Raw genomic sequence first — 43,325 nt, forward strand, 5'->3', positions numbered from 1 at the left:
AACCTGATAATGCTCATCACTTCCGCCGTCGTTTCCCATGAATAGGATGAGGACTTCCTTTTGGTTTGGGGAGAGTTTTGCGTTTGCAACTGGGATTCGTTGGATCGTTCCGTCCGAAGGGGATCTTTCTTCGCGGAAAAATATCATCGAAGGCGGTCCAGAATAAGAGTGAGGCTGGGTAAACGTCCGGGTGTAGATGCTGATCGTTCGGACTTGGCCATCGGACTCATATTTGAGGTCTTCGATATTCCTGTTTCCCAGCGCGAGGGTTGTAAATTCGACGGAGACCAAGTCCTCTTCCTTCATGGTGGCCGCTTGTGCGAGGCTGTTGAAGAAGAGCATAAGAGCAAGACCGATGGGGGCGGGATTCTTCAGGTATTTCATAGGAATAGTTCGTGCCATGAGACTAAATTGCTTCTGGGGTGATCCAGCGAAAGTCGACGATTCTGAACTTGCGTCCAAACTGTCCGGGAGGGTCATTTCGATCGGCACTTGAGTTGGGGGTTCCTTCCACCGGTTCGGCGACGCGCTGAACGACAGCTTCGCAGTAGGCTTGCGACAATATGCTGCTAGTTATCGGATTGCGGGAGTCTCCGTAAGCGCGAATCACGAAAGTATCTGAGCGAGCGGTGAGGATGGGCGCTAGTGCTTGAAGGATATCACCTTGGAGGAGATGACCCGTCATTCCGGCACTTTGAGAACCATGTACCGTGGTTACGAATGGAGAGGGGCCTTGCGTTCCCGAAAAAGTGTCGGATAGGGATGCCGAAATATTGGCGTTGACCGTCTGATCCAGGGATTGTTGAAGAATGCCACTCAGCTGTTCGTCATCGGTTCCGGAGACAGTATCTTGGAGACTGCGGTTGACAAAATTAGCCATGGATCCAAATGGGCGTCTACGTGCTTGAATTTGGGATACTATCTCATTTGCTAAGTCTTGGATTTGAGTAGCAGAGAGTTCGTGGTATCCGCGCCAAAAATTGTCGTTGGTGGTCGAGTCGTTCGTCTTGAAGGCACTCCCATAGTGGAGATTGAGTCGGGTGAAAAAGGTCTCGGTAGATTCGGAGGTGGGAATTCCGGTATTCGGGTCGTAGACGGGAAGATCCTGATCATGCATGGCGCTCAAGATAGCGGTCCAGGCTTCTACAGAGGTGGAGTTGACATTGAACGATCCGTTAATCATGAGTTGCGAGGCCCAGGCGTGATAGTCCTCCAGTTGAGTCTTGGCACCGTTGAAGATGCCTTCGTCGAGGATCTCTTGGCCGGATTTCGTAAAGAGGTAGCGCTTATTACCATAGGATTGTTCATCGACCGTCTCAGTGAGCTGATTTTTGGTCAGTCCAGGATCAATCGAAGAAAAAAAGTAGCTGTCCCAGAGTTTCTCATTAACCAGATAAGGTAGGTCATAGATGTCGAGTCCGCTCTGACCGTCATAGTCTTCATTGACGGACATGCCCATGGGAATGCGGGGATCTGCATAAGAGTTGCCGGCGATGTAGCTGGGATCGTGATTATATCGCGAGAGGTTGGCGTGCTGGAGGGCACCCAGCGAGAGCAATGGCTCGCGTGGAATGTCGAAAAGGATGACGTTGCCGGCACCAGTGGTTCCGATGGAGTTCCCCCAGCGGACGGAATACCGGGCATTGTTGACGGTCTGGGGTAAGCTAATGCTACTCTCGAGTCCACGGTCGCCCTGCGCGGCAAACCCGCTCATGGTCGTATTCCCTTGTCCACTCGTGAAGCCGTCCCAATCGGATGAACCTACAAGGGGTCGGAGATTGCTGTCTATGCCATTGCGAAGTCCGTACGGATCCCGTGTAGTTTGGAGATTGTAGACCCAGCTGGCCAAGTCGAATCCGCCCACCAAGTTTTCGGCTGCTTGGTTGCCCATCGGGTTATTCAAAGTAGCCGGGCTCAGATTGCTTCCTTTTTGCCAGAGGTTCCCGATTCTTTGTATACTTTTGAAGTAAGGGCTGGTTGACTTCGCATCTTTCCACATGCCCGAGTTTTTATCCTTACCTTCACGAAGGTTGAGAAACATTCTTTCGCCTATGTCGATTTTGGTGACTTGGATTTGTTCGCCTTTGCTGGCTTCGATATTTAATTTAAGAGAAAGTGCTCCGTTGGGGGATAGAGTATTGCGTAGCCAATTCGTTTTTTGCCATCCCGTAATCCAGTCGGTCCGGTCCTTGGGCATGAACAGGCGCGTTTCCCCAGGCAGAAAGGAGGTCGTGTTGTCGCCGGAACTGTCAGCCTTCTGAGTGTTCAAAATGAAAATCATGTAATTATCCAGTTTGTCATCAACGATGTCGAAATCCTTGAAGCTCTTGGTATAACTGTTGCCTCCGACGGTGAGGGTGACCGTAGGCTTGAGGTAAAAGTAAATGGCGTAGACTCGGTTCGAAATCTCGATGTTGTAAGGATTATAGAGTCCGAAAATTGGGTTTACATCCAAATAGACGTCATAGTTGCCATCATCGTTCGACTCCGTTCGAAGACTGAAGATGAACTGGATGCGCGAAAGTATAGGGTGAACAGGGTTGTTTTGCTGGTATTCATCGTCCCCTTTCGAGTTGCCCTCGTAGGGGTTAAAGCCATTTCGCAGGTCCGTATCGAGCCCGGGTGTGGGCACGATCGTTTCGAATGTTCCGGTTGTGGCCGTATTATATAGGTTATAATAGTCTTTGAGAATATCCCAGTTCGGACCGGTGGGAGAGCCGGTTTGACCATTCTCCAGTCCATCGACGAAAAATCGTTCCGGACCGTCCGCGGCCGTCCCAAATTCCATCTCGTAGACACTGTTGTCTTCGAAGGCGAAAGTAAGATCCTTTTTAAATCCGCCGTTACGAGTATCCACCAGCAGTCCCCGGCTCGCGGCCGTGATGTCGTGAAAATGCTTTTTGGAAACGGTCCGGTTTCCGGTGAGGAAATAGAGATCTTCGCGGAATTTGGCATCACCGATGAGAGCATTTTCCTCAACGTTTTGGCCGGAGAAAACGGTATCCATTTGATTGATGCCATACTGGTAGGAAACGGTAGTCGGTGAGCCGGTTTGGCTATCCGTGGGTAGGTTGTCTTCAGCCATGATGTTATACTTGGCTTTGATTCCCTCATCGCCCACCCAGTAAGCGTAGCGACCGGCGGTGTTTCCGCTGGGGTTCGGGATTTCCACTGTGGGAGCTTTGACGCGGACGCGGTCCCGTTCGGCTTGGGTTGCCGTGGGATCTTGATCGTCCACCAGCCAAACGGAATCAAATTGGGCATTCGGATCGGAAACGGTAGAGTCAGAGTCCAGGTAGTCGGGGTCGCTGGGAGACTTACCTTCATTGCCGCTGATCAGCCAGGCCGGTGAAGCGGTGGTGTTGCTCGCGTTCCAGATTCCTGTCCAATGAGGGTTCTCCGCATTTGCATCCGTGATGTCTCCGCGGGCTGAGACCGTTTGGTCGGGGCCTGCAAATTTCTGAAGTTCTCCAAAGGCGAGAAGCAGACTGAGCTCGGCATTTTCGCGCGCTTCCATCTTGCGCTGTTCTGTCTGGGCGCTGCTTGTCTCTACGGATAGGTAGGTCGACAGCGTCACCAAGAGCAGGAGGATGAAGGACATCAAGCTGAGCGAGATAATGAGTGCAAAGCCAGAGTCTGTGGATCGGAATCCTTGAGAAAGGGTGATTTTTCTAGGCATACGCTGTAGCAGAGAAGTTGAAGAGTGGCGATTGAAGAACGATCCGATTCCACGTAGGTAGACCAAGGCGTTGGGTGGGGCCCCAATTCCAAGGTCGGTTGAGATGCCGAAAGTGACTTCGGAATTTACAAGGAAATCCGTTCGGTCAAGGACGCAAACGGAGGATCGTTAAGTGATAGAAGTTTATGGTTTACTGTCGTTTCGTTAAATTTTCCGTTCTCCCACCGGCGCAGACGGTAGAGGGTGGCAAAGGAGTACTCGGGGGCCGCTCCGCCTTGCCCTCCGACAAGTTCACCTCCGCGTCGGACATTGTCCTGCATCCAAGCGGGAAGGAGGAGATGGTATGGGTTGCGGGCGACTTCGCCGGTGTGGAGCGAGAGGGCGGCCACCAAATCGGCGACTAGCTCGGCACTCGCTTCGACCATGAGATTTGGGGTGTCCATCGCTCCCCAGAATTCGGTTTCGATGACCGTGCAAGAAAAGTCTTTCATCTTGCTGAGAGCTTTCACGATCAGGTGGTGGGTCGAAATATGACGGGAATTCCAGTCTTCGACGTGAGGGAAAAATATGATCTCTGGAGAGAACTTTTCGAGGACAGCAATGACATCTTCGACTTCTAGATTGTTGAGATCGCTGCGTTGCTGATAGACTTCCCAGCCGAGATAGGCGCAAGCATGGTTGAGTTCGTCGGCCCGTCCAGATCGTCGGTCGGTGTTGCTGCCAAAGGTTACCGGGATATTGATGATTTGCATGCCAGCCTCTCGCATGAGCCGCAGGGGCAGCAGGCCGATGATGCATTCGTCGTCCGGATGGGGCGCGAAGATCAGTGCTTTGGATGGGCTCGGATGGACCTCCGTTTTTCCAGAAACGGAAAGACTGCGAGCGGATTCAACCGATTGTTGAATCTCTTGAACGAATTTTAGGTATGGATTCACAAAATTTTAGGGGAAGTTAGTGTTTCAGAGTGAATGTTGGGGGATCGACGAAATGGAGTTGGAGGTAGCCAATAGACTCTTCTTTTCGCTCAACGCACCGACAGGGAGTTTCGACTGCGGAGATGTGGGATGGGGAAACGCACTTTCCACGGAATTGGATCGTTCCGCAGACTTTGCGCAATCGACTATATGGCTCGCGAGCATCCTTATATGTTAGTCTTTTCTCGACTGAATTTTGTTGTCTGAATCGGATGTTTTTTTGATTATTTCGGAATGTCCGAGCTCACTAGCATTCATCGCCAGTTTCCGAGTCATATCCAGGATCCGACGAATTTCTACAGGGGGTTGAGTGTTTCGGACCGGGTCTTGGTGGACAACCTTCTCATTTTTCAAAGAACCTCTCGACGATCGCTCCGCCAGAACCTTTTGGAGAATCGCATGCACCATCGCTATGTGCTTACCTATGTGATCGAGAAGCCGGGGAAGGTTTTTCTGGACGGGGCGGCAGTGTCTTTGGAGGAAGGAGAAGCCTTGTTGGTCGCCCCTTACCAATATCACGACTATTATGAAATGGACGAGGAACGCTTGAGATGGCTCTTCATTACTTTCGAGGTCGTGCAGGGGGGCAGTTTTCTCTCCGAGCTGCGAAATCGTCCTTTGAGACCTGACGACGTTGCCCGTTCGCTTTGGGTTGAGCTAGCGGGGCTCTGGGGGAGCGACGTCCAGAGCGATGAACGGAGGTCTGAGATCTTGCCGACTTTGGAGCGTTTGCTTATGCGACTGAAGTCTTATGGGAAGATCGCCCTCCCGCGCCCTCAATCGGAACGGGAAGATTCAGGGGAGATGGGAGACGAATGGACGAGCCGGGTGGAAGAGCTGATTGTGAGATCTGTGTACGAAAACTGGTCTTTGGAGGAGGTGGCTCGTCGCGCAAACATATCGCTGCGATACTTACGCAGTCGCTTTGAGAAGGTGATGGGCGTGGCCCCGAGTGAGTTCCGTGCAAATTACCAGCTGCACGCGGCCATGCTTCTCATGCGCGATTCACGTTTGAGTTTATCTCAGGTGGCGGAGCGTTCCGGATTTGGATCGCTGCCCGTTTTTTCCCGGTTTGTGAAAAGGCGGGTGGGGTTGGCTCCGAGTCAGTTGAGAAAGAAACTCTTACGGGGAGAGTTCAAATTCGAGGTGCCTACCCGTTAAATTCCTACGGGGGCGCTTTTGCGGCCTATGATCCTGAGGGGATTCAGTGGCGCTCGGCAGGATCTCCTACTTTTTGGCTATAGGCTTTTGGAGGCATCCCGTAGGCGTTTTTAAACGCACGGGAAAAGGCAAACGGAGATTCAAAGCCAGTGCGGGCGGACACCTCGCCAACGCTAAGGGTCGTTTTTTGGAGGAGCTTCGCCGCTTCTGATAGTCGGGATTCCCGGATGTATCGGCCGAGGCTCACTCCCAGACTATCGCGGAAGATGGTTCGTAGGTAGCTTGCAGAGTATCCCAGTTCCTGGGCAAGATCGGAGAGGCTTGGAGCATCAGACAAATGGTTACGGATGTAATCATTGATTTGTTCCAGGATGACGTCCCGGGAATGGTCCGGTGTCTGAGAATGGGATTGCTCCGGGGGGATCCCAGGGAGGGAGACCATATGCCGCAAGAAGCGGGAAAGATGGTAGGAGATTGCCAAAGTGTCTTTTCGCTGCGAACCGGGTCGAGTGTACGGTTTGAGGGCTCTTTGCAGGAGGTGGGCACTCTCGATGTCGAGATGCCGGGGGGTGTCCTGTAGGGGAGCGAGAAAATCCGAATGAGCGATGTCAAAGGTGATGAAGAGCCAGTCGAGGTTTTGGGCTTCGACATCCATATAGTGATGAAACTGGTTGGGGAAGATGAGGGCGGAGCTGCCGGGGGAGAAATGATAGCTGTTCCCTCCGATCCTCACAGGGCCGCTTCCTTGTAGAGCCAGAACGAGCTCAAATCGATGGTGGAAGTTGTTGCTCACTCCTTCGGGACGAAACGCCGATACATCCGTTCGCTCGAAAAAAATGATATTGTTGGGAGCCTCGGACTCTTCGACTTTTAGGCCGGTAAATAGGCTCTCGGGAGGGGGGATCTTCCCCATTAGTTCGCAGATCGGCTGCAAGATCGAATCTGGCTCCGAAGCGGAAACGTCGACTGGACTTTCCCCGGCGGGCTCGGTCCGGAGGGCGCTTGATTTTCGGGCGGAGGGCTTTGGCATGGGTGTTTGCGAGGGAGGCACGGATCTGAGCATTTCAAGTTTGGCCCTGAACCAAGCCGTTTCTTTTTCTCTCTGCTCCGGGTTGCCTCTGCAACATTATTGTCGGCGGGTGGTTTCAGAATTACGCACCGATCAAATCGTGTGACTCAATTTCTGAACCGCGAAAGATGGGATTCCCATGGAGAGACAGAAAATGGGGATGAAGAGTCGGAAATAAGTAACTAAATGAACACGAGCCTTCACATTCTCACGAATCACTTCGAAGCGCCAGCTGGCCTTTCATTTACACTACGCAAACACTATCACGCCTGGAATCTGATTCTGAATGGGGTCGGGCTGCCGGAAGTCTTCGGCGTTCCTTCTCCCTCGAGTGAGGGCGGCAATCTGTCGGTGGGGCAGAGGCAATCAGTGTAAAGCTTGCGGATTCGGGTTATGGTTTTTGCTGAGAGGCAGCGAAGGGCGCTGAAAGCAACCCTTCCACTGTGAAAACGTACCACAGGCTGCCAGCCTGTGTCGGCGGTCAGGCGGATTCTGGGCTTCGGCGGCTAGGTTCGAAGTTTGAGGAAATCCGAGCAACGGAGGTCTGGCGGATGCCAGGATTGTTATCTATCGCTGGTCTGAAGCGCTTTTTGCAAAGGGCAGTTTTCCACATCGATGCGGGTGCCCTGTCGGTAGCCGGCGAGGAGGCATTTGGATTCTTGGGCGAGCATGCGCCGAACTTCACGGCGCGCACCTTTCTGTCGGGGGATGTGCATGTGGTCGTAGGCCGTGGTTTGGTGGCGGAGCCAGGCGATGGTGGCGGCCTCGGCGCGTTTCTCGATGGGGATGCGCTGAGTGCGGGCGACGGTGCCGCTGCCGACCGGGGTGGCGTGATTTCCAATGAGGTCGGCGAGCCGTTTGGCCAGCAATTCGTAACGGGGGTGGAAGCCGAGATAGTCGATCAGGGCTTGCTTGAAATCTTCCTGGTAGGCGGATTCTTGACGGGCGCGTCGGGCGCGGGATTGTTCCAGTTTGCGGGTGTAGGCCGGATCCGCGCGTTCCGTTTCCAGGGCGAGGCGTAGAGCCTCGATCCGCTTCGCCGGGGCCCAGATGCCGCGGGAGAATACCTTCCGGCCTTTCTTCTCCTTCACGATCCAGTGCGGACCATCCGCCTTAATGCGGCGACTCAGCGCCGCGTCGCCGGGCGGCAGCAGTTCCCAGCCCGCGGGGACGGCCAGCAAATTCCCTTGGACCGTGAAGACGTGACGCGGTTTCGGGGAGGGGCGAACTTCGATCGTCTCGGGCATTCCCCTTGGTGCCGGGGAGGGGGGTGGATTTCAATGCGGAAGTGGGCTATGGTGGGATGGATTGCGTCACAATCTTACGCAAAGCGGCCTAAAGGACGGACAGCAAACCGGAGAGGCAGGTAAAGGAAAAGTGGATGGTATTTTGTCGTATGGAGGAGGGGCGGATGGGAAATCTGCTCTGTTTTGGGTGGTTCTCTTCATGAATAGCCGATTGGTTGGGAAATTGCCCCATACTTGGGTTGACAGGAACGGAGATTGTTTGATTTTAATGGCAACTTAGTGCCAATAAGAAATAGGTTATTTATGAACCATCAGATTAGTTATTTTCCGATCGCCCGGGTTTTCCGGTCGCGCATTCGTATTTCCGTAGCGGCCATCCTTGCTGTCGTTCTGAATTCACCGACGATGGGACAGTTGAGCACGTCGGGAGGGTATTCGGCGAGTGAGGTGTTTTCGACGGGTGGAGACGCGATCGTGTCGTATCGAACGGGGGCTGATGGAAATCTTTACTATATGACCGCGATTTCGGGCTATCTGATGGGTGGAGTTTATCGTTGGGATGGAGTGAGTAGTTCTTCTGTATTCTCGCCTCCTTCGGATGGAAAAGTGTATTACAATGGAGCGAGTGTCGTTTCAGTGAACAATACGGTTTATTTTAATTATAGCACTAGCTCTCCTGGCTACTATGTGAGAGGTTATAACACTTCCACAAACTCGTTGGGGAGTGCTACGGAGACCCCAAATTATGCTTTGGCTTCTGGGGGCGCTGCGAATCCAAGCTCGTTGTGGATCGATAGTGGTTCGTCGGGCGGGACAGATTTGAGTTATGCCAATACAGATTCCGATGGGGCGATCATTGGTGGTGTTACTTCAATAGGAACGGTCGCGGGCAATTCTGGGCCCTTGGGGTTTGATAGTGCCGGCAACCTTTACTACGCGCAAGGGTATGGAGCCAGTAACTTGTATGGGTGGAGTGCGGTCCAAGTTGCCTCGGCAATTTCCGATCCGGTCAATAACGCGCTTTCCGTCGCCAATGCGGTTCTGGCCTATGATTGGAGCTCAGGTTATGCTGGATACGGAGGGTCCAGCATCGCCTTCGATGACGCAGGAGATCTTTATTTAACTCTGACCGACTTCATGAATTCATCGGTACTCGTCCAGTTTGCCATGGACGGTTTCTCGGTGTCAGGATCTACCGAAATCGCCAGTTCCTCCGGCCGTCTGGGGGAAGTCGTTTTTGAAGACGGACAGCTATTTGTTGCGAATGATGACGGGATCTATTCTCTGGTTCAAGTGCCGGAACCCGCGCATGCAGCCTTATTTCTCCTGAGTGCCGTGGCTGTCTTTGTCGTTCGTCGTCGTAAGCGTGAGGGAGTTTCGTAATGAAACGCAATCCCTGTCATTTTGCCTTGATGGCGGCAGGGCTTGTCCTCTTCGGGAAGCTTTCTCTTTTTGCGCAGCCCTATTCCGGGCTTTGGGAAGATGACGAGAACCTTTATGATGCTCCTATCCCAGGATGGGTAGGGCCTCTTGGGGATGGAGTTGCACCGAAGGCTCCTTCGGAGGATGATACAGCCGATGACGATGAGATCACCGAAGGGGAGGGAGACGATCTTTCGACGTTTGAGAACTCGATAAATCCTCTCTTTCTCGCTTGGGCGGATTACGTCGAAGAGTATGTGTTTAACGAGTTTACGGTAGATCCATACTGGAGTTATGCCAGTCAGGCTTTGGGCCCAGCCAGCGGAGACGCCTACGGAGTGGTCTCATTGGGAGACTTGGAGCAAATCGATTTGGATAATGAACTTGAACCTGGTTCCTTGACTTTGAGATTTGCTGAGCCCATTCGGAATTTGGCGGGAGCGGATTTCGCTGTCTTCGAGAATGGATTTCTCGATGCGGCGACTGCCTCGGATGATTTTCCGAAGATTTCTGCGGAGCTTGCCTATGTTGAAGTCTCAACGAATGGGGTGGAGTTTGTACGTTTTCCCGCGATTTCCGGGACGGAGGATTCGGTCGGGGGCTACGGTTCGGTGGATCCCACCAAGCTCTACAACCTCGTCGGGAAGCACGCCAATGCTTATCAGCGGAGTTGGGGAACTCCGTTTGATCTGTCGGATTTGGAGGGAACCGATCCGGTGGTTAACGGACTCGTGGATCTGGACGATATCCGATATATTCGGATTGTGGACATTCCGGGCAGTGGCGATTTTTTGGATAGCCTGGGGAATCCAATTTACGATGCGTGGCCAACCTATGGGAGTGGTGGGGCTGACATCGATGCGCTCGGTCTGATTAGTCAGGAGCTTTCTTTCGAGGATTGGACTGGGGATGAAAACTTGAGTCCTGAGTTGGATAAGGATGGAGATGGGATTAGCAATTTTGGGGAGTATGCCTTTCGATTGAACCCGAATCAGCCCGACTCCGAGCCGCCTTTTCGCATGGAAGTCGATGAAGATGGAGGATTGTATTTCCGCTTTCGCCGCGATCAGCGAAATTCGGATGTTCGCTACGTTGTCGAAATGACGGAGGATCTTCGGGATTCGGAGGCTTGGTTTGGAATAGCGGAGTTTGGTCCGCTTGATGCTGAAAATATTTTAGCAGTGGACGAAGTTTTGGGAGTGGAAGAAATATGGATGGCCGATCAAGCAAGCGTGGGAGTTCTTCAGGAGGTGAGAGTGCAGGTGCCGGAATTGCTGGCTGTTCCCCGGTTCTATCGGGTCCGATTGGAGGAGGCGGAATGAGGAGGCACCGAGTTTCAGCATTCACTTTGATTGAACTGCTCCTCGTCGTGGCGGTGATTGGCCTCTTAGGTTCGATTTCTGTGGTTGCCGTGAGAAAGGTACGCTTTCAGGCCCACAAAGGAGAGTCCGCCAGCAATATTAGACAATTGGCCGTGGCGAATCAGATGTACGCGGCCGATCACGGTCGATTTGCGCCGAATTCCAACGTCGCAGACGATATCCACTGGCATGGACGCCGAGGTGATGATGGAAAGTTTACCGGAGAGGGAGGTTACCTAAGCGAATACTTGGAAGGGAACCGAGTTCGATTTTGTCCTGTTCTTGAAGAGTATGTCGAGTCCGAGGAGGGAGTTGAGTTCGATGAGGGGACGGGAGGTTACGGCTACAATTCTACCTATGTTGGTGGGGATCCTCTTCAATTGGATAAGAAGGTAGATCGGAATGCACAAAGGGGAAGCCTGACGCCTTGGTGGGCGAGCGGGAGTCGCCGCAACTATATTGATCAACCGTCGAGAGTGGTGATGTTTACTTCTACAGCTTTAGTGAAAAACGGAGGAATCGTGGAGACGGGTACGAGTGCTCCCTATAAATCCATATCGCGTGGAGGACGTTTGCGTTCAGTGATGACCCCGACGGTGCATTTTCGTTTCAACGGGGAGGCTCTTGTCGCTTGGGCAGATGGCCATGTGACTTTCGAGGAACCAAACGAAGCGTCTATCGCGCACAATGTTTACGGAGACGACAACTCCATGTTCATGGTCGGTTGGTTTGGTCCAATTGAATGGAATGGCTATTGGAATCCGAATTACGAGGAAGAGAGGGCTTATTGAGTGAGAGCTCATGGCGTCCCGTCTCATCGAGCAGAGCTCGAAGCTACGGGATTTTGCCGATCCGATCAGTGGTGATGATCGTGGGAGTGGATGCCCCAGGCCCAGAGTTTGCCGGACCAGAGAACCTCGTCGCCGGACTCGAAGGTCAGTTTGACTTTGTGATGCCCGTAAGGATCGAGGGTCGCTTCGGTGGGGCCGAAGACGGAGTATTCGTCGTTCCAAGTCAGGGTTTCGGTGCCGAAGCTTCCTTGGATTTGGACGACGGTTTCCGGAGTGGGGGGAGCGTCCATGGCCACGGCGAGGTGAGGACCCGCCCAGGCCAGTTCGATGGAGGTTTCTTGGCCGTCTAGGTCAAGGGTGTAGAGGGCGCCTTGGTATTGGCCACGCTCGGCGAGGTGGGACTGCTCTTCCTTCCAGGCGTTCATCAGGGGGATGTAGGCGACGACTCCGATGAGGAGGAGGGCGAAGAGAATGATGAGGGGGAGGCGGTAGTTGCGTCCCTTGGGATCGAGGGTGCGGGGTTCGTCCGAAAACTGAGGGGTGGGCATGACAGTCGAAGGGTGCAAATGAAATTGACTTTCAAATTAACGAATTTTGAGGCGGGTGAAAAGTCTGTTCTTTGTCGGTGAGTCGGTGAGTCGGTGAGTCGGTGAGTCGGTGAGTCGGGTAGTCCGTGGGTCGGTAGTCGGGGGGGGGTGCTGCGGTGGAGGCGCTCTCTTGGCTGAGTTGATTGGGGAGAGCCGTTTCGAAGATTCGCTCCGCGCATCATCTCCTGTTCTCTACGTTCCTTCTCCCAAGGAATTCCCTTGTCCATGAAGCGACGACGGTGCATTCCCAGAAGGGTATGGCAGACCAGGATAATGTAGGACAATCGGGAGGACTTCAACTTGACGAGGATGGGCAGGAATTGCGCCCTCAGTTGGTCCTTCCACCGAATCTGCAGAAGGCCATTGAGCGTAGTGGCCAAGCGGTGGTGAAGCTGGAGTTGCGGGTGGGTGAGGAGTCGGTGGCGCCGGAAAATCTTGATCGGGGAGCGGGCTATGCCTTCTCGGAGGGGGCCGCCAAAGTGCTGTGGATGCTGGAGAACTGGTGTGGACGCTGGCCGGGGAGTATTCTTCAGCTTTCGACCGAGCGTCTGCAGGAGTTGCGATCGATGGCGGGTGGGGAGCCGATTTTTAAAATGCACGGGTCTGACGAGCCTTTGCAGGCTTTTTCGGAACCGTTGCTCTGGCTCGCCGAGCAGGCGCGCAAGAGTAAGGAGGGGCAACCCTCTCCGGCAGCGAAGCCGAAGCCGGCGGTGAGGAAACCCGCGGCCTCTTCGGCGCGGAATGTGCGTTCGGAAGAGTCCTCGGGAGTCACTCCGGGAACGATCGATGGATCGGAGCATTTTCTGGCGATTCAGTTGCCGTCTCCCGAGCATTCCGCCTACGAGGAGGTCCGGGAGCGAGTGAAGTCCGACCGCTTCAAACTGGAGCCGTCCAATCGCAAATGGTGGTTGCGTGATCGAGCGAGGGTGTTGGAATTTTTAGCGAAACACGGCGATGACATTGAATATCGCTGGCGCCTGAAGCCGACGGACAATTTTCGCAAACGCACGTCCAAAATCCGCTATCTCGAGCCGAAGATTTCGGTGAAAGCGAGCGGAAAGAATGAGGGTGAATATACGGTCGCCGTCGATTGGAAGGGGGCCTCGGAGGAAGAGGTCCTCGACGCCGTGCGCAAAGGGAAATCGCACGTCGAGTCCGGGAAGCGCGTTTATCTGGTGAAGCCGGAGAAAGTAGAGGAGGTACGCCAGCTGAAAGAGAAAGTTCGGGCGGCGAGCGGGGCGATGGATCCCTTTGCCTCTTTTTCCGAATCCAATGGCAAGTTTCGCGTCAAGGGCGAGGCCCTGCCCGTGGTCGAGGAAACGCTGTCGGAGATCGACCCCGAATGGGTTTCCCCTGAGGAGTGGAAGGAGAGTGTGAAGCGTCTGCGCGATCCGGATGCCGTGGAGATTCCGGATCTTCCCGATTCGATCGGATCGCGACTGCGTGGATACCAGAAGATCGGAGTGGCTTGGTTCTGGAATCTACACCAGAACCGTCTCGGGGGATTGCTGGCCGATGAGATGGGGCTCGGGAAAACCGTCCAGAGTCTCGGGTTGCTGGGAACCCTCGCCCGTACCGCGACCAAACCGGCCTTGGTCATCTGCCCGGCTTCGCTGGTCGAGAACTGGGTGCACGAGGCCCGCGAGTTCCTGCCCTCGCTGCGTGCGCATGGATACCGTGGGGCATCGCGGGATCTCGATTTTCCGTCTCTGGGCGGCAACGATTTGATCGTGACCTCGTATGGAACTCTCCGGGCCGACCGAGCCTTGTTCCTGAAAACGGAATTCTCGACGGTGATTGCCGACGAGGCTCAACATTTCAAAAATCCTTCGACCGAGACGGCACGCGTCATTCGTCGACTGCAGGGTGAGTCTCGCTTCGCTCTTACGGGGACGCCGATCGAGAACTCGATTGCCGACTTGGCGGGCATTGGTCGTTTCGCCCTGCCCACTCTTTTCGGCGGGCGGCGGCCGACGTCGAAGCTCGATGTCGAAACGACGATGGCGCAAGTGCGCCCCTATCTTCTCCGCCGGACCAAGGCCGAGGTGCTGACCGATCTTCCGGAGAAGTGGGAATCGAGACGTTTCGTAGCCCTGAGCGACGAGCAGGAAAGCCTCTACCGAGAGATCCGGGCCAAGACCGAGCAGCGCCTCTACGCCCTTCGGGCCGCCGGGGCCAAGGGCGGCCGGATGACCGCCGAACTCTGGACAGAGCTGTTGCGTCTGCGTCAGGCAACGGCGGAGCCACGCATTCTCAATCCCGATCTGCCCCGGAAGGCGTCGGCGAAGGCCGAGGGCCTTATGGAAATTATCAAAGAAGCGATGGATGGCGGCAGTCGTCTCCTCGTCTTCTCCCAGTTTACGAAGACGCTCGGGTGGCTCCGACAGGACCTGGAGGCCGAGGGCATCGCCTACGCCTATCTCGACGGTTCGACCCGAAATCGGCAGGCGCTGGTCGATCGTTTTAATGAAGACGAGTCCATTCCGGTGTTCCTTCTCTCCCTAAAGGCTGGCGGGACCGGGCTGAATCTGACCGGAGCCGATACGGTGGTTCATTATGATCCGTGGTGGAATCCCGCCGCCGAGGCGCAGGCTACCGACCGAGCCCACCGGATTGGCCAGACCCGTAAGGTGCAGTCGATCAAACTCATTGGAACGGGGACGGTAGAGGAAAAAGTTTTGCAGATGCAGGACGAGAAACGGGAGCTGCTCGGCAATCTCTTTGGCGGGGAAGGGGACTCCGAGTCGGTGATGAACCTGGAATCCTTGGTCGAGCTTTTGGAAAGCTGATGCGGGGTCTTTTAGTATCGGGATTGCTTTAGCTGCCGATTTGAGTGTGGAGAAGGGAGCCGTTCAGTCGCGTGAGAGAGCTGGAAGCTCTCCCTACTTTGTTTGGTAGCGGGGTAGTGCTTTACGGAGGGGGTGAGAAAAGGTAGCGAGAGCATCCTGCTCTCGATTTGCGTAGGGTGAGAGAGCTGGAAGCTCTCACTACTTTTGTTTGGTAGCGGGGTAGTGCTTTGCGGTGGGGGAGAGAAAGTAGCGAGAGCATCCTGCTCTCGATTAGCGCTTCATGAGAGAGCTGGAAGCTCTCCCTACTTTGTTTGGTAGCGGGGTAGTGCTTTGCGGTGGATGAGAGAAGGTAGCGAGAGCATCCTGCTCTCGATTTGCGTAGGGTGAGAGAGCTGGAAGCTCTCACTACTTTTGTTTGGTAGCGGGGTAGTGCTTTGCGGTGGGGGAGAGAAAGTAGCGAGAGCATCCTGCTCTCGATTTGCGTTTCGTGAGAGAGCATGAAAGGTCCCACAGCTTTGGCTTATTCCCCATAGAGGGCTGTCCGCCAGCACTGGTTGCCTGTGCTCAGCTCTTCGGCTTGCGGAGGCCGCTGAGGGGCGTGATTTCGGGCTTCGGCTCGACCTCGGGGGTTGGGAGACCGGGATTTTGGATCTGAGTTTCGGCGGAGTCGACTTCTTCTGGTGGCGGGGACTCTACGGGTTTTGGTGGTTTCGTCGCAGAAGGCTCAGCCGGTGTTGGAGAGGAGGGACTTTGGGAATCGGAGATTGGCTTGTTTTGGAGGTTCCACTGACAAATGACCTCGTAGATCTCCTTTTCATTTCCACCTTTGCGGGGGTCGGCGTAATCCAAGAGACTGAAAAGGACGATGGGGCCACCCAACATGGAGGCGTTTTTCAGCTGGTTTTTGACCCGCGAGGCGAGGGCGGGTGAGGCTTGGAAGGGTTCGTCGGGTTTCGAGGTGGTCTCAAACAACTCCACGACGACGCCCAGTTGAGTTGGGTTGCCGGTGAACTGGCGTGAAAGGGTCTGGAAGTAGGGTTCGATCAGAGAAGAGCTCAAAGGGAATACTCCGATTCCGTCCTGGATCCAAAGTCGACTGACCACGGTGTTGGTCATGAGACGGTAGAGGTTGGTCGCGTAGGTTGAGGGGGCAGTGCGTTTCCGGAAAAAGGAGGAAATGGATACAGGTCGATCCTCATCCCTTTCCTGAATGATGCGTCCGGCTCGGAGAAGAAACTGGTGAAACACTGCTTCATCGGCGGGTTCCCGCCAATTGATGTCGTCGATTTCCTCGGAAAGATAGTAGCCGGTCCAGTTGGAGTTGTCTCCAAAAAGTTCAAGGAGCGCTTCCTGGACCCGGAGGTCATGAGTATTGCGTACGCGGAAGTAGACATCGCGGACGTCGTTGCGGGTGGAGATGTTCGTCCAGTAGTCGGGGTCCGAGGACAATCCGAGAACGACCTGAAGGTTTCGTCCTTCCAAGGCTTCGAAGAGGTGGTTGAGAACAGGATAGGTTTCCGTGTATTGCTCGGGGGCGGGCTCGAAGTAAGCGATTTCCTCGGAGGCGGTCCATTGGATGATGATTGTCTCTAAGCCGGCGTATTCGATGATGTCGAAGAGTTGGTTCCAGTCCTCTGTCTCCAGTTTCGACCACTCCCGAGAGAGCTGGATGAAGGTGCCGATAACCGGACTATTTCGGGGGGCAGCGGTGGGTGTGGGGTAGGATTCGTCGTCCTCGACCAAAGTGACTGCCTTCGCAGGATTCTCTTGAACCATTTTTGCGGCTTCGGGTTTGCGCCGTTGTTCCTGTTCGAGCAGCTCGTCAAAGAGAGAGTTTTGTTCTTCGGTGAAGGAGGCCGGCCGGGTCCAAGGGAATTCGCTTGGCGGTTCAGACCAAAGAGAGGGGAGACAGGCTAAGGCGCACGAGAGGAGGAAAATTATCTGTTTCGCTTTCATCGGTAGAATCGAATTCCTGCGGCCCAGCCATCGAAGCGGTCGCCAGTGGGTTGGGCGTCCGCATTCAGGAAGCGGCCCCAGTCGTAGTGAAGATAAAAGTCGACGTACCAGTCGTTCGTCTGGTCATCATTTTGGTCCTGCGTATAGCGAAGGTTGGCTCCGAATCCTCCATAGTAGTAGGAGCTGCGATCCGTGTATCCGTCGACGAGGTAGCGGGCGGCTCCCTGAACCTGTGGGAAGGTGAGACTGATGTTGTTCTTCAGTTTCCAGGAGATTCCGATGCGGTCTTCCGTGTAGAGCGATAGTTCTTGATCCTGCCATTCCCGGTCGAAAAGCCAGGCGGCTTCTCCGTAGAGGGCGACGGTGGGCCACCAGATTTCGCTCTCTCGGGGGTAGTCGCCGTAGGTGTAAGAGGCGCGGTTGCGCCAGAGCCATCCGTCTCGGGATTGGTCTCCAATTTTGAAAAGATACTCCAAGGATGTGACGTAGTTGAGGGTTTTGAATGGCTTCCACTCCGCTCCAAGTCCTCCTTGCCAGGTGTCTTCATTGGGGCGGATTGAGTTGTCGTCGAATTGGCCAATCACCCGAAGGAAGACGTCGAAGGTCCGATAGTCACGAAAGCCGATGACTGGCGGGCGATAGGAGATCTGAGCTCCGAGCTCGGCGGGGAGGGCAGAATCGCGGGTGACAAAGACGTCGTTCCCGTCCGGGATAAACTCGTTGTAGTTGGCAAACGCTTGAAAGCCCCAGGTTCGCTCAATGTCGGCGATGAGGGTCTTGTAGTTGATAATCGACTGCTCGATATCGCCCTGCTCTTTATCTTCTGCGGAGGGGAGGGTCTCACTTTTGAGGAAGATCGTTTCTTTGGCCGTCTTGACGGCTTCGGAATTTTCGACTGCTTTGACGAGAACGAAGGTGAGGGTTTCCCAAGAGCGAAGGTCGTAGGGATTGCGTTGGACGGCTTGGGTAAAGGCCTCGGTGGCGAGGTCCCATTCCTTGCGTTTTTCCTGAAGGTATCCGTATTCGACCAGCGCTTCGGGGGATGGGTCGGGGACCAGACGGAAATACTCCTCAAACGAATCGTTGGCATCGTCGTAATCCTCAAGATAATACTGAGCCAGGGCTTTGGTTCGGTAGATTCCGGTGCCAGTGTAAACGTCCTGAAAGCGGTCCGCTATTTTGAGCACATCGCGGTATTTTTTCTCGGCGAGAAGGCTGTTGGCGGCAAGGTCGATCGCTTCGTTGAGGATCCGGGTGTTCTCGGGGCTGGGGGGGAGCTTCTCAACTTCCTGTTCGAGGATTCGTGCCTCTTTGAGGGCGAGTTCACTCTGGCCGAGCATGAAGAGGGAGCGCACTCGAACAATCTTCCAATCGACACGAGATGGATCTCTGGCCAGGGCCTTGTTGATGGAGTCGAGAGCGTCTTCAAAGTTGTCTTGCTTCTCGGCCATGTAAGAGCGATTCGCCCAGTAATCGGCTTCCCGGTTCTCGGGGAGGCCGGACTTGTCCGCGGCCATGGTAATGTAGTGGTAGGCGAGACCTTCGTATCCATTGCGCAGGAACTGAAACGAGAGAAGGGTGAGAAAGGAGGCTTGGTCTGAATCGAAAAAGTTACCTACGGCTGCGAGGGTAGCTTCGGGGTTTCCTCCTTGGATGAGGGTTTGCGAGTAAAGTTTCTTCCAGTTTTCGTCTTTCTCGCCATCGATGGCCGCGGAGTCGAGCCACTGACGGGCGGCTTCCATATTACCCTCAGCGATGTTGAGGTAGGCGAGTTGGAGGGCTGCCCGATACCGGTCGTCTCGAACTTTCGAGTCGGTAGCGATCTTGGTGAACCACTTTTTAGCCTCAGCATTTCGATCCAGCTTCAGGAGGGTATAGGCGAGATAGAACTCAGCTTGACCGCGTTCATCCGGTTTCGCCAACTCAACGGCGCGGGTTAGGACTTCGATGGACTCATCCCGGTCTCCGGTCTTCCAAAGCGCGGAGGCGTATTGAAGATTGCTCGCGTAGGAACGCTCAAGTTGGGCCCAAATGCGTGAACTTTCGAGGGCCACTTCTAGATTCTGAGTGGCGAGAGCGTCGAAATACAGGCTCTTGGCGGCATATTGACGATCATCCTTTGGCGTATTGGGAAGGGCGAGGACGTAGGTCCAAGCTTTCGCGGCGGTCTCTCGGTTTCCAAGACTATTCTCAAGGTTTCCAATGTAGATGATCAGGGGGGTGTAGCGCGGGTTTTGCTCAAGAAGCGGGTAGGCGAGATCGAGCCCTTCCTGGTATTCTCCGGCTTCGGCTAGAACCGTCAGCAATCGTCCCTTGAGGGCGTTGTTGTTGGGGTCATTCTCAATTGCCTCGCGAAGAATCGCTTCCGCTTTTTCCCAATCCTCCGAGGCGACGGCGGGTTCGAGCTCTACGGTGAGTTGCTGGTTCTCGAAATTGATCTCCTGGCGCTCGAGCCATGAATATTCATAGTCGCTGGGAGGGAGCTGAATCCCCCATGCCTGTCGGCAGGCGACCCATAGCGTGAGTAGCGTCGTGGCGAGGAACTTTCCTGAAAGGCTCTTATGCATTCTGAGTCTGGTAGCTGATCACCTCATCGATCTCGGATTGGGAGGTCTTTCCCATTCCAATGAGGATATGCCCGAGTTTTTCTCGGGAGCGTTTTTGAATGCGCAGAGCTTCGACGAGCTCGTCGCGGGTGAGCTTGCCCATTTGCACCAGCCGTTCCCCGAGGCGACCTTTGATCGGAGAGAATTGAGCGGGAGCCTCTTTGTAAGCGCGATCAATTGCAAAATCGATGTCGCGGGCCGAGGCCCAAGCCATGCGAATGGCGCAGCCGAAGCGTTCACCGAGTTCGCGCTCACGCCGGTCCCGGTTGTTTTCGGATTCCTCGTCTCCAACATCAATGATATCGGTCGCGAGGACGAAAACATTATTCTGGAAGGAAACAGGAAAGATCCTCATCTCGCGGGCTAGCTCTTCGGGGATCTTTGTGAGGAGGTCCGGGGCGACAGCATAGGGATCGAGTTCAACGAAGGCGTTCCCATTTTGGACGGCGAGGGCTTCCACAAGTTCTTCTTCCCAGAGGAGTTCTTTTTCAACGAGAATTTCGCCGAGCTTGCGTCCTGTCTCTTCCTGAAGCTTGAGGCACTCGGCGAGCTGGATCTCAGTTACCAAGCCTCGCTCGGTGAGAATTTCCCCGATCCTACGGTGGTAGGATTTGAGTTGCCCTTGGCTGGGGAAGGCGTGGTCCGTCTTGATCCAAGCCGGGGTTTCGCCGCGGATCTTGGCCCGTGTGAATTGCCGGACCGCAATCCATGCTGCCCGGAAGTTGACAAAATTACCGACGAGCATCCGGATGGGAGAGAGGAGCCCCTGAAAGAGGTTGTAAAAGCGGGTGGTGCAGAGGAAACGATTGAGGAGCCGCCAAGCGAAGAGTCCCATAACGACATAGAGCATCTTCACGACCCAGTCCCCTTCGGTCAGGATCAGGGGGAGTTGGAGTGCTGGGAAAACGAGACCAAGGAGATAGAATAGGCCGAGGAAGACAGCCACGCAGTAGCCGAGGATGACGGCAAAGCTGTTGACGATTCCTTTGCGATCCCGCATGAGCCAGTAGTTCAGGAGAGGGTGGATGCTCCAGCCGACACGCCAGCCTTGCAGGGCGATGCCGAGTGTCCATCGGGATTTTTGTCTCGAGGAGGTGTTGAAGGTATGGGGGAAGTACTCTTTGGTCGCGATGAGTTCCTTGACCTTCTTTGTCTTTTCCCGGCGGAGAATGAGTGACTTGGTCTTCTTCTCGACCTCAATGTATTGCTGAAGGAAGATTTTTTTTCCTCTCATTCCCCGTAAGGAGAGGCCCATGATGTAGTCTTCGGTCAGAGAGGTGACGTCAAAGATCTGATTGCGTCTTTGCTTGGCGAGGTACTCGATTGCTGCGCGCGAAAGGGCAGTCCCAACTCCCGCAGAGGGGAGAACCCCGGTCATGAATTCCCGCATCCGCATGTCTTTGAGGTGGCTCTCGGCAAACTCATCCATGTAGACCCCGCCCACTAGCTGATACCATTTGCGCGAGAGGGGGACCACCGGTGTCTGAATGAAATCCATTCGCGGCATCAAGTAGTTATAGAACTTAACCGAGTCTGGGTGGACCATGTCCTCTGCATCATGCATGAGGAAAATGTCGAACTTGATACCAGTTCGTTCTTCGTAGAGGAGAATGCCCTGATAGACCCAGTTTAGGCAGTCGGATTTACAAGTTGGACCCGGAGCGGGAGTCACCACGACTTCGGTGTTGGGAATATAGCAGCGAGCGCGCTCGGCCTCGCGGAAGGTATCCGGATCATTGGGGTAAGTCCCGACGAAGAGAACCCAGTTGTCGTATTTTACGGATTTACGAAAGTTGAGGATCATGTCCGCAATGACTGCGGATTCCTGCCAAGCGGGAACCATGATCGCTACCGGCTTTTCCGGGATCGATTCGAGCTGCTCCCGAGTCACGGGCTTGACCATGTTCCGTTTGAACAAAAACCGATACGCCCCCCGCACGTAGTAAACGAGGTCGACGAAGAAGTCGTCCAAGCCGCTCACAAGGAAGATTATGATCAGTCCGATCATGATCACCCGGCAAATGAGCCAGATGATGAATAGAATGGTTTCGAGCACGTTCCTGAGAAAATTGAAGAAAGAGAAATGTGATATTTTTAAAGAAAATTTACAATACGCAATCTCTAAGCGCTCATGGAAGAGAAATATCTGCCCCGGCTCAATGGGTAGATCCCTTAGGTAAATGACTCTTTGCTAGGCTCTTGGAAGGTTTTGGGAGCCTAGGGGTGGTTTATTTTGGGGATCTTCATCTTAGCTGAGCGAGGTTGTAAAAATGAAGCATTAAGGTTTCGAAAAGCCTAGGACTAGTAGACGGACCGAGTCTATTTTGTGGTAGGATTCCCCCATATTTGGGTGATTTGACGGGATCGAAGGGAAAGAAACTTCTATCGAAGTTTCTCTACGGGAGTGGAGGAACTGAACACCCAAAGCAGACCTGCCTAGCCCAGATCCGCCTCGAGGCGCTCGCGGATGCGCTCGGCGGCTTGGCCGTCGCCGTAGGGATTCTGAAGGCCGCTTCGGCGGGTATATTCGTCGGAGTCGCCGAGGAGGAGGCCAGCCTCGGTGAGGATTCGGTCTGGATCAGTGCCAACGAGGCGGCAGGTGCCAGCGTCGACGCCTTCGGGACGCTCGGTGGTCTCGCGCATGACGAGGACAGGTTTGCCGAGACTGGGGGCTTCCTCCTGGACTCCTCCGGAATCGCTGAGGAGGAAGTGACATTGGCTCATGAGCCAGATGAAATCATAGTATCCACAGGGCTTGGCAAGGCAGATTCGGGGATGCTTGCCGAGCAGGCGATTCACGGGTTCCTGAACGCTGGGGTTCAGGTGAACGGGGTATAGGATCCCGAGGTCGGGCCACTGTTCGGCGAGGGCAAGTATGGCTTCACAAATTTTCTCGAATCCTCCGCCGAAGGATTCCCGACGGTGCCCGGTTACCAAAATCCAGGGCTTGTCACCTTCGAGGTAGGATTTCTTGAAGGATTCGGAGATGCCGCACTTCTGGGCGATTTCGTCCGCATTGGTTCCCTGGCCTTCTTGAACCGTGCGGATCCAGAGGAGGGCGTCGATGACAGTGTTGCCCGTGACTGCGCACCGGCTGGCGTCGATGGACTCCTTGAGAAGATTGGCCTGGGAGAACTCGGTAGGTGCGAAGCACCACTGGGAGATCGGGTCGACTAGGCGGCGGTTCATTTCTTCGGGCCACGGGGCGTCAAAGTCGTAGGTGCGGAGCCCTGCTTCGACGTGGCCGATGGGGACACGTTCGTAAAAAGCCGCGAGGGCCGTGCCGAGAACAGTCGTCGTGTCGCCTTGGACGAGAACTGCGGCTGGCTTGACCTCCTGAAGAGCGCGGGTTGCTCCCTCAACGACAGCAGCGGTGAGACTGGGGAGGGTCTGTCCCGGTCGCATCAGATCGAGATCCAGGTCGGGAGTAATGCCAAAAACACCGAGAGTCTGGTCCATCATCTGGCGATGCTGGGCCGTGGAGCAGAAAACGGGCTCAAGGATCGACGACCTTGAAAGCGCGAACTGCACGGGAGCCATTTTTACCGCTTCCGGGCGAGTGCCGGCAACGACGAGAACTTTCGGTTTACTCATGAAATGTCAAAAATATGAAAAAATAATCATATGCGAGGCCATAAACCGATTCTTCCCGAAAAGATCGTTTTTGCGGCTCGATCTGTTCGGATTGCGGAGGATTGGCTCCGTCAATAGCGCGTTGACGATGGGGGTGGGTCGTCTGAAAAGGGCGGAAGAATTAGAGGGATTCGGGAGGGCGCCCTTTTTCTTCGCTGAATCTTTTGCAAGCGCTGGAGTAGGTCAGGAGGAAGAGGCCAAAGAAGATGAGGTCGATCCCGAGAAAAATGCCCAGGATGACCGGGGAGGACTCGGGCCATCCTGAGAGGACGAGTGCACCGAGGATGATCGTCACGATCGCGTTGAAGATGGAGACTCCGGCGCTGCCTTTTCCGCTGAGTTGAAAGCTGTAGATGAGCCTGACGATTCCGCTTGCGAGGAAAAAGATACCGAGGAGAGCAGTCAGGGTGATGATGCCCTTCAGTGGATTGGTGAGGAAAAGAATACCGACGGCGGTGGTCAGAATCCCCGTAAGGAGAGCCAAGAACCAGTGGCGCGAACCGATGGAACCGACAGCGGCGAAGACCTGCGTTAATCCAGCGACCAGAAGGAGGCTACCGATGAAAATTTCAATGCCCAAGGTGAAGACCCCAGGGATGGCCATGGCGGCGATTCCGATGAGGATGCAAACAATTCCTGCAATTTTGGCCGACTTCGCGTGGCGCTGAAGAATCTCGGGCGAGACGTTCAAAAAAGGAGAGGGCACAGGATTTTGGCTCATGGATGGATCAATCGGTGGTGTTGAATTCGTTGAAGACTGAATAGTCTCAGCGAAGACTCACGGGAAGTGCAATCCCGAAGGTGGACGGTGTGTCGGTGTGTCGGTGGACGGTGTGTCGGTGTGTCGGTGGACGGTGTGTCGGTGTGTCGGTGGACGGTGTGTCGGTGGACGGTGTGTCAGTAGTCGGTGGTCGGTGAGGCAGGGATATGGGAGGGTGATCTCGCTCACGCCATTCGATCAGGAGAGTCCTAAGCTTGATCCGAGAAGAACGCCCAGGCCTGCAAGGAGACCGACTACCGCGCCGAAGATGATGTGGCCGACCAGGTGTATGACGCCGATGATCAGGGAAACGGAGCGGAATTCAGCGAGGGGGTGCTTTTCAGCCATGGAGATCATGAGGGCGTAGGCCATCGCGAGCCCGTGAAGAAATCCGAGGCCGACTCCGATGAAAAAGATCTGGGGCAGATCCAGGATTCCGATTGAGGAAAAAATCAGCCCATAGATGAGGCCAAACAGAAGGCCAGACCCCAAGTGAATAAGGAAGCCAAACCGCGCGGAGTTTTCCTTCTGGCCCGTGAAGAATGAGCCGAGGGCGAGGACCATATCGACTTCGTCGCCTCCTCCGAGGCGGCTTATGCCTCGCATCGAGGCGCTCATGACGAGGGCTGCGAGACCTCCAGAGAGAATTGAGATGAGAAGAAAGAAGAAAATCATAATGGGGTCTGTTTGAGAGAATAAGCCGAACTTTAGCTTCGCTTCAAGATTCTATCTCAGGAGCAGGATGGTGGAGTCGAAACTACCGGTGCGGGAAGTATTGGAACGAAACGATCTTATTATCCTCGGCGTTCCGGGAGCGCAGCGCTTCAGGCTGCGGGCGTAAACGAAAGAACGCATTGAGAGCGCGGGCTGAAGCACTGGAATGACACTAGTTTAAGCGGTTTTACAAAGCTTGGTTGCAAATAATAGGACTCGGCTTGAACCCCTCCACCCCCGACGATGTCGGGGGTCCCCCTCCCCTGCAAGCAGGGGAGGAGTCGAAATCAATCCATATAACTCCCCTCCTATTCGTAGCATATCCTTACAAACAAATTCCTAGACTAACGTTCTTCTGTAAAATCTCCGAGGTGCTCTGGAAGAGTGCGGCTAAAATGGAGCGCGGAATTCATTCCGCCCCGTCAGATTGGTTGCGCATGAAAAGTTTTCCTCAGAATCTAAGGCGAAAGGCCTGAGTGGTATGCGGGGCGGAATGAATTCCGCGCTCCGATGTTCTTGCGTTTTCGAGACCGTCCAGAGCCATAGGCTTGTGTGTAAGGATATGCTATTCGTAGGAGGGGGGGGCGGCGACAGCTGGTGGGGAGGTTACGCAGTTCGGGTTAGTCCTTAATCTAGTGTCATTCGGCTGAAGCTCCGCGCTCCCCCAAAACCTCTCCGTGGTTTTTCACAAAATGCCTGCACCCGAGAATTGGAGTCAATCTCGGGTCGAAAACGGACCTCGGAACAGAAGAAGTTGATTCCTTTCGGAAAACGAACCTATTATTTGGGCCTATTGTGAAAGAAGCCGGTCCAGAATCAGTTAAGCCCCGTGTCGCCGTGATCGATTACGGCATGGGAAACCTTCGAAGCGTTGCCAATGCTTTTGAAAAAGTAGGGGGCGATGTCTCGATTGTGGACCGTCCGGCAGGCGACGACTGGGAGGCGGTCGTTCTCCCCGGTGTCGGAGCTCTTGGAGATTGCGTGAGCAGTTTGCGGCAGGCGGGTTTCGACCGCTGGATCGCGGATTGGATCGCGGCCGACCGCCCGTTTATGGGGATTTGCCTCGGATTGCAGGCGCTTTTTGACCATTCGGAAGAGGGAGATGTCGAGGGGCTGGGGATTTTCGCCGGCAAAGTCATGCGCTTCCAGATCGACCGATCCCTTAAAGTGCCGCACATGGGGTGGAATTCGGTTTCGTTTCAGCAGGGGGCTGATGATCCGTATCGGGAGAAACTTCAGGATGGCGATCAGTTCTATTTTGACCACACCTACCATGTCGTTCCGGACGATTCGGGCCTCGCTTGGTGCTCGACGGACTACGGAGGTTCGTTTGTCAGTGCGATTCGGCACGGAAATTGCCTCGCTACCCAGTTCCATCCTGAGAAAAGTCAGGCTAAAGGATTGCAAATATACATGAATTTCTTGAACCATGCCGCTTGCGGAACTCGATCCGCTGAATAACTCTCACTAACTGTGCCCAAATCCAAAATGGAAGAAAACGTTACTCTCAAAATCGGAGACAAATCTTATGAATGCCCCGTCATCACCGGGACAGAAAATGAGAAGGCCTTCGATATCCGCAAGATCCGCGCCGAATCCGGCTATATCTCGTATGACGAGAGCTACGGGAATACGGGATCGTGTCAGAGTGAGATTACTTTCATCAATGGGGAGAAGGGGATCCTCCGTTACCGCGGATACCCGATCGAGGACCTCGCCGAGCACTCCTCCTTCCTCGAAAGCACTTATTTGATTATTTACGGAGAGCTGCCAACTCAAAGTCAGCTCGATGCCTTCCGTAATAAGGTGCGCGACAGTGCCGAAGTTCACGTGGGGATGGAGCACCACTTTGATGGATTTCCCACTGGTTCCCATCCGATGGCCATTCTCTCGGCCATGTTAAACTCCCTCGGTTGCTACTATCCGGAGATGTCCACCAATAACCGGCAGCAGGATTTGGAGAGCTTTGACGATGCCGTGGCCGTCCTCCTTTCCAAGGTTCGCACCTTGGCCGCGATGTCCTACCGGATGCAGGTCGGGAAACACTTCATCTACCCGAAGCACAAGTTGCGGTATTCTGAGAACTTCCTGCACATGATGTTCTCCGATCCGTATCAAGACTACGACGATTCTTCGGGTCTTGCCCATGCTCTGGACCTTTTCTTCCTCCTTCACGCTGATCACGAGCAAAACTGCAGCACCTCGACCGTGCGGATGGTTGCTAGTGGTGGTGCGAACCTTTTCGCTTCGGTTTCGGCGGGAGTCTGTGCTCTGTGGGGGCCGTTGCACGGTGGCGCCAATCAGGCCGTCATCCGGATGCTTCAGGAAATTCACGACTCGGGAGACGATGGACGCCGCTTCATCGAGTCAGCCAAGTCCGGCGACGCCAAGCTCATGGGCTTCGGTCACCGGGTTTATAAGAATTATGATCCCCGCGCCCGGATTCTTGGGAAAGCAGCGGAGAAAGTTCTTTCGGCCATTGGTTACGAAGACGATCCGCTCCTCAATATTGCCCGCAATCTTGAGCAGGCTGCGCTGGAGGACGATTATTTTGTTGAGCGCAAGCTCTACCCGAACGTCGACTTCTACAGCGGTTTGATTCTCAAGGCCGCAGGCATTCCGCCGGAATTCTTTACGGTTATGTTTGCCATCGGCCGTATGCCAGGATGGCTCGCCAATTGGCACGAAGTGGCTTCAGACGAGAAAGCCCGTATCCACCGTCCCCGTCAGGTCTACCAAGGCCCGGGAGTTCGCGACTACGTTCCGATCGAAAACCGATAGAAGGACTAAAGTTCCCTCCGCTTCTAGGAAGGCGATGGCCTTTCTGGGAGAGTTCGGATGAATGTCGAGGACCCTGAAGCCTTTTTCGGGAGACGAATGGTCGCGGGTGTAGCTTCAAGAGTGGGGGGATTTTTGGAACGAAACGATCCCAGTTTCTTTGGGCTTCCGGGAACGCAGCGCTTTCGCCTGCGTGCGTGAGCAATTGAAGGTGCCGAAAACGGGTCCTGAAGCACCGTACTCGTCTAAACCTCTGAGTGGTTTTCTCGCACGATGGCTGCAATTGCCCAGTGAACTCCCCGGGCTTCTGTTTGCACTCGATGATCGCTGGGAGTGAATTGAACATTTTCTTTTTTCGGGCGAGATGCACACTGGAGGTCGCTCAATATGGCAAAACGAAAATCTAAAAAGCGGAAAGGGCATTTAGCCCGTCCTCCGAAGCGTAAGAAGAAAGACGTATTCCAGCCCCGGCCGGTGACACTTACCCCTGAGGACGAGGCATTTCTGGAGGGGGAGATGCCCTCATCCCCTCCGAAGACCAAGCCGGCTAGGAATGCGAAGAAGGAAAGGATTCACCCCTCTCTGGATGCGGTCGCCCGGTTCCCGCAATTCAATGTCTATTGTCGCAAAGTCAGGGAAACCGTTTCTGACGAGCTCACTACTTTCGCGGTCGAGGACGTGCCGACCGCCAAGCATCGTGCTTGGCTGCGCCGGTATCTGAAGATGGAAGCGAAGGGAGAACTCGATCAGTGGAGAAAGGAACTCCTCGACCGCATTGGGTTCAACTGGAGCGACGGACTAAAGCGAATTAGCCTAAACGAGAAGCCGGACGAAAAAGAGATAGCGGCTTGGGAAGAGGAATTCGAGCGCTTGCGCGTGAAAATTCACGGCGCGCCGATGCCGCTGGCCGCTCTGATGCGGGTCGAGGAAGATTTGTTCCAATGGACCGTGGACCAACTGGCGTTGTCTCGACCCTATTGGAAAAAAACTTTGATCGATACGAAGTTCAAAGAACTGTTTTCGGGCCTAGCGTCCTCGATGAGTCCGTTGGCTTTGAAGCGTTGGCGGAGTTCATGGATCAATTTTCAGGATGTCTACCCAGATGGGTCGGGCCTTGAGAAAAAGGAAGACATTGAGGATTCACGGAAGGGGCAGGCTGACCGCTGGGCGGATCGACAGCGTACGCTGAAGAAAAGTGGCAAACTGGCGGATTGGCAGAAGTCCTTGCTCGATGAAATTGGTTTCCATTGGGGGCAAGTGGATGCCGTCGTTCGGATGCATGCCCGCTGGTACGCAAATCTTGATCGCCTTCTGGAGTTGGAGTCCATTCACGGAAAGCCAATCTCGAATAAGCTCGCGAAATCGGAGGGCCTGAATTCTTGGATTTCCCGGATGCGGAAGCATTATTCGGATGGCGAGTTGCCGCCGGAAATTATCGAAAACTTCGAGGCGAAGGGATTCGAATTTGACGGTGAAACGGCTCTTCGCAACCGGATGGATCGGGACTGGGAGAAACACTACAAGAGGCTCCAAGGATTCCGGGAAGAGTTCGGACACGTGAGAGTTCCGGCCTCTTTTGTGGAGGACCCGGATCTCGGTGTTTGGCTGACTCACCAGCGCGAGAGGATGAGGAATGGCAAAATCCAACCGGAGAAACGGAAAGCGCTGGAGGATTTAGGAGTCGCCTCAGCCCCACGCGGCCGGGCGTCGGTCCAAATTTCGCCGTGGCGAAAAATGCTGCGTCGTCTTCAGAAAATTGCCTCATCTCGTCCGGACGGAAAATTACCGCCGGATCTGGAGCTGGATCCGAAGATTCGGACCTGGATGAAACGGCAGAGGAATTATTTCCGGGAAGGTGAGCTGGATTCGTGGCAGATCTATTCTCTGCGAGAAATCGGATTCGACCCCGGTTTTGTGCCGGAAATTCCACCTCACGTTCAAGAAAACCAGCGTCGCTGGGAGGCGAATCTCGAGAAGTTACGATCATTCATTGCGGAGTATGGCCACGCCAGTGTTCCCAAGAGAGAACCATTCATGAAACTCTATGTCTTCATCGAGCGTACCCGGAAACGTTGGCGCCGTGGCGAGTTCGATGAAGAGCATGTGGAGCAACTGCGTAAAGCCGGCTTTGTGTTTGATCCATCCAGAGTGCCGACATCTTCCTGGATGGATATGTACGCCAAGCTTCGTGCCTACTACGACGAGAAAGGAGACTCCGCCGTCCCCCGGAAGTATCCGGCTGACCAAGGGTTGGCCGAATATGTTGCCCAACAGAAACAACGCGGACGCACCGGCTTACTGACTATCGAACACATTCGCTTGCTCGATGAGCTTGATTTTCCATGGTCGCGCGGGCGCCCAACCCCGCGGGACGCATAGTTCTGGCCCATCCGACGATTTCCGAACCCCGATCTCCTTGAGGCGGAGAATTGGACTGGGCTTGTGTCCTTCGAGGATTCGGCCGCGTCCAGTTACGGTGGTTTAGCGCTGGCGAAAGGCTTGGCTCATTGCGGCGGTATCGACTTCGTCAGGCAGAGCGCGTCCGGTGGCGTAGGAATAGAGATAGGCCTTGAAGATATAGTCGGCGGTGCTCGCAATGACCGAGACGAGAATGAGGAGGGGAACGCAGATCCCGATGGCGACGAGCGGCTGATTCAAGTAGAGGAGGAGGCCTCCAACGAGGAGAATGGGAAGCATGAGGAGGAATGAGATCCCGCCCAGGGAGAAATTTCCAATCAGGGCCGTGCCCCAAGTGTTTTTGAGGATGCCTCCAGAGCGCTTGATGGCAGCGATGGGACCGAGCCCCTCGGCGACAAGAATTGGCACGACAAAGAAGGAGAGGGCAGTCCAGGCCGTGCCGATAATCGAGGAAATGATCGCCCCGATTTTGTTATTCTTCTCCAAGGCGCGAAGAATCATCCCCACCACCGCCGAGACCACGGCCCAACCGAAGATGGAGTGAATACGCTTGGTGGCGAAGGAAAGCCCAAAGCTGAGTTTACCGGGCCCGCCTTCCATAATGTTCATCACCGAAGCAACGAGAGCGGTATTGAAAAAGGTAATGACAAAGTAATTGCAGAAGTAGAAGAGGAACATCGTCACATACATGAGAACTTCCTGCGATTCGCTCTGCGGCTGCGAATCATTCATCCAGACCTCGATCTGACCCGTCTGCCAGAGAGGCAGTGCAAAACTTGCGATGACCAAGATCGCCGCAAGGGTGGAAATGATCGGGAAAAGAATAAGATGTTTATTCTCGAGAAGAGTCTGGTAGCTCAGCTTCGCAAACTCCCAACTGCGGGACCAGGATTCAAACATGAGTTAGTCCTAACTACGGAGCGAAGCCGTGGCAAGAACTCCTTCGTGGTATGGCGGAGTGATGAGGAGGCAGTCGGAAAACTACCTCTTCCGATTCACAGAAGTTCACTCTCGTTCGTCGAATGTTCTGAAACGACTGATGAACGCGGATCGTTTCCTTCGCTGAATGCGGATATGGCCGAACTTTCAGTGAAGTCGATTGGCGTTGTCTCAGCGACTGATGGGATCCGTTGCGTATGAGGGGAATGGCACTAGTTTAAGGGTTTTAGCAGGGAAATTTTGATATTAGGGACTTTTGAAGAGGAACCCCTCCATCCCGCGTCCGCGGGATCCCCCTCCCCTGCAGCAGGGGAGGAATCTTTCTGTAATTTTCTGACTCCCCTCCTACGAGTAGGAGAGGGGGACCCCCGACTATGTCGGGGGTGGGGTGGTTCCCATTCCACAGAACCTCTTAAACTATTGCCATTCGCGTATGAGGGGCATCAGTGTTGATCAGCGTCTGTATTGCGGGCTGCCTGGTTCAGTGTTTCTTCATTAAGTTCCCGAAGGGAACTGATCGCGAATGTTGATTCGGGGTGCTTCTTTTGGGGTCGGTTGATCAGGATTCCGTTCATCCCCGCGGATGTACATCCTATGATGTCCGTCTCGTAATGATCCCCGATGTAGAGGCATCTCTCAGGCTTTGCGCCCATCTGTTTACAGGCCTCGATGAAGATCTCTTTGTTGGGCTTGGGAAATCCACAATCTCCGGAAATGACGATTACCTCAAATCGTTCGAAGATTCCAGTATTCTGGAGTTTCCTTCTTTGCTGCTGAGAATCTCCATTGGAAATGATCCCCAAACGTGAGTCACGGAAGCGGTCGAGGCAGGGACAGACATCGGGGAATAAGCTCCAGCTCGCTTCGAACGCTTCCCGGTAGATTTCGAAATAGGAATCGATGGTCGTGTCGTTCTCATTCTGACCGGGGAAAAAGTGACGGATTCTCTCTCTCCTTTGCTCAGGGAAGCTGATTTCTCCGTTCAGATATTTTTGGATACTACGATTCTTGGAGGTTTCCCATTCACGGTGAAAAGCGGGAAGGGTGTATTGTTTCGCCAGTTTAAGTTCGTCCCAAAAGTGGGTCGCTGCGATCTTTTCGGAACGACTTTGGTCGACCAAGGTTTCGTCGATGTCGAAGAAAAGGATCATTGCGGTCACTCATCGAGCAAGGCTCGACGCGACGGTGGACTTATTCTCGGAGGGGTGCGACCGTTTACTGTCCGGCACGGAACTCAGTCTGATAGAACCTGCTCGAGGATTTGGGTGGCCTTTTGGAGTTCGGCTTCTGTAGCGATGAGCGGCGGAATGAGGCGAACGGTGTTGTTCCCGGCCGGGGCGGTGAGGAGACCCGCTTCACGAAGTTTGGCGACGACGGGAAGAGGGGGCTCGGTCAGGCCGACTCCGACGAGGTAGCCGAGTCCGCGCACTTGCTTGATCTTATGGGGAAGTTTGGCGGCGAGATTACGCAGTTCCTGATGCCAGGCTTCACTTTGGCGGGTGATTCGCTCGAGGAGGTTCTCCTTCTCGATAACGTCGAGGACGGCCAAGGCAGCCGAGCAGGCGAGGGGAGTTCCGCCGAAAGTGGTCCCATGGGAACCGGGAGTGAAGAGATCGGCGTAGGCCTCGGCGACCCAGATCGCACCGATCGGGAATCCGCCCGCGAGGCCCTTGGCCATACCGATGGCGTCGGGCTCGATGCCCGCATACTCGTAGGCATAGAATTTGCCGGAGCGACCCACGCCGCATTGGACCTCATCGATGAGAAGGAGTACGTTGCGCTCGGTGCAGAGGGCCCGTAGATCCCGAAGGAATTCCGGTTTTGCCGGGTTGATGCCGCTCTCGCCCTGGATGGTTTCGAGCAGGACAGCGCAGACTTCGTCGTCGATTTGCTCTGCGAAGGAGTCGATGTCGTTCAGCTTCGCGTGCCGGAAACCGGGAAGCATGGGGCGGAAGCCGTTCTGGATTTTCTCTTGTGGGGTGGCGGCCATGCCGCCGAAGGTGCGTCCGTGAAAAGCGTTTTCAGCGGTGATGACGGTGTAGCGCTTGCCTTCCTCGCCCGCGAGAGCGCGGCCGTGGAGCCGTGCCAGCTTGATGAGAGCCTCATTGGCTTCGGTGCCGCTGTTGCAGAAGAGAAATCGTCCCTTGGGTGTATAGCGGCTGAGCCTTTCTGCGAGCTCACCTTGCTTGGGAGTCGCGAAGAGGTTGCTACAGTGAATGAGGGTCCCGGCCTGTTTGCTGACGGACTCGACCCAGTCGGGATGCGAGTGGCCGAGAGCGTTGACGGCGATGCCGGAGGTGAAGTCGAGATACTCGCGTCCCTGGTCATCCTGGACCGAGGCTCCCTTGCCAGAGACGAGGGAGATGGCGGGAGCGCCGTAGTTGTGGATGAGGTACGAGTCGTACTGGTTCTGAGTGTTCTCGTTCATGAGCGGACGATTTCGGTTCCAATCCCCTTGTCGGTGAAGATTTCGAGGAGGAGGGAGTGTGGCATCCGACCGTCGATAAAGTGGACGCGGTTGACGCCGTTTTGCAGGGCGTGGACGGCGCTGTCGACCTTGGGAATCATGCCTTTGGCGATGATTCCATCAGACTTGAGGCCAGCGACTTGGCTGTCGGGGAGGCTGGAAATGAGGGTCGAGGGATCGGATGGATCCTTCATGAGCCCGGGGACGTCGCAGAGGTAGACGAGGCGGCGGGCACGCAGGGCCGAGGCGACGCGCGAGGCGGCAACGTCGGCATTGGTGTTGTAAGCCTGTCCCTCGGTGTCGGCACCTACCGGCGAGACAATGGGCATGTAGCCGTCGGAAATCGCCTTGCGAATCGGTGCGGGGTCGACCCGCTCAACTTCGCCAACGAAGCCAATGTCAATGGGGTCGCCAGAGGGATCGGTGGCCAGTCTCCGCGTGCGCAGGACTTTGAAACCAGGAATGGAGATGGGGCGGCCGAGCTTGCGTTGAACGATCTCGCAGATTTCCAGATTGACCTCCTCATCGAGGGTCTTGCGGACGATCTCAACGGTGGCGGCGTCGGTCACGCGCAGGCCTTTTTCAAAGCGGGCTTCGAGTCCGGAGGCATCCATGGCACGAGTGATCGCCTTGCCCCCACCGTGAACGACGACGACGTGGATGCCGACGGCGGAGAGAAAGGCGAGGTCGGTAGCGACTTTTGCGCGGACCTCCGGATCGGGATCGTCCATAAAGCTACCGCCGTATTTGACGACAAAGACGGACCCTTTGAACCGCTGAATGTACGGCAAGGCCTCAATGAGGACTTTGGCTTTGGAGGTGACGTCGAGTTGGCTGATATCCATTTATTCGCTCTTATTGAAATTTACGTAGCCCTCGGTGAGGTCGGCGGTCAGCAGGTGATAGTCCTTTTTGCCCATTCCGAGATCCAGGGTGATCGAGAATTCCCGGTTCGAGACTTCCGCTTTCCATTGGGGGAGGTTTTCTTCGACCGGAGTCCCTTTCACCAGAACCGGGATGTCTCCGTAGTGGAGGTTCAATTGGTCGTAGTCGAGGCCGATCCGGGCGTAGCCGGCGGCATCGACGATACGGCCCCAATTGGGGTCGTTGCCGAACCATGAAGTTTTGACGAGAAGGGAATTGCCGATGGCGCGGGCAACTTTCTCGGCATCCTCCTCGTTTTTTGCTCCTTTGATGTGAAGATCGACTACGTGGCTAATGCGCTCGCCATCCGCGACGATCATCCGGGCCAGGCGGCTGCAGACCTCGCCGACTGCTTTGTGGAAGGCGTCGAGGAGGTTGGCATCGTCGTGGATCGAATCCCCGGAGGATCCGTTTGCCAGGAGGAGCACGGTGTCGTTTGTGCTCATGTCTCCATCGACGGAGATGCGGTTGAAGGATCCGTGCACGGCACGGGTAAGAGTCGCTTGCAAGGTCGCTTGGGGAACCTTGATGTCAGTGGCGATGAAAGCGAGCATGGTCGCCATATTCGGCTCGATCATTCCGGCTCCCTTTGCAACTCCAGCGACGGTATAGCGTTTGCCCTCGGACTCAATGCGGACCGTGACCGTCTTAGGCCGGGTGTCTGAAGTCAGAATCGCTTTGGCAAAGTCGTGACCTCCGGCTGAGTCGCGGGTAACTCGTTTTGCCGCTTCGCGGATGCCTTTTTCAATCTTTGGCATCGGCAGGGAGCGTCCAATACGGCCGGTGGAAGCGACAAAGACGCTTTTTGCCGGGAGGCTGAGGGCCTCGCGGGTGCAGTCAGCCATAGCGGCGCAATCCTGCTTGCCCTGTTCACCGGTGCAAGCGTTCGCGTTGCCACTGTTGACGACAATGCCGTGGAAAGCCTGGGTCGGGGAGAGCAGCGACTTGCAGAAGTGGACCGGCGCGGCGGAGACGTCGTTCTGCGTAAAGACGCCTGCCCCTGTGCAGACCGCTTCGCTGAGAATGATGCCCAGGTCGAGGCGGTCGGCGCCAGTTCCGCGGATGTCGCTGGAGACTCCGGAGGCGGAAAATCCGGGGACATCGGTGATGCCCGGGCTTTGTTCTTTGATGGTAAGTTTCATGGCGAGGGAATCAGGGGAGGCCGATCGTTTCTTCGAGGCCAAATTTCAGGTTCATGAGTTGGACGGCTTGGCCGCTGGCCCCTTTGAGGAGATTGTCCTCGGTAGAGGTGAGGATGAGCCGCTGCATGCGCGCATCGTGGCGGACGGCGATGTCAATCCGGTTTGTGCCGACCACGTTCTTGGACTCGGGTAAGGTTCCGTCTTCCAGAATCCGGACGAATGGACGGTTGGCATACTGGGATTTCCACGCCACGAGGACATCCTCGGCGGTCTTGCCGTTGTCCGGAACGCTGATGGTGGTGACGATTCCCCGACGCATGGGCACGAGGTGAGGGAGAAACTGGAGGATGACTGGTGAACCCGCTGCAGAAGCGAGTTGCTCCTCGATTTCGGAAAGGTGCCGATGCTTGGGTTGCCCGTAGGGTCGGGCGCTCTCGGTGCGCTCACAGTAGCTGAAGTCTTCGTTGGCCTTTTTCCCGGCTCCGCTGACCCCGCTCATGCACGAGGCGATGATGTCCTTCGACTGGATCGTTCCACTGGCCAAAAGAGGAAGGAGAGGAATGAGGATCGAGGTCGGGTAGCAGCCCGGGCAAGCGATCAAGGGTTTCTCTTGCCATCCCTTGAGAGGGAATTCGGGCAAGACGTAGGCTGCCGCTTTGAGAAGTTCAGGATCGGGATGATCCTGACCGTAGAACTCTTTGTAGACGTCGGGCGAGCCGAGCCGGAAATCCGCACTCAGGTCGAAAACGGTCTTTCCAGCCTCGAAGAGAGGACGGGCGAATCCCGCTGCAACCCCGTGGGGAAGCGCGAGGAAAACTGCGTCGAGGCCATCGTTTTGGGCAAGCGCGGAGGCATCGGACTCCGTGAACTGGAGGGAACCGAGTCGGTGAGAGAGACGAGGAAATACCTCGGCGACGGGCTTCCCGGCCAAGCTACGCGACGTGACGGCTGCCAATTCCACCCCTGGGTGGGAGGAAAGCAACTCAACCAAAACCTCTCCAGAATAACCGGAGGCACCTACAATTCCGACTCGAATCATGGAGGGAATTAACCACGATTTTTCGTTCCAGACCAACCCTGAAATCTTTCTTGTTGGGAAAGTGGTTGGAAAAGAGAGGGATCGCAGGTCCTGGATCGGCTGGAGCCAGGTCGCTACAGTGGTGAGGAATCGATTGGAATATACGGGTGCGTGGTTGCCCTCGGAGGTCCCTCATTGACTCTCAATCGAATCACTTGATGTCGGCGTTTGAGCAGAAAAAGTACGCGAAAAGTTGCACTTTCTTTTAATTCGCTCTGTTTGGAGAGAATAGCCCGCAGTAATGGTGGAAATTAATCCCAGAGTGAATTTATATCTCTTCAATCCTCACCCGGCGTGGAAGGGGGGGCAGGGAGCTGTGGCAATCGCGGCTCGCGACTTTCAACGAGCGGAAGGGATTGCGATGCGGGAGGCGAAGAAGCGAGGTGTTCCCGGCGTTTCCTTTTCGATTCTAGTTGAAGAGGTGGAGCCTCGGGCTGCGGAAGGATACTGGGTAGAGGTGGAACGCTATCGTGACGTCGAGGATATTGAGCGCCTGGTCTTTTTTCAGTTTGGGGATCAGGAAGACTCGGAGGCAGATCCGTCGATGCCCAAGTCCGCCTAGTTTTCGATCGAGAGGGTCGACATCATCCGGACGACCTGTGGCGCCCGGGATCGGACGAATGATTCCATACCCTCGAGGCGGAGAACCAGCAGATTGTCGCTGAGGGGGACGAAGAACTCAGCAAATGACCGAGGACCCTCGGGCAGTGCCAATGCATAGTGCAGCTGGCCCCAGCGGTTCCCGTAGATACTGAAGGTTTTGTTGCGAATCAGATTTGGCTCTGTGTCGAAGGTGATGGTCTCCTCGAACTTTTGGTTCAGTCCTTTCCGATAGCCTTTGAGCGTCGTTACGTTGACTCTGGGAAGAAATGTCCCCGGTTCAAACAGGAAGAAATCCAAGCTGTTGTCAGGCATGGTCCGACTGAGAAGTCGGCACGAGGTCCCTTTGGAGTCTTCGGCAACGACGAGGCCGTTGGGAACGTGAAAACTGTAGCGAACACCTTCGCCGGTGAGGTAGAGAATGCTCTCGGGAATGCCGTCATTGACCTCTGCGAGGATCCTCGCGTTCAGGGGGATCAACCCCCGTCCCGTTGGCCAAGAGTAGATGGCGATGTTTTCTTCGGGTGTTACAGCGGTGCTCTTCACCGTTTTCGTGGAGGGACTTCCGGTGGAGGAGTCGGTTTCTGATTTCTCCGACTGCGCTCCGAGGGTTCCCGGAAGTAGGTTCGCAAGGAGAAGGCTGAAAAGGGGGAGGAGAAGAGGGAAACGGTTTTGCATCTGCATGGAGGCCGGTCAGGGGGGACTGTAAATCTTATCGTTTACAGGTCCCCGACTGCATCTTCGTATTCTGACTTCGTCAAAAACCGGAAATTTACCTTTTTGAACGACCGAACATTGGGGGTGCCGGGAGGATAGAGACCTTGTTCGAAGAGTTCATAGAAACCCCAATTCCGTTTGGGAGGGTTGTAATAGGCGGTATTGGTTCCCTGGGTCGCCACTTCACTCTCGAAGAGAGCGACCATGGACCCCCGGTACCGGAACTCGATGTTGTCCCAGTTTTCCAGGAAGCGGGGATAGTTGTGATTCCCTCCCGAAATTCTGCCGTCTCCTTCTTTATTGGTCGGACGGAGCCCTTGGATGATGGCGGCGTTAAACTCGGTAAACCCTGAGGCTCTGGCTCTGCGGCTGCGGGTGCCCAAGAATCCGAAGCCGGAAGACAAAGGCATCACGGCGTCACCGATGAGAGCGGCTGGTGGGTTGGGGTTCCAGGAAGAGGCGTTGTCGGCTGTGGTGTTGCTTCCGGTGTTGGAACGGCCATCGGCATTGTAATGGCCTTTGATGTAGATCGGTTCGTTGGTTGCGAGAGTAAATCCTGGGTCGCGGCCGCTCGTCTTATTGTACGATGGATCGGGGATTCTGGAAGCGTTGGTCAGAATGAGGCCAAGCTCGACGTCCGGGTCCCGGGGAGATTGGCGAGCTGCTTTGACGACCGAATCCGGGCGTTGCTGGTAGTCGCTGTTGCCTGGAATCGAATCTGTATCACTGGGGAACTCGACGTAAAGGACTCCATTGAAGTCCTCGTCCGGGTGATATCGATTCTCGCGAGGGACGGATGAATCATAGGCACTCAGGAGCCCTCCCATGTCACTGTCTTCGATATAGTCCTTGAATCGGCCGACATTGATTTCGACGAGATCGACGCCCGTGCCCCGACGGTGATCGAACATGGAGCGCTTAGGATCTCCGGGACGTCCCGAGTCCTCATTGAAGAAATCGTCGTCAACCCCGTTGTTGTTGTCATTTCCGTTGTCTCCGTCATTGCCCCGGTTGCCCTGATTCCCTCTCGATCCGCCGCCACCCCGGCCATCGGCGAATTCGGTGTATTGGTGGACGGCGAAAATGTCGCTGAAGTTTACCCGTTTCCAGTTGGTGTCCAGATCCGGTTTAAGGGTTATTTCGCGGACGGTCTCGACCGTGACCATTTGGCGAGATCCGTCGTCGTTGTAGGCGGGTTTACCGTCTTTGTCGACGGCTTGTACGGTCGAGCTCTGCAGCCGGGTGGTCTCTAGATTGTGGGCGTCGGCGCGGTCGACCTTGTGAAAGCTCACCCAGTAATCACTCGGGGCTCCACGCGCTTCGCTTAAAGTACTGGCTCGGTCCCGTCCGTTGTATCCTCGGTAGTAATTGTTGTATGTGCTGTAGGGGTCGAGCGCGTCGTCGGGATTGCTACGATCTTCTTGGGGCAGCGGCATGCGCTCGTAGAGCCGGACGGCTTCGGAGGGCAGAGGTTCGCCGACAGAGGTCGTGCTCCCGTCCTCAGAGTAGTGCACCTTGATGATCAGGCCGGCTTTGTAGGCGAACTTTTCCTTTTCTCCGAGCCCCTTGTGGACCGGGTTTTGCAATCCGGCCGAATTCGTTGGGGTGGTGATGTTGGGCTCGATGAGCGCGTAGGCGTAATTGAGATCGTCGTCGATGATGGAGGGAGTGGAAGGATCGTCGCGAACGTAGTCGTCGTAGCCGATGGGATTGAGGACGGGGACTTCGTGGGAGGCGTCCTGGAGATTTCCATTCCAGCGGTTCATCGCGAAATCCGCCCAATTGGTGTAGCCTTCAGGTTTGAAATAGGAGGTCGGGGACTGGCTGTCCCAATAACTGGAAAGACTGGTGCGGCTGCCGGATCCACGATAGGGGGTCGCTTTGCCTCCGACACCGTCGTTGATATAAACTTTGCCGTTTTGGTTGACTTGGTTCGAACGTCCTTCGTGCAGCATGTAACCGTACCGCATGTCGCCAGTGGCAGTCACATTGCTGGTAAAAGTGAGGTCATTGGTCGCCTCCAGCCAGATGTCTCCGTTGGCGTGGACGGGACCGTTCATCGTCATCGAGGGACCCGGGTGAAATTCGAGATCCATGTTGTAGAAAACCGCGTGGGAGAAGAGAGGGGCGTCCCGCACCTGTAGAGTCAAGCGGGCGTAGGCGGTAATATCGTCGGATAGCAGGGGATCATCCACGGTGGCTTTGGAGAGGATGTCGACGCTTTGGACGGTCACGAGTTTTCCCTTATGGGGGTCATCGGAGAAGGAAGGATCATCGGGATGGATGTAGAAGCGGCCACGGCTGACCGATCCTCCGGCCAAATCAAAATCATAGCGGGACGAGGGGAAATAGTTGGGCAACTCGTTTCGGTAAGCATCTTCCTCGTCGAGAGGATTTTTTTTCAGGTCGTCGGCAGGGACGCTCGATTGGGATTCCCACCGGTAGGCGAGGATTCCAGCCCCGAGTTCTGTTGCCGCTTCAGCGGCGTTGCGGGCATCGAGAAGAACGAAGTGGCGGAGGTTGATTCGTTGGTCCGCTAACCCCCATTTCATCAGGCTTCCGACGATCGCAGAAATGATCGTCGTGACGATGATCACGGTGATGAGTGCTCCTCCAGACCGAGGAGAATGGAGACGCTCGAGGATGGAGTGACAGCGGGAGGGGAGTTGGGGTTTCACATTCATCGGCGGGTAGAGATGGTGAAATTATAGGTGTCGGTGACTCGTTTGGCATCGACGCCGTGGATGATCTTGCCGTTCACCATGATCGTCGACTTGCCAAAGTTGTAGAAGAGGCGCTTGTCCGCGAGACCTTCGGACATTTCGACCACCTCTCGGTTGTTGCCGATGGTTGCTTCGGGATAAAGTTCCTCGAGAATTTTTTCCAGTGTCGGAGGATTTAGTGGGTCAATCGGGCTGAGCAGGGGGGCGCCAGAGGCGTGATAGTTGAAATCCTGATCCGTATCGAAACTGCGGACCGGTCCTTCGCTGGTTGGGTCGTTGGGGTCCATCGGGGCGCGATAATATCCCGTGATTCGCATGATGGGGATCGGTGCGTTGATGGAGGTGGAGAGATCGGGCTCCTCCTGAAATCCAAACACGATGAAATCGCCGGAGTTCCCGTCCAGCATACGGTCTTCGGACTTATCCCGGTCCTCGGATGAATAACTTTTGTAGAGGACCGTGAAATTCGCTTCCTTAGCGGCCTCGGCCAATTGACTTGTGAGGGTGCGGATATCGCCGTTGATCATATTCTTCTGCTCACTGACGAAAGTGGCTTTGAACGATTCGACGAAAAAGCCCATGCTCATCATCATGATGAGGCCGAGGACAAAGACCACCAGCATCATCTCCATGATGGTGAACCCTTGGCAGTGAATAGCTTTTCTGTTCCTCGTGATCATGGAATGGCAGATTCATTGAGGTCGGCGCGAATTCCTTTGAGCTCTCCGCGGATTCCACCTCGATTGGCTCCACGGAGTTTGGCTTCAAAGTTCACGGTGATCGAGTAGGAGTGGGAGCGGTTCTCGACCTCGTCGATGTTGATGTCAAACCAAGCCTGCATGACGATTTCACGGAGGTCTCCGGTGTTTGGATCCTCTTTGAGGTCGACCAAAACCTCGCGAAAATTGCTTCCGTCTGACTCTCCTGCGAGTTTCCGGTCGGGTCCGTCGAGGTAGATGGGATCGGCTTTCTCGATGTTGCCGACTTGCAGTGCGGAAATGCTCATCGTGGGGAGAGGGGTGCCAGAGGGGTCGGCGAGGGAGAGACGGATTTCACTGAGACTGAGTGATTTAATCTGCTCGAGATAGCCCTGCGCGATCGTGAAGACGGTGTTTCGAATGATGTTATTTTGGGCGATCTGCTGCGACTGGATCACTGCGCTTGTCAGGCCTAAGGCAAGCATCATGAAGATGACCATAGCGATCATCGTCTCGATGAGGCTCATGCCTTGGCGTCTGTTCGATCGATGCTTCATTCCTTGTCCGCACGGACACGTCGCTGTCCAGTAATTTCATAACATACTTAATGGTTGGAACTTCCGACATCAAGAGAATGAGAAAAATGGGCAAATTTTGACCGAAGTGTTACGAAATTACACTGTATTTGAGACGGGGGTGAGATTTCGGGGCTTGGGTTTTGGGAAGTGCGCGGATTTCGGAGTTACTCCTTTTCTTGTCGAGAGTCTCTCCGTTTGTTCATTGCGCTTGCGGTACAGGCCCTACAGGTTGGTACACGATCCATGTCTCTTTTCGTCTATCGATCCAAAAAATTCAACCGTCTCTACGGCCTGGCTCTCGTTCTCTATACGGTCTGGTTTCTTGTCGGATTGTTTGTGTTGGGGTTTGGAATCGAAACGCCAATCGGGCCTTGGGCGGATTTTATCTACATCGCTCTCGCGGCCTTGGTTCTGTTTTTACACCTCTCGGGTCAGTCGCACGGAGGATCGACCCTGCTGATTTTCCTCCTCTTTGCCGTTTTGGGCGGGGTGGTTGAGCTCGTCGGGACGTTAACGGGGGTGCCTTTCGGGTCCTACGGGTACTCGGATCAGTTCGGGCCGGTGATCTTTGGTGTTTTGCCGTGGGCGATTCCCCTGTCTTGGTGGGTCGTTGTCTGGCCTTTGCACTGTCTGGTGCACTCCGCTCTGGCGGGTCGTGGATCTGTGACGATGGTCCCAGTCCTTACCGCTGTGGGAGCGGTGATCGTTGATTTGATTCTCGAGCCCGCCGCAACCCTCGTGAGGGGTTACTGGACTTGGGATGGCGATGGATTTTACTACGGCGTTCCCTGGACCAATTTCCTCGCCTGGTTTGTTACCGCTTTTATCCTTTCTTTCCTTGCCCAGCTTTTCCTGCCTCATTCCCCATTCAAGCGTGAGGAATTACGGGTTCCGGTCTGGGTTCTCCTCTCTACCGTCAGCACCTTCGTCCTCATGTCGATCAGTCATGGGAAGTGGTGGGTGCTCCTTGTCGCCGTAGTGTTTTTCGTCGGAGTCCGGCGTCTTTTCAAGCAAGCGCGCTCGACCAGCCTGAGTCAGTAGACGGTGAGTCGGTTGTCGGTTGTCGGTGAGTCCGTGAGTCCGTGAGTCGGTTGTCGGTGAGTCCGTGAGTCCGTGAGTCGGTGGTCGGTTAGTCGGTTTGGCGGGTAGAGGCCCGGTGGCATTCGGAAGCGTTTCCGAGTTTGCGCGGGCAAGGCTGAAGGCCATGCCCCACAGTGGGTGGGTCGCTTCAGCGCCCACCGTGCGATGGCGTGAGCGGATCGGTTTGGCGAGAAGTGTTCTTTGGATCTATGGGAAGCGTTTCCGAGTTTGCGCGGGCAAGGCTGAAGGCCGTGCCCCACAGTGGGTGGGTCGCTTCAGCGCCCACCGTGCGATGGCGTGAACGGATCGGTTTGGCGAGAAGTGTTCCTTGGATCTGTGGGAAGCGTTTCCGAGTTTGCGCGGGCAAGGCTGAAGGCCATGCCCCACAGTGGGTGGGTCGCTTCAGCGCCCACCGTGCGATGGCGTGAGCGGAT

At 55.1% G+C, this 43,325-nt stretch carries 33 protein-coding genes (1 of these 33 only partly in view); 11 read left to right on the forward strand and 22 right to left on the reverse strand.

Features of this window, described 5'->3' with window-relative positions; all coding sequences use genetic code 11:
- The 3 genes from H5P30_RS08550 to H5P30_RS08560 all read right to left on the reverse strand — a co-directional run.
- A protein-coding gene (locus H5P30_RS08550) for a hypothetical protein (protein WP_185692531.1) crosses the window boundary here: on the reverse strand, nt 1-384 show its 5' portion. Its footprint begins 336 nt before the window's first position; the window shows 384 of its 720 coding nt (coding positions 1-384); it begins with the start codon at nt 382-384; its stop codon lies off the left edge, out of view.
- A gap of 22 nt (nt 385-406) precedes the next feature.
- Nucleotides 407-3,679: a hypothetical protein gene (locus tag H5P30_RS08555; RefSeq protein WP_185692532.1), complete on the reverse strand. Its 3,273-nt coding sequence runs from the start codon at nt 3,677-3,679 to the stop codon at nt 407-409.
- Between the two features lie 125 nt (nt 3,680-3,804).
- Nucleotides 3,805-4,614, reverse strand: a complete 810-nt coding sequence (locus H5P30_RS08560; protein WP_185692533.1) for a PIG-L deacetylase family protein — start codon at nt 4,612-4,614, stop codon at nt 3,805-3,807.
- A gap of 273 nt (nt 4,615-4,887) precedes the next feature.
- Between H5P30_RS08560 and H5P30_RS08565 the strand changes: the two genes are divergently transcribed.
- A complete protein-coding gene (locus tag H5P30_RS08565) occupies nt 4,888-5,814 on the forward strand; it encodes a helix-turn-helix transcriptional regulator (RefSeq protein ID WP_185692534.1) in 927 nt (308 codons plus the stop codon).
- Nucleotides 5,815-5,857: 43 nt separating this feature from the next.
- Here the strand turns inward: H5P30_RS08565 and H5P30_RS08570 are convergent, their stop codons facing one another.
- Nucleotides 5,858-6,844, reverse strand: a complete 987-nt coding sequence (locus H5P30_RS08570) for a helix-turn-helix transcriptional regulator (protein WP_185692535.1) — start codon at nt 6,842-6,844, stop codon at nt 5,858-5,860.
- A gap of 225 nt (nt 6,845-7,069) precedes the next feature.
- Here H5P30_RS08570 and H5P30_RS08575 point away from each other — a divergent pair, with 225 nt between their 5' ends.
- Nucleotides 7,070-7,258: a hypothetical protein gene (locus H5P30_RS08575; protein WP_185692536.1), complete on the forward strand. Its 189-nt coding sequence runs from the start codon at nt 7,070-7,072 to the stop codon at nt 7,256-7,258.
- Between the two features lie 188 nt (nt 7,259-7,446).
- Here H5P30_RS08575 and H5P30_RS08580 read toward each other — a convergent pair whose 3' ends face one another.
- Nucleotides 7,447-8,130 carry a DUF2293 domain-containing protein gene (locus H5P30_RS08580; protein ID WP_185692537.1) on the reverse strand — a complete coding sequence of 228 codons (684 nt, stop codon included), beginning with the start codon at nt 8,128-8,130 and terminating at the stop codon, nt 7,447-7,449.
- Nucleotides 8,131-8,433: 303 nt separating this feature from the next.
- Here H5P30_RS08580 and H5P30_RS08585 point away from each other — a divergent pair, with 303 nt between their 5' ends.
- The 3 genes from H5P30_RS08585 to H5P30_RS08595 are packed head-to-tail and all read left to right on the forward strand — an operon-like array spanning nt 8,434 to nt 11,704.
- Nucleotides 8,434-9,513 carry a PEP-CTERM sorting domain-containing protein gene (locus tag H5P30_RS08585; protein WP_185692538.1) on the forward strand — a complete coding sequence of 360 codons (1,080 nt, stop codon included), beginning with the start codon at nt 8,434-8,436 and terminating at the stop codon, nt 9,511-9,513.
- Nucleotides 9,513-10,874 carry a hypothetical protein gene (locus tag H5P30_RS08590; protein WP_185692539.1) on the forward strand — a complete coding sequence of 454 codons (1,362 nt, stop codon included), beginning with the start codon at nt 9,513-9,515 and terminating at the stop codon, nt 10,872-10,874. Before H5P30_RS08585 ends, H5P30_RS08590 begins: the two co-directional genes overlap by 1 nt.
- Complete coding sequence (locus H5P30_RS08595; RefSeq protein WP_281388034.1) at nt 10,871-11,704, forward strand: type II secretion system protein; 834 nt, start codon at nt 10,871-10,873, stop codon at nt 11,702-11,704. The genes H5P30_RS08590 and H5P30_RS08595 overlap by 4 nt, the downstream gene beginning before the upstream one ends.
- A 65-nt stretch (nt 11,705-11,769) precedes the next feature.
- Here the strand turns inward: H5P30_RS08595 and H5P30_RS08600 are convergent, their stop codons facing one another.
- Nucleotides 11,770-12,252 (reverse strand): hypothetical protein, encoded by a 483-nt coding sequence (locus H5P30_RS08600; RefSeq protein ID WP_185692541.1) that lies wholly within the window; start codon nt 12,250-12,252, stop codon nt 11,770-11,772.
- A 296-nt stretch (nt 12,253-12,548) separates the two neighbouring features.
- On the opposite strand from H5P30_RS08600, the gene H5P30_RS08605 reads away from it, so the two are divergent.
- The gene (locus H5P30_RS08605) at nt 12,549-15,080 is read left to right on the forward strand and encodes a DEAD/DEAH box helicase (protein WP_185692542.1); all 2,532 of its coding nucleotides are present in this window, start codon (nt 12,549-12,551) and stop codon (nt 15,078-15,080) included.
- Nucleotides 15,081-15,644: 564 nt separating this feature from the next.
- Here the strand turns inward: H5P30_RS08605 and H5P30_RS08610 are convergent.
- The 6 genes from H5P30_RS08610 to H5P30_RS08635 all read right to left on the reverse strand — a co-directional run bounded on the left by H5P30_RS08610 (nt 15,645) and on the right by H5P30_RS08635 (nt 24,710).
- A complete protein-coding gene (locus tag H5P30_RS08610; protein WP_185692543.1) occupies nt 15,645-17,036 on the reverse strand; it encodes a DUF4434 domain-containing protein in 1,392 nt (463 codons plus the stop codon).
- On the reverse strand, nt 17,033-19,603 hold the full coding sequence (locus H5P30_RS08615) for a tetratricopeptide repeat protein (RefSeq protein ID WP_185692544.1): 2,571 nt from the start codon (nt 19,601-19,603) through the stop codon (nt 17,033-17,035). The genes H5P30_RS08610 and H5P30_RS08615 overlap by 4 nt, the downstream gene beginning before the upstream one ends.
- Nucleotides 19,596-21,698, reverse strand: a complete 2,103-nt coding sequence (locus tag H5P30_RS08620) for a glycosyl transferase family protein (RefSeq protein WP_185692545.1) — start codon at nt 21,696-21,698, stop codon at nt 19,596-19,598. Before H5P30_RS08620 ends, H5P30_RS08615 begins: the two co-directional genes overlap by 8 nt.
- Before the next feature lie 380 nt (nt 21,699-22,078).
- Nucleotides 22,079-23,236, reverse strand: coding sequence for a non-hydrolyzing UDP-N-acetylglucosamine 2-epimerase (gene wecB / locus H5P30_RS08625; protein WP_185692546.1), 1,158 nt, complete (start codon nt 23,234-23,236; stop codon nt 22,079-22,081).
- A 160-nt stretch (nt 23,237-23,396) separates the two neighbouring features.
- Nucleotides 23,397-23,996: an HdeD family acid-resistance protein gene (locus tag H5P30_RS08630; protein ID WP_185692547.1), complete on the reverse strand. Its 600-nt coding sequence runs from the start codon at nt 23,994-23,996 to the stop codon at nt 23,397-23,399.
- 237 nt (nt 23,997-24,233) lie between these two features.
- Nucleotides 24,234-24,710 (reverse strand): hypothetical protein, encoded by a 477-nt coding sequence (locus tag H5P30_RS08635; protein WP_185692548.1) that lies wholly within the window; start codon nt 24,708-24,710, stop codon nt 24,234-24,236.
- Between the two features lie 834 nt (nt 24,711-25,544).
- Here H5P30_RS08635 and hisH point away from each other — a divergent pair.
- From hisH to H5P30_RS08650, 3 genes are all read left to right on the forward strand, one after another.
- Nucleotides 25,545-26,210, forward strand: coding sequence for an imidazole glycerol phosphate synthase subunit HisH (gene hisH, locus H5P30_RS08640; RefSeq protein ID WP_343075438.1), 666 nt, complete (start codon nt 25,545-25,547; stop codon nt 26,208-26,210).
- Nucleotides 26,211-26,222: 12 nt separating this feature from the next.
- A complete protein-coding gene (locus tag H5P30_RS08645) occupies nt 26,223-27,530 on the forward strand; it encodes a citrate synthase (RefSeq protein ID WP_343075439.1) in 1,308 nt (435 codons plus the stop codon).
- A gap of 384 nt (nt 27,531-27,914) precedes the next feature.
- Nucleotides 27,915-29,906 carry a helicase associated domain-containing protein gene (locus tag H5P30_RS08650; RefSeq protein ID WP_185692549.1) on the forward strand — a complete coding sequence of 664 codons (1,992 nt, stop codon included), beginning with the start codon at nt 27,915-27,917 and terminating at the stop codon, nt 29,904-29,906.
- Nucleotides 29,907-30,008: 102 nt separating this feature from the next.
- On the opposite strand, the gene H5P30_RS08655 is transcribed toward H5P30_RS08650, so the two are convergent.
- The 6 genes from H5P30_RS08655 to argC form a co-directional block, all read right to left on the reverse strand.
- A complete protein-coding gene (locus H5P30_RS08655; protein ID WP_185692550.1) occupies nt 30,009-30,845 on the reverse strand; it encodes a DUF6159 family protein in 837 nt (278 codons plus the stop codon).
- A 482-nt stretch (nt 30,846-31,327) separates the two neighbouring features.
- The gene (locus tag H5P30_RS08660) at nt 31,328-32,035 is read right to left on the reverse strand and encodes an HAD family hydrolase (protein ID WP_246459550.1); all 708 of its coding nucleotides are present in this window, start codon (nt 32,033-32,035) and stop codon (nt 31,328-31,330) included.
- 83 nt (nt 32,036-32,118) lie between these two features.
- On the reverse strand, nt 32,119-33,312 hold the full coding sequence (locus tag H5P30_RS08665) for an aspartate aminotransferase family protein (RefSeq protein ID WP_185692552.1): 1,194 nt from the start codon (nt 33,310-33,312) through the stop codon (nt 32,119-32,121).
- Nucleotides 33,309-34,196 (reverse strand): acetylglutamate kinase, encoded by an 888-nt coding sequence (argB, locus tag H5P30_RS08670; RefSeq protein WP_221774328.1) that lies wholly within the window; start codon nt 34,194-34,196, stop codon nt 33,309-33,311. Before argB ends, H5P30_RS08665 begins: the two co-directional genes overlap by 4 nt.
- Nucleotides 34,197-35,417, reverse strand: a complete 1,221-nt coding sequence (gene argJ, locus H5P30_RS08675; protein ID WP_185692553.1) for a bifunctional glutamate N-acetyltransferase/amino-acid acetyltransferase ArgJ — start codon at nt 35,415-35,417, stop codon at nt 34,197-34,199.
- 10 nt (nt 35,418-35,427) lie between these two features.
- The gene (argC, locus tag H5P30_RS08680; RefSeq protein WP_185692554.1) at nt 35,428-36,456 is read right to left on the reverse strand and encodes an N-acetyl-gamma-glutamyl-phosphate reductase; all 1,029 of its coding nucleotides are present in this window, start codon (nt 36,454-36,456) and stop codon (nt 35,428-35,430) included.
- A gap of 301 nt (nt 36,457-36,757) precedes the next feature.
- Between argC and H5P30_RS08685 the strand changes: the two genes are divergently transcribed.
- Nucleotides 36,758-37,057 (forward strand): hypothetical protein, encoded by a 300-nt coding sequence (locus H5P30_RS08685; protein ID WP_185692555.1) that lies wholly within the window; start codon nt 36,758-36,760, stop codon nt 37,055-37,057.
- Here H5P30_RS08685 and H5P30_RS08690 read toward each other — a convergent pair.
- The 4 genes from H5P30_RS08690 to H5P30_RS08705 are packed head-to-tail and all read right to left on the reverse strand — an operon-like array spanning nt 37,054 to nt 41,790.
- Nucleotides 37,054-37,779 (reverse strand): hypothetical protein, encoded by a 726-nt coding sequence (locus H5P30_RS08690; RefSeq protein WP_185692556.1) that lies wholly within the window; start codon nt 37,777-37,779, stop codon nt 37,054-37,056. The two genes, H5P30_RS08685 and H5P30_RS08690, sit on opposite strands and share 4 nt — an antisense overlap.
- Nucleotides 37,780-37,814: 35 nt before the next feature.
- A complete protein-coding gene (locus tag H5P30_RS08695) occupies nt 37,815-40,496 on the reverse strand; it encodes a hypothetical protein (protein WP_185692557.1) in 2,682 nt (893 codons plus the stop codon).
- A complete protein-coding gene (locus tag H5P30_RS08700) occupies nt 40,493-41,215 on the reverse strand; it encodes a pilus assembly FimT family protein (protein WP_185692558.1) in 723 nt (240 codons plus the stop codon). Before H5P30_RS08700 ends, H5P30_RS08695 begins: the two co-directional genes overlap by 4 nt.
- Nucleotides 41,212-41,790: a type IV pilus modification PilV family protein gene (locus tag H5P30_RS08705; protein WP_354587123.1), complete on the reverse strand. Its 579-nt coding sequence runs from the start codon at nt 41,788-41,790 to the stop codon at nt 41,212-41,214. Before H5P30_RS08705 ends, H5P30_RS08700 begins: the two co-directional genes overlap by 4 nt.
- Nucleotides 41,791-42,054: 264 nt before the next feature.
- On the opposite strand from H5P30_RS08705, the gene H5P30_RS08710 reads away from it, so the two are divergent.
- Nucleotides 42,055-42,852, forward strand: coding sequence for a carotenoid biosynthesis protein (locus H5P30_RS08710; RefSeq protein WP_185692560.1), 798 nt, complete (start codon nt 42,055-42,057; stop codon nt 42,850-42,852).
- Nucleotides 42,853-43,325 lie beyond the last annotated feature (473 nt).

Origin of the sequence: Puniceicoccus vermicola (genome assembly GCF_014230055.1) — a bacterium.
Classification (GTDB): Bacteria; Verrucomicrobiota; Verrucomicrobiia; order Opitutales; family Puniceicoccaceae; genus Puniceicoccus; species Puniceicoccus vermicola.

Bases quoted from the DNA above. Each gene is read 5' to 3' on its own strand.
- H5P30_RS08555 (WP_185692532.1), bottom strand. From the start codon at position 3,679: ATGCCTAGAAAAATCACCCTTTCTCAAGGATTCCGATCCACAGACTCT.
- H5P30_RS08565 (WP_185692534.1), top strand. From the start codon at position 4,888: ATGTCCGAGCTCACTAGCATTCATCGCCAGTTTCCGAGTCATATCCAG.
- H5P30_RS08570 (WP_185692535.1), bottom strand. From the start codon at position 6,844: ATGCCAAAGCCCTCCGCCCGAAAATCAAGCGCCCTCCGGACCGAGCCC.
- H5P30_RS08575 (WP_185692536.1), top strand. From the start codon at position 7,070: ATGAACACGAGCCTTCACATTCTCACGAATCACTTCGAAGCGCCAGCT.
- H5P30_RS08580 (WP_185692537.1), bottom strand. From the start codon at position 8,130: ATGCCCGAGACGATCGAAGTTCGCCCCTCCCCGAAACCGCGTCACGTC.
- H5P30_RS08585 (WP_185692538.1), top strand. From the start codon at position 8,434: ATGAACCATCAGATTAGTTATTTTCCGATCGCCCGGGTTTTCCGGTCG.
- H5P30_RS08590 (WP_185692539.1), top strand. From the start codon at position 9,513: ATGAAACGCAATCCCTGTCATTTTGCCTTGATGGCGGCAGGGCTTGTC.
- H5P30_RS08595 (WP_281388034.1), top strand. From the start codon at position 10,871: ATGAGGAGGCACCGAGTTTCAGCATTCACTTTGATTGAACTGCTCCTC.
- H5P30_RS08600 (WP_185692541.1), bottom strand. From the start codon at position 12,252: ATGCCCACCCCTCAGTTTTCGGACGAACCCCGCACCCTCGATCCCAAG.
- H5P30_RS08605 (WP_185692542.1), top strand. From the start codon at position 12,549: ATGGCAGACCAGGATAATGTAGGACAATCGGGAGGACTTCAACTTGAC.
- H5P30_RS08610 (WP_185692543.1), bottom strand. From the start codon at position 17,036: ATGAAAGCGAAACAGATAATTTTCCTCCTCTCGTGCGCCTTAGCCTGT.
- H5P30_RS08615 (WP_185692544.1), bottom strand. From the start codon at position 19,603: ATGCATAAGAGCCTTTCAGGAAAGTTCCTCGCCACGACGCTACTCACG.
- wecB (WP_185692546.1), bottom strand. From the start codon at position 23,236: ATGAGTAAACCGAAAGTTCTCGTCGTTGCCGGCACTCGCCCGGAAGCG.
- H5P30_RS08630 (WP_185692547.1), bottom strand. From the start codon at position 23,996: ATGAGCCAAAATCCTGTGCCCTCTCCTTTTTTGAACGTCTCGCCCGAG.
- H5P30_RS08635 (WP_185692548.1), bottom strand. From the start codon at position 24,710: ATGATTTTCTTCTTTCTTCTCATCTCAATTCTCTCTGGAGGTCTCGCA.
- H5P30_RS08650 (WP_185692549.1), top strand. From the start codon at position 27,915: ATGGCAAAACGAAAATCTAAAAAGCGGAAAGGGCATTTAGCCCGTCCT.
- H5P30_RS08655 (WP_185692550.1), bottom strand. From the start codon at position 30,845: ATGTTTGAATCCTGGTCCCGCAGTTGGGAGTTTGCGAAGCTGAGCTAC.
- H5P30_RS08660 (WP_246459550.1), bottom strand. From the start codon at position 32,035: ATGATCCTTTTCTTCGACATCGACGAAACCTTGGTCGACCAAAGTCGT.
- H5P30_RS08665 (WP_185692552.1), bottom strand. From the start codon at position 33,312: ATGAACGAGAACACTCAGAACCAGTACGACTCGTACCTCATCCACAAC.
- argB (WP_221774328.1), bottom strand. From the start codon at position 34,196: ATGGATATCAGCCAACTCGACGTCACCTCCAAAGCCAAAGTCCTCATT.
- argJ (WP_185692553.1), bottom strand. From the start codon at position 35,417: ATGAAACTTACCATCAAAGAACAAAGCCCGGGCATCACCGATGTCCCC.
- argC (WP_185692554.1), bottom strand. From the start codon at position 36,456: ATGATTCGAGTCGGAATTGTAGGTGCCTCCGGTTATTCTGGAGAGGTT.
- H5P30_RS08690 (WP_185692556.1), bottom strand. From the start codon at position 37,779: ATGCAGATGCAAAACCGTTTCCCTCTTCTCCTCCCCCTTTTCAGCCTT.
- H5P30_RS08695 (WP_185692557.1), bottom strand. From the start codon at position 40,496: ATGAATGTGAAACCCCAACTCCCCTCCCGCTGTCACTCCATCCTCGAG.
- H5P30_RS08700 (WP_185692558.1), bottom strand. From the start codon at position 41,215: ATGATCACGAGGAACAGAAAAGCTATTCACTGCCAAGGGTTCACCATC.
- H5P30_RS08705 (WP_354587123.1), bottom strand. From the start codon at position 41,790: ATGAAGCATCGATCGAACAGACGCCAAGGCATGAGCCTCATCGAGACG.
- H5P30_RS08710 (WP_185692560.1), top strand. From the start codon at position 42,055: ATGTCTCTTTTCGTCTATCGATCCAAAAAATTCAACCGTCTCTACGGC.